Source organism: Sulfuriferula multivorans (assembly GCF_003851125.1).
Taxonomy (GTDB): Bacteria; Pseudomonadota; Gammaproteobacteria; order Burkholderiales; family Sulfuriferulaceae; genus Sulfuriferula; species Sulfuriferula multivorans.
Genome location: NZ_BGOW01000002.1, coordinates 114,636 through 170,213 on the forward strand (window position 1 = coordinate 114,636; position 55,578 = coordinate 170,213).

General features: G+C 56.5%; 64 protein-coding genes and 3 tRNA genes (2 of these 67 running past the window's edge). 42 read left to right on the forward strand and 25 right to left on the reverse strand.

Annotated elements, in window-relative coordinates; genetic code table 11:
* The 3 genes in view from EI185_RS01735 to tal are tightly spaced (at most 51 nt apart) and all read left to right on the forward strand, a layout consistent with a single transcriptional unit that may run on beyond the window.
* A protein-coding gene (locus EI185_RS01735) for an MlaD family protein (protein ID WP_124703394.1) crosses the window boundary here: on the forward strand, positions 1-254 show its end. The gene continues 694 nt to the left of window position 1, outside the view; the window shows 254 of its 948 coding nt (coding positions 695-948); its start codon lies off the left edge, out of view; its stop codon occupies positions 252-254.
* On the forward strand, positions 251-943 hold the full coding sequence (locus EI185_RS01740; protein ID WP_124703395.1) for a hypothetical protein: 693 nt from the start codon (positions 251-253) through the stop codon (positions 941-943). The genes EI185_RS01735 and EI185_RS01740 overlap by 4 nt, the downstream gene beginning before the upstream one ends.
* Before the next feature lie 51 nt (positions 944-994).
* Positions 995-2,071: a transaldolase gene (gene tal / locus EI185_RS01745; RefSeq protein WP_124703396.1), complete on the forward strand. Its 1,077-nt coding sequence runs from the start codon at positions 995-997 to the stop codon at positions 2,069-2,071.
* A gap of 31 nt (positions 2,072-2,102) precedes the next feature.
* On the opposite strand, the gene EI185_RS01750 is transcribed toward tal, so the two are convergent.
* Positions 2,103-2,345 carry a hypothetical protein gene (locus EI185_RS01750; RefSeq protein ID WP_124703397.1) on the reverse strand — a complete coding sequence of 81 codons (243 nt, stop codon included), beginning with the start codon at positions 2,343-2,345 and terminating at the stop codon, positions 2,103-2,105.
* 22 nt (positions 2,346-2,367) lie between these two features.
* Here EI185_RS01750 and EI185_RS01755 point away from each other — a divergent pair, with 22 nt between their 5' ends.
* The 4 genes from EI185_RS01755 to EI185_RS01770 all read left to right on the forward strand — a co-directional run bounded on the left by EI185_RS01755 (position 2,368) and on the right by EI185_RS01770 (position 4,477).
* The gene (locus EI185_RS01755; RefSeq protein ID WP_124703398.1) at positions 2,368-2,892 is read left to right on the forward strand and encodes an SCP2 sterol-binding domain-containing protein; all 525 of its coding nucleotides are present in this window, start codon (positions 2,368-2,370) and stop codon (positions 2,890-2,892) included.
* 252 nt (positions 2,893-3,144) lie between these two features.
* Positions 3,145-3,600, forward strand: coding sequence for a universal stress protein (locus EI185_RS01760; RefSeq protein ID WP_124703399.1), 456 nt, complete (start codon positions 3,145-3,147; stop codon positions 3,598-3,600).
* Positions 3,601-3,685: 85 nt separating this feature from the next.
* Complete coding sequence (locus tag EI185_RS01765) at positions 3,686-4,138, forward strand: universal stress protein (protein ID WP_124703400.1); 453 nt, start codon at positions 3,686-3,688, stop codon at positions 4,136-4,138.
* Between the two features lie 66 nt (positions 4,139-4,204).
* Positions 4,205-4,477 carry a hypothetical protein gene (locus tag EI185_RS01770; RefSeq protein WP_124703401.1) on the forward strand — a complete coding sequence of 91 codons (273 nt, stop codon included), beginning with the start codon at positions 4,205-4,207 and terminating at the stop codon, positions 4,475-4,477.
* Positions 4,478-4,539: 62 nt separating this feature from the next.
* Here EI185_RS01770 and EI185_RS01775 read toward each other — a convergent pair whose 3' ends face one another.
* From EI185_RS01775 to glgC, 4 genes are read right to left on the reverse strand one after another with little or no spacing between them, the layout of a single operon-like run.
* The gene (locus EI185_RS01775; protein WP_124703402.1) at positions 4,540-5,031 is read right to left on the reverse strand and encodes an FKBP-type peptidyl-prolyl cis-trans isomerase; all 492 of its coding nucleotides are present in this window, start codon (positions 5,029-5,031) and stop codon (positions 4,540-4,542) included.
* Positions 5,032-5,054: 23 nt separating this feature from the next.
* A complete protein-coding gene (locus EI185_RS01780) occupies positions 5,055-7,064 on the reverse strand; it encodes an alpha-amylase/4-alpha-glucanotransferase domain-containing protein (RefSeq protein WP_124703403.1) in 2,010 nt (669 codons plus the stop codon).
* Positions 7,065-7,111: 47 nt separating this feature from the next.
* Complete coding sequence (locus tag EI185_RS01785; protein ID WP_124703404.1) at positions 7,112-8,818, reverse strand: glycoside hydrolase family 57 protein; 1,707 nt, start codon at positions 8,816-8,818, stop codon at positions 7,112-7,114.
* 47 nt (positions 8,819-8,865) lie between these two features.
* Positions 8,866-10,149: a glucose-1-phosphate adenylyltransferase gene (glgC, locus tag EI185_RS01790; protein ID WP_223247609.1), complete on the reverse strand. Its 1,284-nt coding sequence runs from the start codon at positions 10,147-10,149 to the stop codon at positions 8,866-8,868.
* Positions 10,150-10,246: 97 nt separating this feature from the next.
* Between glgC and glgB the strand changes: the two genes are divergently transcribed.
* The 3 genes from glgB to EI185_RS01805 all read left to right on the forward strand — a co-directional run bounded on the left by glgB (position 10,247) and on the right by EI185_RS01805 (position 14,645).
* The gene (gene glgB, locus EI185_RS01795; protein WP_124703563.1) at positions 10,247-12,457 is read left to right on the forward strand and encodes a 1,4-alpha-glucan branching protein GlgB; all 2,211 of its coding nucleotides are present in this window, start codon (positions 10,247-10,249) and stop codon (positions 12,455-12,457) included.
* Between the two features lie 28 nt (positions 12,458-12,485).
* Positions 12,486-14,138, forward strand: coding sequence for a glucose-6-phosphate isomerase (pgi, locus tag EI185_RS01800; RefSeq protein ID WP_124703406.1), 1,653 nt, complete (start codon positions 12,486-12,488; stop codon positions 14,136-14,138).
* A 126-nt stretch (positions 14,139-14,264) separates the two neighbouring features.
* Positions 14,265-14,645: an MAPEG family protein gene (locus EI185_RS01805; protein ID WP_124703407.1), complete on the forward strand. Its 381-nt coding sequence runs from the start codon at positions 14,265-14,267 to the stop codon at positions 14,643-14,645.
* A 90-nt stretch (positions 14,646-14,735) separates the two neighbouring features.
* On the opposite strand, the gene EI185_RS01810 is transcribed toward EI185_RS01805, so the two are convergent.
* From EI185_RS01810 to EI185_RS01840, 7 genes are all read right to left on the reverse strand, one after another.
* Positions 14,736-14,812 (reverse strand) — tRNA-Asp (locus tag EI185_RS01810).
* A 61-nt stretch (positions 14,813-14,873) separates the two neighbouring features.
* Positions 14,874-14,949, reverse strand: a tRNA-Glu gene (locus EI185_RS01815).
* A gap of 28 nt (positions 14,950-14,977) precedes the next feature.
* On the reverse strand, positions 14,978-15,157 hold the full coding sequence (locus EI185_RS01820; RefSeq protein ID WP_124703408.1) for a hypothetical protein: 180 nt from the start codon (positions 15,155-15,157) through the stop codon (positions 14,978-14,980).
* 15 nt (positions 15,158-15,172) lie between these two features.
* Positions 15,173-15,248, reverse strand: a tRNA-Ala gene (locus tag EI185_RS01825).
* Between the two features lie 59 nt (positions 15,249-15,307).
* A complete protein-coding gene (locus EI185_RS01830) occupies positions 15,308-16,690 on the reverse strand; it encodes an FAD-binding oxidoreductase (RefSeq protein WP_124703409.1) in 1,383 nt (460 codons plus the stop codon).
* 106 nt (positions 16,691-16,796) lie between these two features.
* A complete protein-coding gene (locus EI185_RS01835) occupies positions 16,797-17,339 on the reverse strand; it encodes a hypothetical protein (RefSeq protein WP_124703410.1) in 543 nt (180 codons plus the stop codon).
* Complete coding sequence (locus EI185_RS01840) at positions 17,336-17,758, reverse strand: SseB family protein (protein ID WP_124703411.1); 423 nt, start codon at positions 17,756-17,758, stop codon at positions 17,336-17,338. Before EI185_RS01840 ends, EI185_RS01835 begins: the two co-directional genes overlap by 4 nt.
* A gap of 131 nt (positions 17,759-17,889) precedes the next feature.
* Between EI185_RS01840 and EI185_RS01845 the strand changes: the two genes are divergently transcribed.
* The 6 genes from EI185_RS01845 to EI185_RS01870 all read left to right on the forward strand — a co-directional run bounded on the left by EI185_RS01845 (position 17,890) and on the right by EI185_RS01870 (position 25,366).
* Positions 17,890-18,306, forward strand: a complete 417-nt coding sequence (locus EI185_RS01845; protein ID WP_124703412.1) for a hypothetical protein — start codon at positions 17,890-17,892, stop codon at positions 18,304-18,306.
* Between the two features lie 19 nt (positions 18,307-18,325).
* Entirely contained in the window at positions 18,326-18,961 is a 636-nt protein-coding gene (gene nth / locus EI185_RS01850; protein WP_124703413.1) for an endonuclease III, read from the forward strand.
* A gap of 1 nt (position 18,962) precedes the next feature.
* Positions 18,963-20,054 carry an FIST C-terminal domain-containing protein gene (locus tag EI185_RS01855; RefSeq protein ID WP_124703414.1) on the forward strand — a complete coding sequence of 364 codons (1,092 nt, stop codon included), beginning with the start codon at positions 18,963-18,965 and terminating at the stop codon, positions 20,052-20,054.
* Complete coding sequence (locus tag EI185_RS01860) at positions 20,047-20,484, forward strand: DUF1841 family protein (protein ID WP_124703415.1); 438 nt, start codon at positions 20,047-20,049, stop codon at positions 20,482-20,484. Before EI185_RS01855 ends, EI185_RS01860 begins: the two co-directional genes overlap by 8 nt.
* 213 nt (positions 20,485-20,697) lie before the next feature.
* Positions 20,698-23,940, forward strand: a complete 3,243-nt coding sequence (locus tag EI185_RS01865; protein ID WP_124703416.1) for a type ISP restriction/modification enzyme — start codon at positions 20,698-20,700, stop codon at positions 23,938-23,940.
* Positions 23,941-24,016: 76 nt separating this feature from the next.
* Positions 24,017-25,366 carry an AlbA family DNA-binding domain-containing protein gene (locus tag EI185_RS01870; protein WP_189836234.1) on the forward strand — a complete coding sequence of 450 codons (1,350 nt, stop codon included), beginning with the start codon at positions 24,017-24,019 and terminating at the stop codon, positions 25,364-25,366.
* A 252-nt stretch (positions 25,367-25,618) separates the two neighbouring features.
* Here the strand turns inward: EI185_RS01870 and EI185_RS01875 are convergent, their stop codons facing one another.
* Entirely contained in the window at positions 25,619-25,945 is a 327-nt protein-coding gene (locus EI185_RS01875; protein ID WP_223247611.1) for a c-type cytochrome, read from the reverse strand.
* 20 nt (positions 25,946-25,965) lie between these two features.
* Positions 25,966-26,286, reverse strand: a complete 321-nt coding sequence (locus EI185_RS01880; RefSeq protein WP_124703418.1) for a c-type cytochrome — start codon at positions 26,284-26,286, stop codon at positions 25,966-25,968.
* A 225-nt stretch (positions 26,287-26,511) separates the two neighbouring features.
* Between EI185_RS01880 and EI185_RS01885 the strand changes: the two genes are divergently transcribed.
* From EI185_RS01885 to EI185_RS01915, 8 genes are all read left to right on the forward strand, one after another.
* A complete protein-coding gene (locus tag EI185_RS01885) occupies positions 26,512-27,072 on the forward strand; it encodes a cob(I)yrinic acid a,c-diamide adenosyltransferase (RefSeq protein WP_124703419.1) in 561 nt (186 codons plus the stop codon).
* Between the two features lie 11 nt (positions 27,073-27,083).
* Positions 27,084-27,491, forward strand: coding sequence for an NfeD family protein (locus tag EI185_RS01890; protein ID WP_124703420.1), 408 nt, complete (start codon positions 27,084-27,086; stop codon positions 27,489-27,491).
* A 14-nt stretch (positions 27,492-27,505) separates the two neighbouring features.
* Complete coding sequence (locus EI185_RS01895; RefSeq protein WP_124703421.1) at positions 27,506-28,420, forward strand: SPFH domain-containing protein; 915 nt, start codon at positions 27,506-27,508, stop codon at positions 28,418-28,420.
* A gap of 67 nt (positions 28,421-28,487) precedes the next feature.
* Entirely contained in the window at positions 28,488-28,901 is a 414-nt protein-coding gene (locus EI185_RS01900) for a DUF4260 domain-containing protein (RefSeq protein ID WP_124703422.1), read from the forward strand.
* A gap of 30 nt (positions 28,902-28,931) precedes the next feature.
* On the forward strand, positions 28,932-29,372 hold the full coding sequence (locus EI185_RS01905) for a GNAT family N-acetyltransferase (RefSeq protein WP_124703423.1): 441 nt from the start codon (positions 28,932-28,934) through the stop codon (positions 29,370-29,372).
* Positions 29,373-29,430: 58 nt separating this feature from the next.
* A complete protein-coding gene (locus EI185_RS17915; RefSeq protein ID WP_189836254.1) occupies positions 29,431-29,604 on the forward strand; it encodes a hypothetical protein in 174 nt (57 codons plus the stop codon).
* A 28-nt stretch (positions 29,605-29,632) separates the two neighbouring features.
* Entirely contained in the window at positions 29,633-30,199 is a 567-nt protein-coding gene (locus EI185_RS01910) for an NADPH-dependent FMN reductase (RefSeq protein WP_223247612.1), read from the forward strand.
* A gap of 15 nt (positions 30,200-30,214) precedes the next feature.
* Positions 30,215-30,646 (forward strand): PaaI family thioesterase, encoded by a 432-nt coding sequence (locus EI185_RS01915; protein ID WP_124703425.1) that lies wholly within the window; start codon positions 30,215-30,217, stop codon positions 30,644-30,646.
* A gap of 55 nt (positions 30,647-30,701) precedes the next feature.
* Here EI185_RS01915 and EI185_RS01920 read toward each other — a convergent pair whose 3' ends face one another.
* From EI185_RS01920 to ovoA, 6 genes are all read right to left on the reverse strand, one after another.
* Positions 30,702-31,775 carry a hypothetical protein gene (locus EI185_RS01920; RefSeq protein WP_124703426.1) on the reverse strand — a complete coding sequence of 358 codons (1,074 nt, stop codon included), beginning with the start codon at positions 31,773-31,775 and terminating at the stop codon, positions 30,702-30,704.
* Positions 31,772-31,930: a hypothetical protein gene (locus tag EI185_RS17920; RefSeq protein ID WP_189836235.1), complete on the reverse strand. Its 159-nt coding sequence runs from the start codon at positions 31,928-31,930 to the stop codon at positions 31,772-31,774. Before EI185_RS17920 ends, EI185_RS01920 begins: the two co-directional genes overlap by 4 nt.
* On the reverse strand, positions 31,927-32,424 hold the full coding sequence (locus EI185_RS01925; protein WP_124703427.1) for a thioredoxin family protein: 498 nt from the start codon (positions 32,422-32,424) through the stop codon (positions 31,927-31,929). The genes EI185_RS17920 and EI185_RS01925 overlap by 4 nt, the downstream gene beginning before the upstream one ends.
* Before the next feature lie 131 nt (positions 32,425-32,555).
* The gene (locus tag EI185_RS01930) at positions 32,556-32,993 is read right to left on the reverse strand and encodes a DUF3617 domain-containing protein (RefSeq protein WP_124703428.1); all 438 of its coding nucleotides are present in this window, start codon (positions 32,991-32,993) and stop codon (positions 32,556-32,558) included.
* Positions 32,994-33,024: 31 nt separating this feature from the next.
* Positions 33,025-34,212 (reverse strand): MalY/PatB family protein, encoded by a 1,188-nt coding sequence (locus EI185_RS01935; RefSeq protein WP_223247613.1) that lies wholly within the window; start codon positions 34,210-34,212, stop codon positions 33,025-33,027.
* Positions 34,194-36,305: a 5-histidylcysteine sulfoxide synthase gene (gene ovoA, locus EI185_RS01940; protein WP_124703429.1), complete on the reverse strand. Its 2,112-nt coding sequence runs from the start codon at positions 36,303-36,305 to the stop codon at positions 34,194-34,196. The genes EI185_RS01935 and ovoA overlap by 19 nt, the downstream gene beginning before the upstream one ends.
* Before the next feature lie 243 nt (positions 36,306-36,548).
* Between ovoA and EI185_RS01945 the strand changes: the two genes are divergently transcribed.
* From EI185_RS01945 to EI185_RS01960, 4 genes are all read left to right on the forward strand, one after another.
* On the forward strand, positions 36,549-36,884 hold the full coding sequence (locus EI185_RS01945; RefSeq protein WP_370685752.1) for an ElaB/YgaM/YqjD family protein: 336 nt from the start codon (positions 36,549-36,551) through the stop codon (positions 36,882-36,884).
* Between the two features lie 5 nt (positions 36,885-36,889).
* Positions 36,890-37,282 (forward strand): phage holin family protein, encoded by a 393-nt coding sequence (locus tag EI185_RS01950; RefSeq protein WP_124703430.1) that lies wholly within the window; start codon positions 36,890-36,892, stop codon positions 37,280-37,282.
* Positions 37,279-37,557, forward strand: coding sequence for a YqjK-like family protein (locus tag EI185_RS01955; protein ID WP_124703431.1), 279 nt, complete (start codon positions 37,279-37,281; stop codon positions 37,555-37,557). The genes EI185_RS01950 and EI185_RS01955 overlap by 4 nt, the downstream gene beginning before the upstream one ends.
* 109 nt (positions 37,558-37,666) lie before the next feature.
* The gene (locus EI185_RS01960; RefSeq protein WP_124703432.1) at positions 37,667-37,879 is read left to right on the forward strand and encodes a hypothetical protein; all 213 of its coding nucleotides are present in this window, start codon (positions 37,667-37,669) and stop codon (positions 37,877-37,879) included.
* A gap of 138 nt (positions 37,880-38,017) precedes the next feature.
* Here the strand turns inward: EI185_RS01960 and EI185_RS01965 are convergent, their stop codons facing one another.
* Positions 38,018-39,352: a DEAD/DEAH box helicase gene (locus EI185_RS01965; RefSeq protein ID WP_124703433.1), complete on the reverse strand. Its 1,335-nt coding sequence runs from the start codon at positions 39,350-39,352 to the stop codon at positions 38,018-38,020.
* Between the two features lie 416 nt (positions 39,353-39,768).
* Between EI185_RS01965 and EI185_RS01970 the strand changes: the two genes are divergently transcribed.
* The gene (locus tag EI185_RS01970; RefSeq protein ID WP_124703434.1) at positions 39,769-41,502 is read left to right on the forward strand and encodes a bifunctional metallophosphatase/5'-nucleotidase; all 1,734 of its coding nucleotides are present in this window, start codon (positions 39,769-39,771) and stop codon (positions 41,500-41,502) included.
* 47 nt (positions 41,503-41,549) lie between these two features.
* Here EI185_RS01970 and EI185_RS01975 read toward each other — a convergent pair whose 3' ends face one another.
* From EI185_RS01975 to tsaE, 4 genes are all read right to left on the reverse strand, one after another.
* Positions 41,550-42,374: an NYN domain-containing protein gene (locus EI185_RS01975; protein ID WP_124703435.1), complete on the reverse strand. Its 825-nt coding sequence runs from the start codon at positions 42,372-42,374 to the stop codon at positions 41,550-41,552.
* A gap of 9 nt (positions 42,375-42,383) precedes the next feature.
* Positions 42,384-44,153: a DNA mismatch repair endonuclease MutL gene (gene mutL, locus EI185_RS01980; protein WP_124703436.1), complete on the reverse strand. Its 1,770-nt coding sequence runs from the start codon at positions 44,151-44,153 to the stop codon at positions 42,384-42,386.
* A 63-nt stretch (positions 44,154-44,216) separates the two neighbouring features.
* Positions 44,217-45,527: an N-acetylmuramoyl-L-alanine amidase gene (locus EI185_RS01985; RefSeq protein ID WP_124703437.1), complete on the reverse strand. Its 1,311-nt coding sequence runs from the start codon at positions 45,525-45,527 to the stop codon at positions 44,217-44,219.
* Positions 45,491-45,988, reverse strand: a complete 498-nt coding sequence (tsaE, locus tag EI185_RS01990) for a tRNA (adenosine(37)-N6)-threonylcarbamoyltransferase complex ATPase subunit type 1 TsaE (protein WP_124703438.1) — start codon at positions 45,986-45,988, stop codon at positions 45,491-45,493. The genes EI185_RS01985 and tsaE overlap by 37 nt, the downstream gene beginning before the upstream one ends.
* On the opposite strand from tsaE, the gene queG reads away from it, so the two are divergent.
* From queG to EI185_RS02055, 13 genes are all read left to right on the forward strand, one after another.
* Complete coding sequence (gene queG, locus EI185_RS01995; RefSeq protein ID WP_124703439.1) at positions 45,980-47,059, forward strand: tRNA epoxyqueuosine(34) reductase QueG; 1,080 nt, start codon at positions 45,980-45,982, stop codon at positions 47,057-47,059. The genes tsaE and queG overlap by 9 nt on opposite strands.
* A complete protein-coding gene (murI, locus tag EI185_RS02000) occupies positions 47,037-47,855 on the forward strand; it encodes a glutamate racemase (protein WP_189836236.1) in 819 nt (272 codons plus the stop codon). The genes queG and murI overlap by 23 nt, the downstream gene beginning before the upstream one ends.
* A 43-nt stretch (positions 47,856-47,898) precedes the next feature.
* A complete protein-coding gene (locus EI185_RS02005) occupies positions 47,899-48,525 on the forward strand; it encodes a class I SAM-dependent methyltransferase (RefSeq protein WP_124703440.1) in 627 nt (208 codons plus the stop codon).
* A gap of 91 nt (positions 48,526-48,616) precedes the next feature.
* A complete protein-coding gene (locus tag EI185_RS02010) occupies positions 48,617-49,363 on the forward strand; it encodes a ferredoxin--NADP reductase (protein WP_124703441.1) in 747 nt (248 codons plus the stop codon).
* A 193-nt stretch (positions 49,364-49,556) separates the two neighbouring features.
* Entirely contained in the window at positions 49,557-50,357 is an 801-nt protein-coding gene (locus EI185_RS02015) for a phosphate/phosphite/phosphonate ABC transporter substrate-binding protein (RefSeq protein WP_189836237.1), read from the forward strand.
* Positions 50,354-51,814, forward strand: coding sequence for a sensor histidine kinase (locus EI185_RS02020; RefSeq protein WP_124703443.1), 1,461 nt, complete (start codon positions 50,354-50,356; stop codon positions 51,812-51,814). Before EI185_RS02015 ends, EI185_RS02020 begins: the two co-directional genes overlap by 4 nt.
* Positions 51,815-51,816: 2 nt before the next feature.
* Positions 51,817-53,187: a sigma-54-dependent transcriptional regulator gene (locus tag EI185_RS02025; protein ID WP_124703444.1), complete on the forward strand. Its 1,371-nt coding sequence runs from the start codon at positions 51,817-51,819 to the stop codon at positions 53,185-53,187.
* Positions 53,188-53,328: 141 nt separating this feature from the next.
* Positions 53,329-53,820 carry a YeeE/YedE thiosulfate transporter family protein gene (locus EI185_RS02030; RefSeq protein WP_189836238.1) on the forward strand — a complete coding sequence of 164 codons (492 nt, stop codon included), beginning with the start codon at positions 53,329-53,331 and terminating at the stop codon, positions 53,818-53,820.
* Position 53,821: 1 nt separating this feature from the next.
* On the forward strand, positions 53,822-54,523 hold the full coding sequence (locus tag EI185_RS02035; protein WP_124703446.1) for a YeeE/YedE thiosulfate transporter family protein: 702 nt from the start codon (positions 53,822-53,824) through the stop codon (positions 54,521-54,523).
* A 29-nt stretch (positions 54,524-54,552) separates the two neighbouring features.
* Entirely contained in the window at positions 54,553-54,861 is a 309-nt protein-coding gene (locus tag EI185_RS02040) for a sulfurtransferase TusA family protein (RefSeq protein WP_124703447.1), read from the forward strand.
* A 10-nt stretch (positions 54,862-54,871) separates the two neighbouring features.
* Positions 54,872-55,090, forward strand: coding sequence for a hypothetical protein (locus EI185_RS02045; RefSeq protein ID WP_124703448.1), 219 nt, complete (start codon positions 54,872-54,874; stop codon positions 55,088-55,090).
* Between the two features lie 99 nt (positions 55,091-55,189).
* Entirely contained in the window at positions 55,190-55,462 is a 273-nt protein-coding gene (locus tag EI185_RS02050) for a hypothetical protein (RefSeq protein ID WP_124703449.1), read from the forward strand.
* 10 nt (positions 55,463-55,472) lie between these two features.
* Positions 55,473-55,578, forward strand: the 5' end (the start) of a protein-coding gene (locus tag EI185_RS02055) for a sulfurtransferase (protein WP_124703450.1). Its footprint extends 869 nt past the window's final position; 106 of the gene's 975 nt are visible here — the first part of the coding sequence; it begins with the start codon at positions 55,473-55,475; its stop codon lies beyond the right edge, outside the window.

Below are 55,578 nucleotides of genomic sequence, written 5' to 3' on the forward strand. Positions count from 1 at the left end.
GGGTAGCGGACAAGGCCGACCAGTCGCTGGCGCAAATCCAGGCCATGCTGAACGACCTGCACGTGAGCCTGAAAAAGCTGGATTCAATTCTGGTCAACGTCAACGGCCTGAGCGCCAATCTCAAGGATGGCACCGATGACCTCGGACAACTGCGCGGACAAGTGGACGAAGCAGTAAGCAAGGCCAATCAGCTCATCACCAAAATCAACCGCATCCTGCCTTCCTCCAGACCCGGCGAGGTGAAGTTGCCATGAAAATCGTCTTCATCCCGATTTTGAGTTTGCTGCTCGGCGCATGTGCCGGCCAGTCTGCGCCTGACTGGCAGTACGATGCGCAAACTGCGGCCACGCGCTATACGCAACACTACCTGGCTGGGGATGTAAAACTCGCTGAGACCAGCTTTACCCAGGCGCGTAGCGCCGTCGCTGCAACGGGGGATATAGCCGCAGTCGGGCATATCGAATTGTTACGCTGCGGACTTCACGTCGCGTCCCTTGATTTTGCGCCATGCACCGGCTACACCGAACTCGCGGCTATCCGTACCACGCCCGCGGATAACGCTTATGCCAGGTTCATCAGCGGTAACTGGCAAGGGATCGATCCCAAATTAGTGCCCGCACAATATGGCACTCTGATGGGAGCTGCCAACCTGTCCCAGGCCAATATCAATCAGAACATAGTGGCGATTGCCGATCCGGTTTCGCGCCTGGTCGCCACCGGCATCATGGTCAGACGCGGGCAGTTCGATGCGGCCACCTTACAGGCCGCCGTAGATGTCGCTTCAAAACAGGGCTGGCGGCGTCCCCTCCTGACTTATCTGGGCTTGCAGGAAAAACAAGGCGGTGATGCAGCAACACTTGCCATCATCGCCGCACGCATCCGTCTGGTGGAACAGTCCATGATGCGGCCAGCGGCGAAACCGGCTGCTGACACAACGAAGTAACCACGACAGGCTATATTGAGGAGACATCCCGATTATTTGGAGAACCCGGCAATGAATCCACTGCGCATACTCAATCAGTCAGGTCAGTCAATCTGGCTGGACAATCTCTCCCGCACCCTGCTGCGCGAAGGCGGCCTGCAACAACTCATCGAAAATGACGGCATTTCCGGGGTGACCTCCAACCCCAGCATATTCCAGAAAGCACTCGCCGAAAGTCCTTACTACCACGACGATCTGGCACGCCTCAAAGCCAGTGAAGCGGATGCGGAAAAACGCTATGAAGCGCTGGTTGTTCCCGACATTCAGGCAGCTTGTGACCTGTTGCTGCCAAGCTTTCAGCGCAGCCAGGGCGTTGATGGCTATGTCAGTCTCGAGGTGTCGCCACATCTGGCCCATGACAGCGCCGCCACGATTGCCGCCGCGCAACGCCTGCGCGCCACGGTGAACCGCCCCAACCTGTTGATCAAGATACCGGGCACAGCGGCCGGCCTGGTCGCGTTTGAGCAGCTGATTACGGCAGGTGTCAGCATCAATATCACCCTGCTGTTTTCGCTGCGCCAGACCGTGCGCGTGTTCGAGGCTTACATTCGTGGTCTCAGGCAACGTCTGGCACAGGGCAGCGATCTGCGCAATGTCAAAGCCGTTGCCAGCCTGTTCCTGTCGCGCGTGGATACCCTGGTGGATCAACGTCTCGCGACAATTGACAGCGATGCTGCGCAAGCCCTGACCGGACGCGCGGCGCTGATCACCGCCAAGCTCGCCTACCAGCGCTATCAGGATATTTTTCATGGTGCCATGTTTGCGGATCTGGCGCATGCAGGCGCCCGCCCGCAGTATCTGCTATGGGCCAGCACCGGTACCAAGAATCCGGCCTATTCAGACGTGAAATATCTGGAAGCGCTGATCGGCACGGAAACCATCAACACCGTACCCGATGCCACGCTGGCGGCGTTTCGCGATCACGGCCGCGTCGAGTTAACATTGACCAACGCAATCGCCGCCGCCGAGGCCGACTATATTGCACTGGAAAAAATCGGTATTGATCTGAATGTCGTGGGCGAGACCTTGCAAGTGGACGGGTTGAAACTGTTTTCCGACGCCTATGACAAGGCGCTTGCATCCAGCTGATCGGGCTGGCTCCTGAATTCGTATGGCTGGTTCAAACTACCGGAAGCGCCGCTTTTCCCTTCACCGCCCGGGTGATTTTTTCAAGTCCGGTCCACGCTATTAATGGCGTGTCGGGCACGCAATGTATCACCTGAGGTGGGCACCAAATTACCGCATTGATAATTGTGTAGACAGGCGCAAAGACAAGTTTGACAGGCATGGTTGAAGCGGGTAAGTTTTTGCCTTCGGTGGCAGCCAATAACGACAACCCCGAATCATCATTCCAACTATTCATACATAATCAAGGAGACACACACATGCATGCAGGATTGAAACAACTCGTTGCCTTGTCCGGTTTCGGTTTAGCCATGCTTGCAGGTCAGGTACACGCAGCGCCGGTCATGATGTCTGCCGAATGGGCCGCCCAGGCCTGCGAAGCCTGGAATAAGGACGCCACCCTGACCACCGGTCTGGCCGGAAAATGGATTAAAAATGACCATGGTCACGGCTTCAAGGTCATCCAGATGTACCGTACTGACTGCGAAGGCAGCCCATACGTAGAAATGCGCATTGCCGACAAAGGCGGCAAGGCCATGTGCATTTACGGTGGCAAACTGGAAACAGCCAAACTCGATTCCAGCGTGGATTACCTCATGCATGCGACGACTGAGCGCTGGAAGGAAATGGGGGCCGGTGAATACGGTCCGATGAAAGCCATGATGTTTGGCCGTCTAGAATTCTCGGGCCCAAAACTCGAGGCCATGGGCGTGATGGGACCGTTCGGCAGTTTCCTGATGCTGGTTGGAAAGGTGCCTTCCGATACGGCCAGCTGTCCAAAATAATTAATTGCAATAAGACTAAAAGCCCCCGAGTTCGGGGGCTTTTTTATTGCTTATGCCCGATTCGACTGAACTTGACGGCGTTTAATCACATAGCCCTGCAAGCTGTTTTCTGCGGCATGTCTACGTTCCACTATACTGAATCAACCGCCGCAAAAACAACCGTTCCATTCCGGAGTTTTTGTCGGGATGCGGATGGTATTTCGCGTGTAGGCAGTAGCTTGCAGCGTATTTTCCATAGAGGAAGGAGGAAGGATGTACACACACATTCTAGTGGCAGTAGACGGCAGCAACACATCCAGACTGGCGTTGGCTGAGGCGATTAAACTTGCACACAAGCAGAAGACGCAGGTGCGATTGATTCATGTGATTGACCAAACCATGAGTGCCTATGAGGCGCGTGGCTGGGTGGGTGCTGGGGCCGCATTGGAAGCTCTGTTGAAGGCAGCGCAGGAAGCAGGGGTCAAGGTTCTTGAGGAAGCTTCCAGAATCTGCCGGGAGGCAGGCCTGGACATCCAAACGGCAATGCCAAAGACCGTCGGCGCAGGCATTGCGGACATCCTTCTTGAGGAGGCCGGACGCTGGCCAGCGGATCTGATCGTCCTGGGAACCCATGGACGGCGAGGCATTCAACATCTGATGCTGGGCAGCGTAGCCGAAGGGGTTATGCGTCGCGCAAAGATACCCGTTCTGCTAGTCCGGGGATCGTGATTGTCGTGCGGATGGCATGTTGGCCGATTCCGCCATCGAAGATGCCAAGAATTTAAACGATGTATTCACAGAGGATTGAATGCAAATGGATGCCTATAAACACATTCTGGTAGCGGTGGATGGGAGCGATACTTCGAATCGTGCGGTTGAAGAAGCGATCAGGCTGGCTGCGGAAATGCAGGCTGAGCTGCGCATTGTGCATGCCGTCGACGAGGCGGCGCTGAATTGGGATACCGGATATGCGGATTTTGGCGAAATTCGGGAATCCTATCGCAAATCCGGCGCGGCAATTCTCGATCGCTCGGCGGCAGCGGCGCACGAAGCTGGGCTCAAGGCTGACGCAAAGCTGTTGGAGAGCGATAGTGTTAACCGCCGCGTCAGCGAAATAATCGCGCAGGAGGCCACGGCCTGGCCGGCGGATCTGATCGTGGTTGGCACCCACGGGCGGAGAGGGTTCAGCCATCTGCTGCTGGGGAGCGTAGCGGAAGGGATCGTCCGTGTTGCCATCAAACCGGTCCTGCTGGTTCGCGCAAAATAGAACAACGCATTTTGGACGTTTCTTTTCATTCCAAAGGAAAACTGGCTGCACCTGCCTCTGGCGCAATTGCAGACGCTGATCTACGTCATGCTGGTGTTTACCGGACAAGATAATGTGTACCTGGTCCGCGAGCGACGTCATTTCTGGCAATCCCGGCCCGGCTGCTGGCTAGTGCTGGTCTCCGTCCCGGACATTGTCCTGATGAGCGTACTGGCAACCCGGGGTATTCTGATGACGGCAACAAGCCCTGCGCTGGTCGGGGGGGCTGCTGGTTTTGTTGTATCTGGTAGCGGTGGATTTCCTGAAGATACGCATCTTCAGGTATTTTTCTTTTTCTAATGTACGCTAATTACTCGGCAGAATGCACAGCACGGTTTAATTGACCCTGTAATAGGGGAGGTTCAATGCAGCCTCGGCGCGCTGGCATCTTCCGGCCGACCGTTGGCAATTTCTTCTGCAGTCGCATCGCGTATATCCACGATATTGACGATGAAGCGCACGGTCTGTCCGGCCAGCGGATGGTTTCCATCCACGGTGAGCTTGCCGTCCTCGATTTTTGTCACGCGAAATTCCTTGCTCTCGCCAGTGTCGTTTTCAAAACTCACCGCTGCGCCAACGTGGCGAAACTGCGGCGGCACGTTCTCGATGCTGTCGGTATAGGTAAGCTCAGGCTGATGCTGTCCAAAACCGTCTGAAGGAGGAAGTACCACCTCCACCCGTTCGCCTTCCTCATGCCCTGCCAGCGAGATTTCGATTTTCTCAAACAATCCGCTATTGGCACCGTGCACATAACCGATGGGCACATCATACTGCTCGAACACCGCTCCATTCTGGTCAATGATGCTGTAGGTGAGATAGACCACCTTATTCTTTTCGACGGTTTTTTTATGCATAAACGACTCCGGTTAGATAGCAATCAAACAGGGGATATGATCAGGCTGAGTTCCATCTGATTTTCTCCTGTGGGGAGTTGCCAGTCCAGTTGCAATGTCACAGCCTGCATGATTTTCTCAAATCCGGCTTCAGATTGCGATACCGTAAACAGAGGATGTGCTGTAAATCCGGCTGGCTGGCTCAGATTCAGCGATACGCTTCCCCCCAGCACTTCATCTTCCAGCCTGATTTGATCCATGCTTTCCACTGTCAGCGGCTGGCCGAATCCCCCGGCAATCTGGTCATCCAGCACAAAGCGGCCCGCCGGCCCATCGCAACTGGGCATGGCCAGATTCATTTCGATGCTGAATTGGCCATGCAGATTATCGGGAAACTGGTAAACCACCTTCAGCTGTCCGTCCAGCATGACAATATGTTTGTGTAGAGCACCTGCACTGGTCTGGGCAACAAAGCTCAGACTATCGTCGGTACTTGCCTGCAGCACAAAATCCAGCGGCACTACACCTTCAGCGGTATGCAGCGCGTCCCTGAAAAGCGTACGTCCCGACGTATCGTAGGCCAGATCGTCCTGCGTCACAACGTGCTTGAAACTGATGCGATCATGGGCGGAGCTGATGCCATCGCCGTGTTGCGCAGCAACAGCATCGTTGATCAAGGTTTTGTGGTGATAATGCTCCGGCTGACGGCGCAGGGTATCGCCAAAATTGTGATGCAGACGATAAGCATCCAGTTCGATCACACTGGCGCTGCCATCCAGTCTCACTACCGCCTGCATAGTCGAGTTGTGCAGGAACATCTCATCGTTGCCATCCATATCCACATCTTCGCGCAACAGCGCCGGGCGTGGCAAAACACCGTCCAGCAGCTGTTCCAGTTCGACGATGGCGTGATACACAGCGCGGCGCAGGTGCGGCAAGTACAGCCCGCCAAACAAACCATGCCAGTAGGCATCGTTGGCCTGGGCTTCATGCAGCAACACCTGCATGCGCCCGCTTGCCTGTTGCGCCGGCAGCGCGTGCAGACGTTGTGACAGGCTTAGCATACGTTTGTGCATCCAGTTGGATTCGGGATACACCGAGAAAAAGTTTTTCCAGATACCGCCGCGCAGAAAGGCTTTCTCCCCATCGAAACGACCGCCCGCCTTGCTCGCAGCAATCAGCTCTGCATAGCGCGTTGCAACATGCTCAGGCAGCGTCCATTCGTTCATTTCAATGTACGAGGTAGTCGGTAAATACACGACGCCCTGGGTCCTGGTGCGCGCATGATGTTCGCTAAAAGTTTCGGTACGAATAATCTGCGAGGCCAGCACGCCTTCAATAAACTGGGTCAGCCAGCCTTGTTCGAAAACCCAGGCGTAAGTCTCCGGCCAGATACCGAATTTTTCAATGTCATCAAAATAAATAGCTGCCGCTTCGCCGGTTTTGGCCAGGGATTCGATATAGGCAACCGCCTCATGCGCGGGTGCGAACGGCAGTCGATACCGCAATGCCTCGGAAATCGGATAAAGATCCAGGCGACGGCCATCTTCCTCAGTTGAAAAAAAACCGTCGAGCTTGTCTGCATCCTGACCGGCGCAAAGAAAATGATAGTCGTCCACCGTGACGTAACCAACACCGGCATCCGCCAGCGCCGGCACTACGGTCGCTTCCCATACCCGCTCGGTCAGCCAGGCACCCTGCGGGCGCTGGCCGAAGGCAGCATGAAGCCGGTCAGACAAGGCGTTGAGCTGGCTGATGCGGTCGCGATAGGGAATGACCGCCAGTACCGGTTCGGTGTCGCCTGCGCCGACCATTTCCAATTGGCCGCGCGCCACCATTTGTTTGAGCAGCGCCATGTCTTCCGGGTAAACACGCAGCAGATAATCGAGCAGCCAGCCGGAAAAATGCGCAGCAAAACGGAACCCTGGATAACGATACAGGGTGCGGATAAACGGCCCGTAACAGCGCTGGTGAGCGTCATCGAGCACTTCAGTAAAATTACCCACCGGCTGGTGGGCATGTACGCCGAAAAGCAGTGAAATGGTGGGATTCATGGATTAACGTGTCCGGCGTCTTGAATAAGAAAAAGCCTCTGTATGGATCAGGATGCCCGGCGCATGGTGCCTCCCGCCTCCGCTTCGCTGCCTCCATGGCTGATCGGGACGCTTAGCGCTTCCGGCACAGGCAGCTTGAGCAGGTGATAGAGCTGAACCAGATTGGCGCGATACAGGCGATCGAAGCTCTCTACGCTGTGACGCGGGTTGTAGCCGCCAAACCACCAGAACCAGTCCGAACTCTCGCAGTCGCACAATTGCGCTTCGGCGGCGGTTTTTTCTGCTGCGCTCAGCTTGCCGGTTGCCATGACCAGGTCATACTGCTGCTTGGCGCGCGCCAACAGATCCCAGGCACGGTTTTTTTCCGGCACGCCAATCCAGGTCGAAAACGTGCCGTAAACCCAGCTACCCGCTACCAGGTGCGGCAACTCGCCAATTTGCGCGGCATGGGGGTGCTGGACGCGCTCCGCCAGATAGCTGGCAAAGCTGTGGGGATGAATGTCGGGATGATTCTCCAGAGCGGTATATAGTTCATCAAGGAAGAAATAGCCGTTGTAGGGATAGTATTCCCAGGCGTTCTCGCCATCCAGAATCACGCTCACCACCGGGGTTTCGTGCTCCGGAGTCTGATGCAGAATGGCTTCCAGTTCGGCGACGAAATGCTTGACGGCATCGTTGGCATGCCATTTCGAGTATTCAAAACCGATCATGTCGGACAGCTTGTCGTCGCGGAAAAAACACAGTGTCTTGTGCGCGGCCACCCGATAGGGGCGGTAGCGCAACTGGCGCTGGTCGGCGTCCGCAACCTTGGCAGCATGCAGGCTGTTGGACAGCACAGCCTCGCCGCTCGCAGTCCACGCCAGCCCAGCTTCGTCGAACACCCCCAGCAGCGCCGTCGAGATACCGCCTTCAGCCGGCCAAATACCCTGCGGCACAGCACCGAATCGCGCCTTATGACTGACAAGTGCGGAATCCAGGTGACGCCGCACGCGCACCTCACCACCGGGATATACGGGTTCGACGGGCAATTCGCATTGCGGCCAGGCCTCGCGCGCGGCGGCAAAATCCATCAAAACCGGTGCTATCGGATGATAGTGCGGCGTACTGGATATTTCCACCTGACCGGAGGCAGTGAGCTTGCGGTAACGCGGAATCAGGTCGGTCATCACTTCGCCGATCAATTGATACACGCTGCGCCGGTCTGCCAGGGTAAAGCCGCGGCCTTTTTTCATCAGATCCAGCAACCACGGATAGCGACGCCGCACTGTCTCGCCCATCCAGACCAGGTGGTACCAGGTCACCAGATCGGCGAGGTATTGCCCGGAAAGATAATTCAGCGCATCGCTTCCCTGCCGCTCTGCCAGCTGGAACAACTCAGCCAGTTGATGATAGGCGGCATATGGCCGCACCATGGTGACGTGGTTGCAGCGAAAGCAATATTCCAGGATCAGATCGCGTTGCGCTTGCGTGATGTGTGCCAGCTCCGGTTCGATCAGCAATGCAAGCAATGGATCGCGCGGGTTGTTTGCTTTGAACTGGCTGGTGTAGTCTTCCAGCTGGTCGAGCAGAACCGGCACGAAATTACACGTCACCCGCATTAGCGGATGCGCCTCCAGATGCGCCGCCATGTCACTGTAATCCTTGATGGCGTGCAGATAAGTCCAGGGCAGACGGTATTCACCGGTGGCATAGTCACGGTAATCTGGCTGGTGAAAATGCCAGCACAGGACAAGATCAAGACAACGTGTAGTCATAAACAAACCCTGAAAAAAACCATTGCACTGCCTGTTTCGAATTGCGTCTAGCGGATCTGGTGCGGATACTGGCCGAGCATGCCCGGTGTAATCAGCGTAACGCCGTTTTCGGTCACATAAAAACGTCGTTCGTCTTCCGTGCGATCTACGCCCGCCACCATACGCTCAGGTATCTTGCAGCCCTTGTCTATCACACAGCGGCGTAAATAGGCATGTCGACCAATATCAACGTCCGGCAGTATTACCGCATCTTCCACCGTAGCAAAGCTATTGATCTGTACATTGGAAAACAGCACCGAGCGCCGCACCGTGGCACCGCTGATAATGCAGCCACCCGACACCGTGCTATCCATGGCCACACCGCGTCTCTCTTCTTCGTCGAATACAAATTTGGCTGGCGGCAACTGTTCCTGATAGGTCCAGATAGGCCAGTGCGTGTCATACAAATCAAGTTCCGGTGTGATTTTGGCCAGATCCAGATTGGCCGACCAATAGGCTTCTACAGTACCCACGTCACGCCAATAGGGCTCGCCGCCGGGTAAGCTGCCGATGCAGCTGTCTTTGAAACTGTGCGCATATACGCGGTAGCGCGAGATTAAATAGGGAATGATATTGTGGCCGAAATCATGGTCTGAATTGGGATCGTCCGCGTCGCGAATCAGTTGTTCGTAAAGAAAGCTGGCGTTGAACACATATACACCCATGGAGGCCAGTACCCGCTGCGGGTTTCCGGGAATCGTGGCGGGATTTTCCGTTGGTTTTTCAGTGAAATCCAACACACGCCCGTCTTCCCCCACGGTCATGACACCAAACGCATGTGCCTGTTCTATCGGCACCTCGATACACGCCATCGTCATATCGGCTGCATGGCTGACATGGCAGGCCAGCATTTCTCCATAGTCCATTTTGTAAATGTGATCGCCAGCCAGAATCAGCACATGGTCCGGTTCGTGATTTCGCACAATATCCATATTCTGAAACACGGCATCTGCGGTACCCTTGTACCAATTCAGTTCCGAGATCCGCTGCTGCGCTGGCAACAGTTCGATGAATTCGTTGAACTCGCCGCGCAAAAACCCCCAGCCACGCTGGATGTGTTTGATCATCGAGTGTGCCTTATACTGCGTCAGTACACCAATGCGACGGATACCGGAGTTGAGGCAATTGGATAGCGGGAAGTCGATAATGCGGAACTTTCCTCCGAATGGCACGGCGGGCTTGGCGCGCCAGTCGGTTAATTGTTTCAGGCGGGAACCACGACCCCCTGCAAGGATCAGCGCCACGGTATTTTTAGTAAGGCGACTGACAAAACGCGGAAAATCTTTTTGCAAGACAGGCTCCTTTTTTGCTTTATTTGTTGATCGAATGATTACGATCCCCTCATGGCTATAATAGCCCACACCAATGAACGCCGATACAGTCCAGCCCATGACCCCCAACCTGCCCGTGGCTAATATTGCTAGCGCTGCCCGTACACTTCCCCAATTTGACGCCCTCACCGGCGGGCATGCACATAATCCGTGCGAATTGCTCGGGCCGCACCAATTGGATGCCGGATGGGTAATCCGTGTATACGATCCTGATGCCCTATCCATGTTCCTGCTCGATAATGGTGCCGAAACCGAGTTGCAACGTGTGGATATACGCGGCGTATTTGAATGGCGTGGGGCAGTTGCACCGGTTCATCCTTATCGCATACGCCGCACTTATCCCAGCGGCGAAGTCGTCGATCATGATCCTTACGCCTTCCCTCTCCAACTCACTGAGCACGATCTGTACCTGTTCAATGAAGGCCGGTTAAATCAAGCTTATCAAATGCTGGGAAGCCAGCCATACCGCGTAGATGAAGTAGACGGGGTGCGCTTTGCATTGTGGGCGCCCAACGCAGACCGTGTCTCGGTAGTGGGGGACTTCAACCACTGGGATGGGCGCAAGCACCCGATGCGTGCGCATGGCGATTCCGGGGTGTGGGAATTGTTCATTCCCGACATCATTGCAGGCGCACATTACAAATATGAGATACACAACCGCCATAGCGGCCAGTTGCTGTTGAAAAGCGACCCTTACGCGCGGTTTGCCGAACTGCGCCCCGGCACTGCCTCGCGCGTGGCACCGGTTTCCAGCCACACCTGGAACGACGCGCTCTGGCTGACCACGCGCGGTGAGCGCAACTGGCTGCAGGCGCCGATGAACGTCTACGAAATCCATGCCGGTTCGTGGCGACGCCACCCGGACGGTCGCTTTTACACATATCGCGAACTGGCCGAGCACCTCGTTCCCTACGTACTCGGCATGGGCTATACCCATATCGAGCTGATGCCGATCAACGAACACCCTCTGGATGAATCCTGGGGCTATCAAGCCACCGGCTACTTTGCGCCAACCAGCCGCTTCGGCAGTGCGGATGACCTGCGCTACTTCATCGATACCTGCCACCAGGCCGGACTGGGGGTATTGCTGGACTGGGTGCCCGCGCATTTCCCGCAAGACGCTTTTGCGCTGGCGCGCTTTGACGGTACAGCCCTGTATGAACATGAAGACCCGCGTATCGGCTTCCATCAGGACTGGGGCACCTATATTTTCAATTATGGCCGCAACGAGGTGAAAAGCTTCCTGCTCTCCAGCGCGCACTACTGGCTGGCCGAGTTCCACTTCGATGGCCTGCGGGTGGATGCAGTAGCGTCAATGCTCTATCTCGACTATTCACGCGAAGCGGGCGAATGGTTGCCCAACAAGTTCGGCGGGCGCGAAAACCTGGAGGCCATCGAATTTCTGCGCGCGTTGAATATCATGGTGCACGACGATTTCCCCGGTGCACTGACGCTGGCGGAAGAATCCACCTCGTGGCCGATGGTGTCACGACCGGTGTATCTGGGCGGACTGGGTTTCTCGATGAAATGGAACATGGGCTGGATGAATGACACCCTGACCTATATTCGCCACGATCCGGTGCATCGCAAGCATCACCACGAGAAGCTTACCTTTGGCCAGCTGTATGCCTATACCGAGAATTTCATGCTGCCGTTCTCGCACGATGAAGTGGTACACGGCAAAGGCTCGCTGATCGGCAAAATGCCGGGGGATGCCTGGCAACAATTCGCCAACCTGCGCCTGCTATTTACTTACCAAATGACCACCCCAGGGAAAAAGCTCAACTTCATGGGCAACGAATTTGCGCAAGGGCGCGAGTGGGATTCAGGCTGGGAACTGGACTGGAGTCTGCAGCAAAGCCACTGGCACGACAGCGTCCAGAAACTGGTGCGCGACATCAATCACCTGTACCGCGACACCCCGGCATTGCATCAGCTGGACTTCTCGGCGAACGGTTTCGCCTGGATCGATTGCCATGACGCGGAACAATCCGTATTGAGCTATATACGCTATGCCGGCGACGGCTCGTACGTCATCGTCGTGTTGAACTTTACCCCGGTGCTGCGCACCAACTATCGAATTGGTGTGCCGCAAACAGGTTCATATTCAGAAATATTTAACAGTGATTCAATATACTACGGTGGCAGCAATGCGGGCAACGGCGCCGGTCTGCCGGCCGATGCCGCAGCATGGATGGGATACCCTGCATCCCTAACGCTGACCGTCCCGCCATTGGCTGGCGTTATCCTTGTGCATAACGGACAATAATTCAACTGGCTGGAGCGACTACATAGCAATGTCTGACCCTACCCTCTCCCCTGCCTGGCAGGCACTGAAGACTCAACGCAAAGCATTGGCCAAAACATCCCTGCGCAAACTGTTCGCAAAGGATAAAAAACGCTTCGAACGGTTTTCAATAAGCGCAGCCGGCATCCTGCTGGATTACTCAAAAAACCGCATCACGCCGGATACCATGAAGCAGTTGATCAAGCTGGCGCGAACCAGTCCACTGCAAACGGCCATCGAGGCGATGTTCGACGGCGTCGAAATCAATCTTACCGAGCACCGTGCGGTACTCCACACTGCGCTGCGCAACCGCTCGGAGCAGCCGGTGTTTGTGGATGGCGAAGACGTCATGCCGGAAGTGCTCAAAGTGCTGGCACGCATGAAAAAATTCACCCAGGCAGTGCGCAGCGGCAAATGGCGCGGACACACCGGCAAACGCATTACCGACATCGTGAATATCGGCATCGGCGGCTCCGACCTGGGCCCGGTAATGGTCACCCAGGCACTTACGCCATACTGGCAAAAAGGCCTTACCCCGCATTTCGTTTCCAATGTGGACCCTACCCATATCAGTGAAACCCTGCGCCGCCTGGACCCCGAAACCACGCTGTTTATCGTCGCCTCGAAGTCTTTCGGCACGCCGGAGACCCTGCTTAACGCGCAGGCGGCCAGACGCTGGTTGCTCGCTGCCTTTAAAGACGAAGCAGCGATCGCCCGGCACTTCGTTGCAGTCTCGACAAATACCGAAAAAGTCCGCGCCTTTGGTATCGATACCGACCACATGTTCGGCTTTTGGGATTGGGTCGGCGGACGTTATTCGGTGTGGTCGGCAGTGGGATTGTCGGTTGCGCTGATGATCGGTATGGACAACTTTACCAGGCTGCTCGGCGGGGCTTTCGCCATGGACCAGCATTTCCGTACCGCCCCACTGGCGCAAAACATGCCGGTGATCATGGCGCTGCTGGGCATCTGGTACAACAATTTCTGGGATGCGCAAAGCCAGGTGGTGCTGCCCTACGATCAATATCTGGCACGCTTTCCCGCCTATCTCCAGCAACTCGATATGGAGAGCAACGGCAAGAGCGTCACGCGCGCGGGCAAACCTGTCCACTATGCCACCGGTGCGATTATCTGGGGCGAGCCCGGCACCAATGGCCAACACGCGTTCTATCAGCTCATCCATCAGGGCACACGGCTGATCCCCGCTGATTTTCTGGCAGCTGCCGAATCGCATAATCCGATCGATCATCAGCATCAAGTGCTGCTGTCCAACTGTTTTGCCCAGAGCAAGGCATTGATGCTGGGAAAAACTCGCGCCGAGGTACGTGCCGAACTCACTGCCGCCCATCTGGATGACGCTGAAATCAAGGCGCTGCTGCCGCACAAGGTATTTCCCGGCAATCGCCCCAGCAATACCCTGCTCTACCGCAAACTTGACCCGCATACCCTGGGCGCACTGATCGCCCTGTATGAGCACAAGGTATTCGTGCAAGGCATGATCTGGGATGTGAATTCGTTCGACCAGTGGGGGGTGGAACTGGGCAAGCAGCTGGCAGGCGCCATCGAACAGGGACTGGTCAGCCCCGGCCAGGTCAGCGAGCACGACAGTTCGACCAACGGCCTGATCAACACCTGCAAGGCATTAAGCGCGGATTCATCCTGACGCTCATTGCGGCTTCGAGAAATCCAGGCTCACCCCCTCCTTGCCACAATTCGGGAACAGGGTGATAAAGCCGGATTAAATTAAGCGCTTGCAGCCTGCGCTGTTACGACGACAAAAGGGACTCAGATGACAATTGCCTTGTGGATGGTATTGGCTGCAGCGCTGATACCCTACCTATTCGCTGTAATCGCGAAATTCGGCCGCGATTATGACAATAGCGCGCCGCGCGAATATCTGGCGCGTGCCACAGGCTGGCGTCAGCGTTCGAATTGGGCTCATCTGAACGGGTTCGAAGCGTTTCCACCCTTCGCTGCTGCCGTTATTACCGCACACCTATTGATCGGCCAAAGTGCTTTGACCGACTGGCTTGCCCTCGGCTTTGTCACAGTGCGGTTGCTGCATGGCGTCTTTTATATCGCGAACCTGGCCACGCTGCGCTCGGCGGCGTGGGCTGCCGGATTCTTATGCGTGGTCAGCCTGTTTCTGGCGGCTGCCCGGATCATCTGAACGCATCAATCAACGCGTCGCCGAGGAAACCTCTGCGCGGAAAATAAAAAACCGCAAGATCACAGCGTGATTTTGCGGTTTTTTAATGGTTGGCGGAGTGGACGGGACTCGAACCCGCGACCCCCGGCGTGACAGGCCGGTATTCTAACCAACTGAACTACCACTCCAATTTTCCAATGGCGAAGCATCGGAAAACAAACGGGCTGCATCGCTGCAGCCCGTCAAGACTGGCGTCCCCAACGAGATTCGAACTCGTGTTATCGCCGTGAAAGGGCGGTGTCCTAGGCCTCTAGACGATGGGGACCTGTGTGCAACTCGACGCGAGCAGTTTCCTATTTTCCGGAAAACTGCGTTACTACTGTACCCAGCAACAACAGGGCGAACCCTGCGGGTATCATGGCCATCCAGATACTCGGCTCACCATATTCAACCAAATCGATGGCACCGAAAATCAATCCAAGCACGCTCATCAAGATACCTGCCCAGACCGTCACTATGCCAACTTTGTGCATTCGGCTCCACTTTTCTGGTGGAGGTAAGCGGGATCGAACCGCTGACCTCTTGCATGCCATGCAAGCGCTCTCCCAGCTGAGCTATACCCCCGAAAGACGCGCATTATATGGAGCCACGGCGGTATTGTAAACAGTTTGCCGCAACAATTTTCACAGCGGAAGGAGCTTTCCGGGGTTGAGCAGACCCTGTGGATCGAATTTCGCCTTGATTAAACGCATCATTTCCAGACTGGCTGCATTAATCTCCATACTGACATAATCGCGCTTTTCACTGCCGATACCATGCTCGCCCGACAACGTCCCGCCCAGTTCCAATACCTGGGAAAATAATTCCCGCAAAGCCTGCCTGGCATTTTTCATCTGTTGCGAGTCAGCCGGATTCACCATGATATTGACATGCAGGTTACCGTTGCCGGCATGACCAAAGCTGACGATGGGCAATGCGAAGCGCTCAGCCAACCGGTCAATATAGCCGACCAGTTCAGCCAGACGCGATACCGGGACCACGACGTCCTCATTGATTTTCAACGGTGCGATACGCTTCACCGCATGCGACAGCGATCTGCGCGCCTGCCACAACCGGGCAACATCTGCGGGATTGTCCGCCTCCAGCAATTCGAGCATGCCATTGCCCTGCAGCGCAGTTTTCAGCGCACCGATCTGGCGCGGCAGATCGCTCGCAGCGCCATCGGCTTCCACCATCAGCAACGCCTCCGTACCGTCAGGCAAGCCGGTCGCCGCACCCGCCGCCTGGATCGCCAGAAGGGAACGCTGATCCATGAACTCCAGCGCGCACGGCACCACCGCCTGGTTCATTACCCGCGCCACCGCGGCGCACGCATCCAGATTGGTCGCATAACACACGCGCAAAGTGGCGCGTGCTTCGGGCGCGGGCAATAGCTTGAGCGTGGCTTCGGTAATCAGCCCCAGCGTGCCTTCCGATCCCACCAGCAGACGCGTGAGGTCATAGCCGGTCACGCCCTTGGTGGTCCGGCAGCCGGTACGCAGTTCGGCACCGGTACCGGCCACGGCACGCAGCCCCAGCACATAGTCGCGCGTCACGCCGTATTTCACTGCGCGCGGTCCGGCTGCATTCATCGCCAGATTGCCGCCGATTTGGCAGTAGGGTGAACTGCCCGGGTCGGGCGGATAGAACAGGCCATGCGCGCGCGCGGCAAGTTCGATGTCCGCCGTCACCACACCGGGCTGCACCACCATGTAGCGGTCGGCTGGATTGAATTCAAGGATGGCGTTCATGCACTCGAAACTCACCACCACACTACCCGGGGCAGGCAGCGCACCCCCCACGTTGCCCGAGCCTGCGCCGCGCGCCACCAGCGCAATATGGTGGGCAAGCGCCACGCGCATCAGTGCGACGACGTGTTCATGGCTGGCAGGAAACAATACCGCGTCAGGCAGACAGGAGCGGGGGGTTTCATCGTGACTGTACAGCGCCAGGGTCACCGCGTCGGTGAAGACGCGCTCGGCAGACAGCGCTGTGGTGAAATCCGCCAGTGCAGCAGGGGGTAACATGGGCACCTCTAAAAATTCAAAATTCTAGGCGAGACAAGGCACGATAAAAATTCTGGAGCAACGCCGTATCGCAACGAAGTTTGAATTTTTAGCGGTGCCCACATCGTTAATTCTCGCTTTCGGCGGCTTCCGACAGCCACGCATCCTTGAGCATGGCATCGCTATCGGGATAACGCGCATAGGCTTGCTGCACCAGCGCATCATAGTCAAAGCGCGAATACGGCAACTGGGTCTGCTCTTCCAGTGTATGGCGCATTGCCTGCGTCATCGCCGGCCCCATGCCAACTACACGCTTGGCCTGGATAATCCCGTTGCTGGCGTCCACCAGCGTCATTTGCACGCGCGCACTGTCGCCGGGCGGATTGACCGGCACGGCCTGCTCGTCCGGGCGCAACTGATGCACGTTATAAGCCACGTCCGACCACTCGCATACATCCTCGATTCGATACAGCAGAAACAGCACCGGTTGCTGAACATACAGCGCAAACTCGACCGGCTGGGTACGGAACCCGCCCACTTCTTCGGGCGTCGGGTTGGTCCAGAACAGCACCAGATCATGCACACCATCGCGATAGCAATACTGGGTTGCTTCCGAGTAAGTGGTGTGATCGGGTGAGTATCTTTCCCCCACTTGGCGTGTACCCATCATGCCTCCGGCGGCAGACTCGCCATCAAATCCGCAACCATTTCCGGCTCCAGATCGAAACCCGCTTCCAGCCCCGGGTTTAATGCGATGCCGGCGGGCGCGCCCATTTTCCGCAACACCCAGGAAAATTCGGTAAGCAGCCCCCCGCCAAACCCGGGATAGTGCTCGACGAATGTCTTGGCGCGTTCCGGGCTGGTGAACAGCACCAGCACCTTGGTTCCAGTCTCATCCTCAACCACCAACGGCTGGGCGCGCGTGCTGCGCTGAAAGCCCTTGATCTCGTTTGTTTCGTCTTCGACCGGCATGAATATTTGCGCATCCATCAGGTAATGGATGAAATCATCGCCGGAAACGCTGCCATCCAGCGCACACTGCAGCTGTTTTTCCAAATCGTTTTTAGGTTCAAAAGTGCCTTGATTCATTGGACTAGCTCAGAAAGTGACCTTAGAAGTGTAGCGCAATTCGGCAACCGGGCGTATCTCGACTGGCATCACGCGCCGATTTTTCTTAGAATAGCGGTCTTCATCGATTATTTGATTCAGAGGAACCAGGCATGTCCGGACATTTCCCTTTCAGCGGCAATACCAATCGCGTCAGCGTGTTCGGTTTTTACGAGCGCTACAATCTCAATCCTGCCATGCAGGAAAAATATTACAAGTGGTGGTATGACTGGGCGAAGAATTTTGTCATGGCGGACGCCGACCTCAAGGCCACCAAAGGCATGGAATTCACTCACTATCCGTTCGGCCAGCATTCGCATGTGGATTTCCATCTGCGCCAGGGTGCCTGGACCACAGCGCTGATCGATCTGGGCGGATTCATCAAAGGCACGATCCTCCCAAAGCTGTCCGACGCGCAGATGCACAAGCTCGACGAAGACCATCACCACATGCTGCACACGCTGGAAGAAGAAGCCAAGGCAACACCGCGTCCGCCGCAGCCTGAGCTCGGCTGGTTCCGCCACACCTGATGCACCCCGGCTACGCCGGATGAACGCTGCCAAACGCCGCGAAATTTTTGCACGCTTCGCGGCGGCCAATCCCCATCCCACCACCGAGCTGGAGTACACCACCCCGTTCGAACTGCTGGTGGCGGTGGTGTTGTCGGCGCAAGCCACCGACAAGAGTGTCAACCTCGCCACGCGCATCCTGTTTCCGCGCGCCAACACCCCCGCTGCACTGCTTGCGCTGGGCCAGGTGGGGCTGGAAAAATACATTCAGCGCATTGGCTTGTACAAGAGCAAGGCCAAGCACCTGATCGAAACCTGCCGTATCCTGCTCGAGCAGCACAACGGTGAAGTGCCCACCACCCGTACGGCGCTTGAAGCCTTGCCCGGCGTCGGGCGCAAAACCGCCAACGTGCTGCTCAATACCGCGTTTGGCGAAGCGGTCATGGCGGTCGATACGCATATTTTCCGTGTCGCCAACCGGATTCCGCTGGCCCCCGGCAAAACCGTACTCGAAGTCGAGCACAAGCTGATGAAGAATATCCCGCGCGAATACCTGCAGGACGCCCACCACTGGCTGATTTTGCATGGCCGTTATATCTGCAAGGCGCGCAAACCCGATTGCCCGCATTGCCTGATTGCCGACCTGTGCGAATATCCGCAGAAAACGGCGGGCTGACATGAGCGTCGCCACCGGCCTTGCCATCGGCAACACGCCGACTTCCGACCTCGCCACGCAGGCGGTGGCGCAGGCCATGCAGCGTGCCGATATCAGCCATCCCAACAGCGTGCTGTTGTTTTTGTCTGCCGATTTCGCCCACGATCCGCAACCCGCCCTGCTCGCCGCCTCGCGCCAGAGCCAGTGCATGCAGATTGTCGGGTGCAGCGCAGCGGGAATCTTTACCGAGCAGGACTGGGTGCTGGATTCGCCCGCGGCGGCGGCCATGGTGTTTGGCGGCGAGCTGAGTTTGAGTGCGGTGCACACCCCCGCGGACGACGACCTGATACTCGCCCTCACCGCGCCCAATGCGATTGATACCAACTGGATCGGCGCACCCGGCCAGCGCCTCGGCGCCGTATCGGGTGACGCGACCGGACGCGGACCCTACAAGGTATGGAGCGGCGGCAAAGTCTGCGCCAGCGGACGCTGCGAGATGACCCTGCAAGGCGTGCGCGGGATGATGGGCGTATCGCAGGGCATCCGTGCGCTGACCGCCCCGACCGAAGTCACCCAGGTCAACGGCTTCGACCTGCTCAGTCTGGGGCGTCAGTCGGCACTCAATGTGCTGGCGCGCGAACTGCCGCTGGAAGTGCGCGAACTCGACCACATCCCGCTACATCTCATCATGGCGGCAGTCACCTTCGGCGAACCGTCCACCGCATTTTTTGAAGGCCGCTACCGTCTGGTGCAGGTCATCGCCACCAACCCGGACGACCGCTCGGTGACCTTGTCCGCACGCCTCAACGAGGGCGATAAAGTATTCTGGGCGCTGCGCCAGCCGCTGGCCGCCGAACGCAATATGCGCGTCACGCTGGATCGTACCGAGCAACTGCTGGCAGCCACGCCCCAATTCGGCCTGATGTTTTCCTCGATGGGGCGCGGGCCGTCATTCTATGGCGGCATGGATCGCGATCTGCAATTGCTGACCGCACGCTATCCGGACATGCCGTTGATTGGCTTCTACGGCAATGGCGAAATCGGCTGGCTCAATTCAGCCAATCAACTGCTGCAATATTCCACCGTACTCGGATTGTTTACCGACCATGTTTAACCCCAGCCGCGACGACGCGCGCCGCTTCTTTTTCGACACCTGGCGCAAATACCGCGCGCAACAGCCTCTTGAAGGGCTGGAAACAACCGTGCTCGACACCCTGTTGGCGCACCCCGAATACCACGCCCTGCTCGATAAGCCCGGACGCTATCTGGAACGCGACTACCCGCCCGAATTCGGCGAAACCAACCCGTTCCTGCATCTGTCCATGCACCTTGCCATCGCCGAACAGCTCGGCATCGACCAGCCCCCCGGCATCCGCGCGCACTACCAGGCGCTGCTGGAAAAAACCGGCGACCCGATGCACGCGCAGCATGAAATCATGGACTGCCTGGCCGAGATGATCTGGCAGGCACAACGGCACGGCACCGCGTTTGATCCGTTGATTTATTTTGCGTGTCTGGATAAAAAATCGCGTAAATATTCTTAAAAGTCCTTTACCGACTCATTGCGAACATTCGATATTATCTACATAAATTCCATAGCCCATTCCGATTTACGGAACTGAGGACAAAATAAGCACAAGGGTAATTTCAACTGTAAATTACGGATACCTAATTTCACTTACGATGGCCTCTGCATACGATAGACTTGCGCGGTGTCAATTCTGCATCGAGCTTGCTCGATAGCAGATTGCCTGACCATGTTGCAAACAAAAAAGGGCGGGAACAAGGTGGTTGATTACACGATATTCAAAGACTATCTGGCGCTAATAGAGAAAGCCTACAAAGCAGGCAACGCCACAGAGCATACTCACCGCCCCGCGCTGAAAGACCTGCTCGAAGCTTTCCAGCCTGGGGTTACGGCCACCAACGAACCCAAGCGCATCAAATGTGGTGCACCGGATTACATCATCACTCGCAAAGATATTCCGCTGGGCTTCGTGGAAGCCAAAGACATCGGTGTTTCACTCGACGACACCGAGAACAGCGAACAGCTTAAGCGCTACCGCGAAGGCCTTGCCAATCTCATCCTTACCGACTATCTGGAATTCCGCTGGTATGTCAGCGGCGAGTTGCGTCTGACTGTGCGACTTGCCAAACCGCAGACCAATGGTAAGTTGCGAGCGGAGGCTGATGGGGCGCAGCAGCTCGCCGAGCTGTTGCAGTCCTTCTTCGCCGAAAACATCCCCGTCATTTCCAGCCCCAAGGAACTCGCCACGCGCATGGCGGCATTGGCACGTTTGATTCGCTCCATTATCGGCAAGACCTTTGCGGAGGAGGACGAATACGGCACATTGCATGAGCAGATGGATGGTTTTCGCAAAGTGTTGTTGCACGACCTTGATGCAGAACAGTTCGGCGACATGTACGCACAGACTATTTGCTACGGCCTGTTTGCCGCACGCTGCAACAGTACCGGCGCGCACTTTACCCGCACCCATGCTGCCTACGATCTGCCCAAGACCAATCCGTTTTTGCGCAAACTCTTCGCACACATCGCCGGGCCGGAACTGGATGAGCGCATCGTGTGGGTGGTAGACAATCTTGCCGAGTTGCTCAACCGCGCAGACATCGCCGCCATCCTGCAAGACTTCGGGCGTGCGACCAGACAGGAAGACCCGGTAGTGCATTTCTACGAAACCTTCCTCGGTGCGTATGACCAGAAGATGCGCGAAGCCAGAGGCGTGTACTACACGCCGGAGCCTGTGGTGTCCTACATCGTGCGCAGCGTGGATGCCATCCTGAAAAAAGATTTCAAGTTGAGCGCGGGACTGGCCGATTCCAGCAAAGTTAAGCTTACCCGCCCGAAGCAGCGCGGCAAGGGAACGGAAACCATCGAAACCCACAAGGTGCAAATCCTCGATCCCGCCACCGGAACCGGCACCTTCTTGTATAGCGTCATCGGGCAAATCTACCAGACCTTTGCGGGCAATAAAGGAATGTGGCCGAGCTATGTGCAGGAAAATTTGCTACCGCGTGTGTATGGTTTCGAGTTGCTGATGGCGCCCTATGCCGTGGCGCACATGAAACTCGGTTTGCTGCTGCGAGAAACCGGCTACGATTTTTCCAGCGACGAACGCCTGCGCGTATTCCTCACCAACACGCTGGAAGAAGCGCACGAAATGACTGGCCTACCGCTGTTCACGCAGTGGCTGGCGGACGAAGCCACCAGCGCCAACCTGGTGAAGAAGGAAACGCCGGTCATGGTGGTGCTGGGCAATCCGCCTTATTCCGGGCATTCCGCCAACACTGGCGAATGGATAGCTGGATTACTGCGCGGTATCGACAGCACGACTGGGCAAAAGACTGGCAACTATTTTGAAGTGGACGGCGCACCGCTGGGCGAACGCAACCCCAAGTGGTTGAATAACGACTATGTGAAGTTCATCCGCTTCGCGCAGTGGCGTATCGAACAGACCGGCTATGGCGTGCTGGCCTTTGTCACCGACAACAGCTATCTGACTAGCCCCACATTCCGGGGCATGCGCCAGAGCTTGATGCAAAGTTTCGACGACATCTACCTGCTCGACCTGCACGGCAACAGCAATAAAAAAGAAACGGCGCTGGATAGCAGCAAGGATGAAAACGTATTTGACATCCGACAGGGTGTCACCATTGGCCTGTTCGTGAAACGCAGTAAAGTACAAGATAAAGGTGCACAGGTTTTTCACGCCGACCTATATGGCACACGCGCAAGCAAATACGCAGGTCTGGCGGAAAACGACATGACCACCACCCACTGGCAAGCACTCAAACCACAAGCACCGTTTTACTTGTTCGTGCCGCAGGATGATACAGTGCGCGCCGAGTATGAGCAGGGCTGGGTAATCACCGACATCATGCCAGTGAACAGCGTAGGCATCGTCACCGCCCGTGATGCGCTAACCATTCATTGGAGCCGTGAAGATATTTGGCGCACGGTGAATGACTTCGCTCATTTGCCGGTGGAAGATGCGCGTGAAAAATATGACTTAGGCAAGGATTCGCAGGACTGGAAAATTGCTTGGGCGCAAACCGATCTCAAAGAAAGCGGACTATCGGATGGGAAGCTTGCCTCGGTATTGTATCGTCCGTTTGATTCGCGTTACACCTACTATACTGGAAAACCCAGTGGTTTTCATTGCAGACCCTGCGGAGAAGTGATGCGGCAGATGCAAGATGGAAAAAACTTGGGGTTTGCGACAACACGTTCAACTGAAATCGGGCGTGGTTGGGAACACTTGTTTTGCACAAATGGTTTGCTTACTCATCACACAGTTTCGATCAAAGAGGTCAATTATCTTTTTCCACTCTACCTCAACTCAGCCGCCAAGACTGACCTGTTCGACAACAGCGTAGTAGGTGGTCGTCGCCCCAATCTCGCGCCGGAATTCATCGCAGAATTTGCCATGCGACTGCAACTGGATTTTGTGCCGGATGGATGCGGTGATTTGAAAAAGACCTTCGGCCCGGAAGATGTGTTTCACTACGCCTACGCAGTGTTTTATTCGCCGACCTACCGCAGCCGCTATGCCGAGTTTCTGAAAAGAGATTTCCCGCGCTTGCCACTGACGCGTGATGTGGCGCTGTTCCGCAGCCTGTGCGCTTTGGGCAAAGAGCTGGTGGCGCTGCACTTGATGGAGCAGCTCCCCAAACTGGAAACTCGTTATCCAGAGGCAGGGGATAACACGGTGGACGCTGTGCGCTATACCGAACCGGCAAGCGGTGTGCCGGGGCGCGTGTGGATCAATCAGAAGCAATACTTCGACAACGTGCCGCCGGAAGTGTGGAACTATCACATCGGCGGTTATCAGGTGTGCCAGAAGTGGTTGAAAGACCGCAAGGAACGGCAGCTTTCCTACGACGACCTGACCCACTATCGCGGCATCGTTGCAGCGCTGGCGCGCACCATCGAGCTACAGGCCGCGATTGATGACTCGATAAGCGAGTGGCCGTTACAGTAGCATAGTTGTGCATAACAGGGTGTGCCAGCAGTCCGGCCACAAGCAACATTCCTCACCTTAATACGAAATGATGAAAATGTTTGATCGTGAATACAACATAACAGATCCAGTAAAGATTCTGGCAGCGTATCTTGAATCGAACCGATTCAGTTACCTATCTTTGCGACGTCGGGCAGTCATCTATTTTTCAAACAACAAATGGACGCTACTGGCATGTACCGTAGAGGCCATTGTTTCTGATATAGAACCGGTTGAGGCTGTGGCATCAAAATGCTATCCGCAAGCTGTGCTGTTCGAAGACCGGCTTTCTAACGAGGGGCTTTTGGATTTTGTTAAACAAGTTAGCGAAGGACACTTTTGTTTAGGCGAGTATTCGTTAGGAGCGACAAATACTCACCGGCAGTGGACAAGAGAGCGGGTTCCTCTTAGCAACAACCACATGTTGCATGCGAGCCAAGTGTGGAGTGCGCGGTTTGATGATGTCAATGTAAATTCGTATGAAGCACTGCTGGCTCCACAACAGCCCTATTACCCTGATCTGTTTGAGGCGGTAAAAAATTGGCTGCCTTTTCCTGTGTATCACGGCAGTAGCGACTCCAGAAAAGGCGAGGTCATTTTGCTCTTGCCAGAGACGAGAGCCTATCTGGCCGACGCTACCTTCAAAGGTAAGGTCATTGATATACAGGTCGCAGGGACTGAGTTAAACAAGCTGTCGTTGGAGCTTAAAGGCGCATGGTGGGATGAGGAAGGCATTCATCACTTTGAAGAGCAAGTTTCCAACGGGCTTGCACAGTTATCTATTCCTGAGTTTGCTAACCGCTTGGAATACGTTCTTGCTGATTCTGAAGGTGCGATATATGACCGCCATTATGAAGACGGATATAGGCACACAGGGCTTGGGCGGAAGCGCATAGTCAGTGGTGACACAAGCCTTGTTGATATAGTGCGTGAGGCGTGCCGTAACGGGGAAGGATTGCAGGTGGAATTCAAACCGTTCATCGAACTAGAAAATGATAAGTTGAAAGAAATTATTAGGGCAGTTGTGGCATTTGCCAATACACAAGGCGGTCGAATTTTCCTTGGCATCGACGATGACTGCGGACTACTAGGAATTGACGGTCAACTGGCAAAATGGGCTAAAGCTGAGCCAAACGAAGCGACATGTGAACGGTATCTTGGTGCAATACGAGGAAAAATACGCGATGTTGTTCAGGGCGATCCCGTGTTGAACTTTATGCAAACCGTTGTTGATGATTGCAGGATCGTCGTTATTGAAGTCTCCGCAGCTAAGGAGAAGCCCATTTCTATCCGCCAAGATAAGAGTCTTTATATCCGTCGTGGATCGAGCAACTCAAAAGCTTTGCCAGAGGAGTGGAAGGCAATTGTTTGCTCTCAAAATAATTTCCCGGTTTTTCAAAATCCATAGATAACTGAAATCTGACCGTATGAAAATGGCACTTCTGAGTCATTTAATCTCCGGTGAAATCTTGGTGTTTACCCAAGTTGCGGAGCGAAGGGAAATATGGTGCCCAGTGAGATTTTTGAAGACCATAAAAACACCCCATAACGCTTTGAAGCTACGGGGCAGGGTATAGAAAACTTCTGCAGATTAAGCAACCGCCCAGATAAAAAGGCGATGGAACATCCATCGCCTTTTTCATTCCGCAGCACAATCGTTTTAGCGCTTCAGCGTCAACCCTTTCTGGCTGCCGAAATACGCTGCCAGATCGGCCATGTCCTGCTCCGACAGGTTCGTCACCTGACCGGACATGATGGCGTTTTTGCGCTCGCCGGATTTGTATTCGGTCAGCGCCTGGTACAGATAATCCGGATGCTGTCCCGCCAGACGCGGGAACATTGATGACTGGCTGTTGCCGTCCACGCCGTGACAGGCTGCGCAAGTTGACGATTTCGCCTTGCCCTGCGCGGCATTTCCGTCCGGTACTGCCCATGCCTGTGCGCTTGCCACCATCCCCAGCAGCGCCAAAATTGCCAGATGCTTCATTGTGTCATCCTCTCTCGTATTTATTTGCCTTCTGAGTAGTACGCGGCCAGATCTTCCATGTCCTGGTCCGTCAAACTCGCCGCAATCGCCCGCATGGTAGCAAAGCTGCGTTCACCGCTTTTGTATTCCTTGAGCGCAGCGACGATGTAGTCGGCGTGTTGGCCGCCCAGATACGGCACGCTGTACACGGTTGGGTAAGCGGTACGCCAGCCGGCAATGCCGTGACAACCGATACACATGGAGTTTTTGTTTTTTCCGGCGACCGGGTCACCGGCTGCATGGACGACGGGTGCCAGACATACGCTCAGCGCAACCAGGCTGAATAACAGACTTGTTTTCATGCTCTCCTCACTCTTTATGGATGTGAACTCCAGTCGTCCATACATTTTTTGTATATCTGACCGCTTTTTATTTATGGTGTCTCTGTGGACCCTTGCCTTGCTTTTTTAGCCAAGCCATTGTATGCACACTGAGGCTGGCTGGCAACATCGGCTTGCTGGCGGCTGGACGGCGGTATCCGCATAACGGTAGCATGGCGCACACTCTTCACAGCGGATCGATCAATCATGGGAAACCGGCTTTCCAAAATCACCACCCGCACCGGCGACGACGGCAGCACCGGTCTGGGCGACGGTTCGCGCACCCCCAAAGACGCGGCGCGCGTGGAAGCACTGGGCGACGTGGATGAACTCAACAGCCAGATCGGCGTGCTGCTATCCGAAGACCTGCCCACGGATGTCAGCGCTTTGTTCAACGAGATACAACACGGTCTGTTCGACCTGGGCGGCGAGCTTTCCATCCCCGGTTATACAGCGATCACCGATGCCCATCTCGCCGCGCTGGATGCGGCCATTGAGCACTACAATGCCGCGCTGCCGCCGCTGAAAGAATTCATCCTGCCCGCCGGTTCGCGCGCCGCTTCGCTGTGCCACGTGGCACGCACCGTGTGCCGCCGTGCCGAGCGCCGCGTGGTGACGCTGGCGCGCAATGAACCGGTATCGCCGCTGGCAGTGCAATACCTGAACCGCCTGTCCGACCTGCTGTTCATCCTGAGCCGCGTCCTCAATCGCCATGCCGGGGGAACGGATGTGTGCTGGCAACCCAAACGCCACGCGCCCACTGAATAAGGAAAACGCCCATGCAGCCCATGACTTTCTGGTTCATCCTCGCCAGCGTACTGATTGCGCTGGAAATCTTTACCGGCACCTTCTACCTGTTGGTGTTTGGCGCGGCAGCAGGCGCGGCGGGCTTTACCGCCCTGTACGGCTATCCGCTGGCCGCGCAACTGGTCGTGGCGGCAATGTTTGGTGTCATCGGTCTGGTCTGGTTGCGGCGCAGGCCAAAAATCGAGCGCCCTGCAGACGACGTCCTGGATATCGGCCAGGCCGTGGAAGTCAGCACATGGCTCGATAATAATACTGCGCGGGTACGCTATCGCGGCACGGAATGGGACGCCCGGCTCATGGAAGGCGAAACTGCCCAGCCGACACATTGCATCATCCGCGAAATCCGCGGCAACACGCTGATCCTGTCCGCCAAACCATAACCCGGAGACACCCTATGGAAATTGCACTGTTTTTACTTATCGTCGTGGCCGCATTTGTCGCCAGCTCGATTAAGATCGTTCCCCAGCAAAATGCCTGGGTGGTCGAACGCCTGGGGCGTTTTCATGGTGCACTGCAGCCGGGTCTCAACATCGTCATCCCGTTCATCGACCGCATCGCCTACAAGCATCTGCTCAAGGAAGTACCGCTCGATGTCCAGCCGCAAGTCTGCATCACCAAGGACAACACCCAGGTGCAGATTGACGGCGTGATTTTCTATCAGGTCACCAATCCGCAGCTCGCCAGTTACGGCACGGCGGATTTCCAGATGGCCATCGTCCAGCTTGCGCAAACCAGTCTGCGCTCCGAGTGCGGCAAGCGCGAACTCGACCGCCTGCTGGAAGAACGCAACGACATCAATCGCGCTGTCATCTCGGCGCTGGACGAAGCCAGCCCCAACTGGGGCGTCAAAGTACTGCGCTACGAAATCAAGGACATCACCCCGCCCGATGCCGTGTTGCGCTCCATGCAAACCCAGATCACCGCCGAGCGCGAGAAGCGCGCCATGGTCGCACAATCGGAAGGCAAACGGCAGCAGGAAATCAACCTGGCGGAAGGCGCCATGACCGCCGCCATCCGCGAATCCGAAGGCCAGAAACAGGCCGCCATCAATAACGCTCAGGGTCAGGCGGAAGCCATCCTGCTCACCGCTACCGCTACTGCCGAAGCGATCCGCAAAGTCGCTGCAGCACTGAGCGAACCGGGTGGCATGGAAGCAGTGAATTTGAAAGTCGCGGAGAAATACGTGGAGGCTTTCGGCAATATCGCCAAGCAGGGAAATACCCTGATTCTGCCCGGCGATTTATCCAACATGGGGGCGTTGGTGGCCACGGCGATGAGCGTGGTGAAGCAACAGAAAATAGAAAGCTGAACCTGCCGAAAACTTTACTGGCGCAACTTGTTGTGCAGCCAACGTACTCCAATTGAAAGGTGAATTCATGCTTTCATTATTCGAGAAACCCAACGTTCTACTGCGGTTGGAAGGGGGTGCCGTATTTGCTCTGGCCCTCGCCGTGTATTGGCAGCAATCGTTTAGCTGGCCACTGTTCTGGTCAACAATACTAATCCCGGATTTAGCCATGCTCGGATATCTGGTGAATGCCCAGCTCGGCACCCGTGCATACAACATCACCCATTCAAAGCTATTGCCCAGCCTGCTGGGAATTTTTGCCATCTCCACAGGCAATGCACTATGCATGGCACTGACGCTAATCTGGTTCGTGCATATCGGTATAGACCGGCTACTTGGTTATGGTTTGAAATATGCGGAAGGCTTCAAATTCACTCATCTCGGCGTCATCGGACGGCGAGAAGGCGAACCACGCGGACGCTACTTGCCTTGCGGTAAATAGCACCCTTCATTCTCTTTTGCGAGATCAGCCATGCAATGGTCGCACAACGAATACACCATCACTGATGAGCACGCGGCGCTCGATATAGGGCTGATCCACGATTATCTGCGCGACTCCTACTGGGCGAAAGGCATACCGCGTGAAATCGTCACCAGGGCACTGGAAAATTCGCTGTGCTTCGGCTTGTTCCACAACGGCAAACAAATCGGTTTCGGCAGGGTTGTCACGGACCGCGCCACCTTCGCCTATCTCGCCGATGTCTTCGTGATCGACAGTTATCGGGGGCGCGGGCTGGGGAAATGGCTGATCTCGTGCGTACTCGAACATCCCGAGTTGCAGGGCTTGCGCCGCTGGCTGCTGGCTACGCTCGATGCGCATGGTTTGTACCGGCAACACGGCTTCGTTCCACTGCGCAATCCGGAAAGGTTCATGGAGATCAACCCTCCGGATATCTATCTGCGCGCAACATAGCACCCGTTTATCCGCTACATTCAGATGCGCCGATTTGGTCACTGGAAAGGATTCAACATTGTTCAAAGCTATCCTGCTTGATAAGACAACGACAGTTCACGACACAAAACTCGTCGACCTGGACGATGCGCAGTTACTCGAGGACAACGTCCTGGTCCGCATTGAATATTCCAGCATCAACTACAAAGATGGGCCAGCGATCACGAGCCGTGCACCCATGGTGCTGCACTAAAGTAAACCAGTCACCAACGGAGCCAGTATTGCGAACCACTCATATCCTTGCTATCTCAGGCAGCCTGCGCAAAGCATCGCTCAACACCGCCCTACTCCGCGCCGCCGCACGCCTGGCTCATCCCAGCATGCGCATCGAACTGTTTGGCGAACTCGGTATGCTGCCGTTGTTCAACCCGGATATCGAAGCGACCGATCCGCCGGCCGTGGCAAATTTCCGGACTCGTCTTCTGGCGGCAGACGGCGTTCTGATTGCCAGCCCCGAATACGCGCACGGCGTAACCGGTGCGATGAAAAATGCGCTGGACTGGATGGTGGGTTGCGAGACATTTGTAAACAAGCCGGTTGCCCTGCTCAATGCGTCACCGCGTGCTGTCCATGCGCAGGCTTCGCTCAAGGAAACCCTCGCCACCATGTCTGCCCGGATCGTTGACGAAGCTTCAATCACCGTACCCATTCTGGGCGCCAGGCTTGATGAAGCGGGAATTGCTTCCCATCCCGAAATTGCGGCGTCCCTGCGCGAGGCGCTGATCGCATTTCAGGCGGCAATAGCTGGCTATCAAGCAGAAGATGCTGCCGGGCAGGATAGAGCATGACGCGCCGTCACTGATATGCACGTCACCGACCTTGCCATCAACAAGACCATGGGAATGCAGTTTGCCGCCCCCGGCGATACGCATATTCTTGAGATGCCCGAATCGCCGCTGCTCCTTAATCATCTGGGCAGTATCCACGCGGGCGTGCAGTTTTCCCTGGCCGAGGCTTGCAGCGGTGCATTTCTGCAGCTTCATCTACCCAGCTGGCAGGATCAGGTCATGGCCGTTCTGCGCACGTCAGAGGTGAAATTCCGCAACCCGGCGCACGGCTGCCTGCGCGCTTCGGCCCAATTCGATGGCGCATCAGTCGAGGCGTTATCCAGGCAACTGGCTACGCGCGGTCGCGCACTCGCCTCCGTACTGGTCGAGGTGTGCGATGCGCAACGCATCGTCACCATGAGCGGCAGCTATCAGTGGTTTTTACGGTTACAACCCAAAGTGTCTTAACAAGCGCTGATGAAGCGAAACCCGTCAAGAATTGCAACGCTCCCTGTGAGCCTCGTCACTGCACCTTGAGATTATCCATCACTGCCCGGCCCATTTCGTAGCGCAACCGGGTCGATCCATCCGCTACCTGCTTTTCCAGCCAGACCAGATACAGATTGCCCTGGCTATCCAGGGTGATGGAAGGATCGGACTGCACACCCGCGCCTGCCGCTCCGGGCACGTTGGCATTGTCACTCCATCCCGAAGCAGTTGGCCAGGATAACCAGATATCCGGGGTGCCGTCCCGATTATCGTCCCAGACCACAGCCAGTTTTCCACCCTGATCGCTGGCAATCGCCGGGTGCCATTGCGGGATGTTGTCGCCGAAGCTGTCCTGCACCATTTGATTGGCACCGAAATGCGCTCCGCCGTCCGTGCTGAACGCCGCGTAGACATCGTAGCCGGACAGAAAATCCCGCTTGTCGGACCACACCGCCGCCACCTTGGCGCCCGCTTGCGCTGCCAGCGCAACGCGCATGGCGCCCGTGCCCGGACCGACGCCGGCATTGCGTGCATCGCGCCGGGTTTCGTTCATCTGTACGGGTGCTGCGAATTTTTCGTCGCCAGCACTATGGCTATACATGATCGTCGTATGCCCTTTGCGGCGATCCTCCCAAGCGATCGCCACACCCCCCATTTGCAGGGCAGCAACGCTGGGAAAGAGTTGATCACCCGACAATGGCGCGCTATCCACCGCTACAGACTTGCCCGGCATCAGTTTGTCCGTACCGGGAACATAACCCAGCTTTTCGATATGGATACCCGAGTAGTGCCCATCGCGCTGCGACCAGGCTGCCCACAGCCCGGCCTGGGAGGAGAACCCGACACTGGCATCGTTGCTGTCATGACCAGCCAGGTTGATGGGTTCACCCATCTGCGCGGCGCTCACAACCCGCGCCTTGACGCCGCCATCTTCTTCCCAGGCCACCGCGAAACGGCCGTCGGGCAGGGAAACAATGCTGGGTTCAAATGCCTCCTTGCCGCCACTGATCTGCCGATCCGCCTCGAAGCCTTTGTTTGCGGATTGTTTTACTGCCACGTAGCAACGCGAAACGCCATCCCGATTGTCTTCCCACACCACTGCGATCAAGGCCCCTGAAACCGCAATGCTCTTGCGGCTTCCACATGATGGAACACCTTTGCGCCATGAACCGGCGTGACATTAATGGGTTGGTCGAACTGCCACGGCGCTGCCATTACCGCAGCCGGGAGCATAAAAACCGCGAGTGCCAGCGTACGGATCATGAAGATTTCCCGCCCAGAAACTGCAACAGCGTCTGGGTCTTGTAAAAGCCCCCATGCACGTAGCGATCGAAATCCTTGAAATCCTGTATGGTTTTGAAACCGGGAATCTTGACGATTTCCTTGCCTTGCGGATCCAGAAATACAAATAAGGGGGTAGCGAATGCATTGAAACGCGCGCCCAGGTCAGCTTCCGTAATCCGTTCTCCGCTGGGCAATTTAAGGCGTTTGCCGCTTTCCGCATCGACGTAGACCAATACGTAGTGTTGAGTGTAGAGGCGATGAATATCCGGGTCGGAAAAACTTTCCTTGTTGGTCTTGGCACACCAACCGCACCCATAGCGGCCGAAATACAGGAATATCGGCTTGTTCTCCTGCTGCGCCAGCCGCAAACCTTCACCATAAGAAACAAAAGGGTAGTGGTCGGGTGGGTCGGCAAAAACGGGGGCTGCGAAACAACCAGCAATCAACAACATTCCCAGCAACAGGCGTTTCATCTTATTCTCCTCGCAGCATAATTATGCGCATAACTCTACCGTAGCCACCGACTGCTTTCTATGGTTGATTCAGCACCCAACCGGAACAAGAATCCCGGAAAAACGTGCTGTCAATTGCATGCGAGCAGGCGTCAGGGTGTGCAAACACCGCTGCGGCGGCTGTCGTAATTGATTTTTATTTGTTCGGTCTGCCCGGCTGGCAGATCAACCACTGTGTTCAGAATGCCTGTGTAGCGGGTAGGGCTCAAGAAAGTGACCTCACCCATCTCATGCTCACGCGACGAGCTTTGCGCGCAACTGAGCGTCCAACTCCATGTGTCGCCGCTACGCCGTGCCGACTGGATGGCGCACCCGTTCCGCAATATCTGCGGGATGAACTGGCTGGCGTTCTGCATGTCCTGCGCAGTCATGCAACGGGTTTGCACGCGATCGCCGCTGGGCGCAGCAACGCCGTTCATTTGCATCTGCAAGTGCGTCGTCCACAAACCCGGTTCCAGATTGATGGGCGCGGCCAGGCTGACGTGGCTGCCTGCTGCCAGCAGAAAGGTGGCAATAGCGGTGCGCAGCATGCGAATTCCCCTGGATTGCTTGATAAACAGTCTAGCCGGATAAACCTTGCGCCTGACTGACGCGCGCCAGTGCGGCGGCGATAACGTGACGCGGCGAGGCCAGATTCAGACGCATGTAGCCGCTGCCGCCGGCGCCGAAAACCGTACCCGGGTTCATGCCCAGTTTGGCCTGATGAATAAAGAAATCGCGCAGCGCCGCATCACTCAATTGCATGTCGCGGCAATCGAGCCAGAGCAGATACGTGCCTTCAGGTGCAATCGCGCGGATGCCGGACAGGTGCTGACGCACATAGTCGAGCACAAAATCGCGCGTCTCCTGCAAGTAGGCCATGAGTGCATCAAGCCAGGCGCCGCCTTCACGATAAGCGGCTTCGAATGCCACGATGCTGAACGGATTGCTGGCGCTGACATGCTGGCTGGCGAACACTGCGCCGATCGTGGCGCGCAGTTCCGGGTCAGGAATGATCAGACAGGATAATCCGAGACCGGGAATATTGAAGGTCTTGCTCGGCGCCACCGCGGTGATCAGGCTGTCGGACTCGTCCGCCAGGGTGGCCAGCACAGTGTGGTGCTGATCGGGGTAGACGAGATCGGCGTGAATTTCATCGGATAGCACCACCAGCTTGTGCCGGCGCGCGATGCGCAGTATCTCGACGAGTTCGTCGCGCTGCCAGACCCGTCCCACCGGGTTATGCGGCGAACACAGCAACAGCAGTTTGGCGCCGTTGGCGGCGCAGTGCTCGAGGTGGTCGAAGTCGATCTGGTAACGGCCATCAGTCACGCGCAGAGGGTTTTCAACGAGGCGCCGTGCGCTGCTGGTCACCGCGGAAAAAAACGGGAAATACACCGGCGGCTGCACGATGACGCCCTCGCCCGCCTGGGCAAAGGCCATCACCGCGGCGTGCAGGGACGGCACCACGCCGGGACACATGACGATCCATTCACGCTTGACCGACCAGCCATGGCGCTGCTGCATCCAGCCGATCAAGGCATCGTAGAGGCTGTCCGGATAACGCGTATAGCCATAGATGGGATGCGCAGCGCGTGCCGCCAGTGCTGCGGTGACCGCGGGCGGAGCAGCGAAATCCATATCCGCCACCCATAACGGGGTCACGTCTGCGGTGCCGAAATACGCAATGCGACCATCGTATTTGACGCTGGCAGTGCCTTCGCGCGAGATGGCCCGATCGAAGTCGAAGCTCACACTATGCGTTCCCACAGGGTCACTTCAGCCAGGGTGTGCTGAAACTTGCGCCGTGTTTCGCGGATCACGAAAGGCACATCCTGAGGTGCCTGCATCAGGCGGAAATGCTTGCCCAGCATGGCTTTCAGGCCGTCCAGAGTGGTGAAATTCTCGCCGTCCTTTTTGTAGCCCCCTATCCAGTCCTCGCGCCGTGTGTGCTCTTCCAGCCAGGTATAGGGCGAGCTCAGCATGAGGATTCCGCCCAGGTTGATGCGCTCATGCACGCTGGTGAGGAACTTGGCCGGGCTGTACAGGCGGTCGATCAGATTGGCGGCAAGAATGAAATCGAAGCCGCCGAGGATGGGTTTGAGGTTGCAGGCATCGCCCTGCAGAAATGCCACCTTGTCGCGCAGTCCATCCAGCCCCAGGTCAGCCAGGCGCCGGGTTTTGTACGACACCAGTTCGCCTTCATCCACCAGGGTGTAGCGCATGCTGCCCTGCTCGGCCAGTTGCACGCCGAGATTGATAAAACGCGCCGAAAAGTCCACGCCGGTGACGTGCTCGAAATGCCGTGCCAGCTCGAACGTGGCACGCCCGGTCGCGCAGCCCAGATCAAGCGCGGTTCGGGCAGGTTTGTCGCCCATGGCGCGGATGGCGATCCGCGCCAGCGTGGCGGGGAAATTGGGCACGCCGTAATATTCATCGCCATAGTGGAATTCGGCGTATTCGGAGAGCTGCTTGTCGCTCTCGTAGAACACATTCGGCGCGCTGGCCGGCGCATCGCTCACCACGTAACGGAACCCGGCATGCTGGAAGAAATGGCGGCGAAAGGCATAGCGTGCACTGCGCAGCGACTCATTGCCGCAGCTGATCCACGAGCCGCCCTTGATGAGGTTGTGGCGGCCATCGAAAGTAGGCGTGGTGAAGTCGTCATAAATCGGGTGGACTTCAAAACCTTCCAGCGGATAGATCGGGGTTTCCGTCCATTGCCAGACGTTGCCGACCACATCAAACAAATCGCCGTGGCGATAAGTCGTGACCGGGCAGGCGGAGGCCCAGTGGTCGAGATGCAAATTGGCGCTGGCGGCCTGATCCGGGGGGACTTCTGCCACACCAGCCATATCATACAGACGGTACCATTCGTCCTCGGTGGGCAGGCGCACGGGTTGGCCGGTTTGTTGAGCTTTCCAGTTACAGAATGCCTTGGCCTCGTGGTAGTTGACTTCCACTGGCCAGTCCCATGGCATGGCTACCACTTCGGCCATCAAACGCAGGCGCCAGCCGCTGCCATCAACAAGCCAGAAGTTGGGGTGCTTTGCCTGACTGAAAATTTTCCAGCCGCGCCCTTCCTCTTCCCACCAGGCGTCTGCCTGGTAGCCGCCCGCTTCGACAAATCCCAGAAACTCGCGATTGCTGACCAGTTGCTGGCTGGCCTGAAATTCGCTCACAGCAACCTCGCGCAGGCCGTATTCGTTGTCCCAGCCGTAGTGCGGATCTGATTTGTCCTTGCCCAGACGCACCGTACCCGCAGCTATCGGCACCAACGCATTGCGCGGCGGCTCGCCGGACAGCTTGCACGCCGCCCATGCCGCATGCGGCTGAACATAGGCCAGCGCATGCTGGCGGATCAGCACCGAGGAAGTCTCCAGGTGGATGCGTTCGTGCTCGATGCCCATCACGATTGCCCACCACGGATGATTCCAGTCGATTGGCAGGGTCAATGGGGCGCTGGCGATCACCTGATCCACCAGCGCGCGCACCTGGTCACGATAGGCCTGCAATTCAGCAACACGCGGCCAGTCATAGTGGGTGTCGGAGAGATCATCCCAACTCATCTCGTCCACACCCACCGAGAATATGGATTCGAATCGGGGGTGGATGCGTTCGCTGATAAGTCCCACCAGCAATAACTTGTTGATGAAAAATGTGGCGGTATGGCCGAAATAGAAAATCAGCGGGTGGCGCAACGGGATGGGTTTTTTGTAATACGCATCGTCACAGACGAGTGTCTCGAACAATTGCTCGTAACGGTCAAAAGTGGTGTGGAAATAATCGCGGATTTCTGCGCGCATGCGTTCCGGATCGCTGCCAACGAGGCAAGGTGTACGGGCAAACAAACTGCGGTGCATTGGATCCAATTTTGTAATCTCGTTATTTGAGTGTTAAATATAAAAATAACTTGCCAGAGCATGGGAGACAAGTTTCAAATGAAAAGAATCCTTTATTCCTAGGCATATATTCTGTCCCGGTCTAAAGTGAATATAAGAGTTCAGGCATGATTGCGTATTTTGTTATCTGTTATGATCGATACAGGTACGGACCTGAATATCAACAACACGGTTCGCGCATTTAATAATGATTGGAGAACGACCTTGATCTCAAAAAAACCAGCCTCAGAAACGGATTTTACCGACATTACCAAAGATCAGTTGATTTCTGACTTCAAAGTGGTGATTGCCGACGCAGAGGCCTTGCTCAAGGCCACAGCCAACCAGGGTGGCGAGGCAATGGCTGCGGTACGCGCAAAAGCAGAGGAGTCACTCGCTGTCGCCAAAGTAAAAATGGCCGACGTCCAGGCTGCGCTCATGGAAAAAACCCGGGCTGCAGCGCGTGCTACCGATGATTATGTGCATGAAAACCCATGGAGAGCGGTAGGAGTTGCTGCGGGCGTGGGTCTGGTCATTGGTCTGCTGATCGGCCGCCGTTAAACAGGATGGCTGCGGAAAATAGCCCCTCCGGCAAAGGACTGTTCGATTCGCTAAAGACCCTCACTGGCACGCTGATTGCCATTGTCTATACGCGTCTTGAATTGCTCTCCATTGATCTGGAAGAAGAACGCGAGCGCCTGGCGATTCTGTTGATGCTCATGCTGATAGCGCTATTCTGCATCGGCGTGGGGTTGATTCTTGCTGTCCTGCTGATTGTCGTGGCGTTCTGGGATACGCACCGCTTGCTGGTTCTGGCTGGATTCACCGGGCTGTTTTTGGTCGGCGGACTTTCAGCCTCCTGGGTGGCGCTGCATAAGCTGCGTACCAAGCCCAGGTTGTTCGCTGCAAGTCTGGCGGAGCTTCGCCAGGACAGCACACAGCTTGACTCACATAAATGAAATTTCAACTAGATCAACTGGCTCATCGCCGCGAACATTTGCAGGCACTCGTTGCGCGCCAGCGAATTGAACTTGGACTGCACGTGGAACCCTTGCGCGCTCCTTTGGCGCTTGTTGATCGCGGCATGGAAGCGGTTCGCTATGTACGGCGCAACCCATTGCTCGTAGCGGGTGCAAGCACACTTTTTTTTGCTTTGGGCAAGAAGGGCTCGGGAAAATGGCTGCGTCGAGGCTGGCTGGCATGGCAGCTCATACGCAGAATGCGCATGAAGTGAACCATTGCAGCGGCCGATCAGTTTGCTAAGTTTTCAGATTCAGAAACTCGGTGAAAAAAATTACAGCCAGACATCGAGTCTCATAAATTCACTTAATTCAGGGGTAATCATGAACGCTGCAAGAATATTGGCGATTGCACTCATTGTGGCTGGCGTCCTGGCTCTGACATATGGCGGCTTCAGCTATACCAAGGAGACGCAAGAGGTCAAACTGGGTTCGTTTGAACTTTCGGTCAAGAACAAGGAAACAGTCGACATTCCAATCTGGGCGGGCGTGGGAGCGATAGCGGCCGGCGTGCTTCTGCTTATCGTACGCAAATAACGTCGTCACGGCAGCCTGACTCGATAACGGCTAATCATCCTGCATTCATGCAGAATGATTAGCCGTTCGCCTGCCTACTCATCTAAACCTCAGAAAATCCTTTGCAGCTTCTCCGAGGTTCCAACAGCGTGGCCCGACTCAACGATTACGACCGCCTGTGCGATGCAGCGCAGGCGCACGGGCGGCAGGTTTTGCGCCGCCGCCTCCGGCAGGCCGAGCTGCTGGCTGACTGCCGGATCGAACCGGCGTGCGTGCCCTGCCCTGTCCGCCTCCGCGCGGCTGGTTGCCACGCTGGCTGCCATTGAGTATCGGCTCGGCCTTGATGCGCGGATCGGGTTCAAAGCCCGGCAAAATCTCGGCGGTTAAATCACGTTTGGTCAGCCTGGCGATATCCGCCAGCAGTTTATGCTCGTCCACACAGACCAGCGACAGCGCTTCGCCTTCACTGCCTGCGCGCCCGGTACGGCCGATGCGGTGTACATAATCCTCGGCCACATTCGGCAGTTCGAAGTTGACCACGTGCGGCAGTTCGCTGATATCGATGCCGCGTGCGGCGATGTCGGTGGCAACCAGTACCTGCAGGCTGCCGTCCTTGAACTCCTTCAATGCACGCGTACGCGCCGCCTGGCTCTTGTTGCCGTGGATTGCCATGGCCGGAATGCCGTCCTTGTCGAGCTGCTCTGCCAGTCGATTGGCAGCGTGCTTGGTACGGGTAAATACCAGCACCTGGAACCAGTTGTGTTCCTTGATGAGATGGGTGAGCAGCTCACGCTTGCGCTCGCGATCCACCGCGTAGGCTTTTTGCGAGATCAACTCGGCGGTCGCGTTGCGGCGCGCCACTTCGATCATGGCCGGATTGTTCAACAGGCTATCTGCCAGCGTCTTGATCTCGTCCGAGAAGGTCGCGGAAAACAACAGTGTCTGGCGCTGTTTGGGAATCAGCGCCATGATTTTCTTGATATCGCGGATAAAGCCCATGTCCAGCATGCGGTCAGCTTCGTCCAGCACCAGAATTTCGACTTTGGACAGATCCACGGTCTTTTGCTGGGCATGATCGAGCAGGCGTCCCGGTGTTGCCACCAGGATATCCACACGGCTGCGCAGCTTCTGGATTTGCGGGTTGATGTTGACTCCGCCAAACATCATCATCGAGTTCAGCTTCAGATATTTGCCGTACTCGCGCACGCTTTCTTCCACTTGGGCTGCGAGCTCACGCGTCGGGGTCAATATCAGGGCGCGAATCGGGGGACGGCCTTCGGACGGGCCTTTGACGGCCTTGTCGGCGAGGCGATGCAGGATCGGTAAAACAAAACCGGCGGTCTTGCCGGTTCCGGTCTGCGCGCCGGCCAGCAGATCGCCGCCGGATAGCACGGCGGGAATGGCCTGCAACTGAATCGGGGTTGGGTCGGTATAGCCGCGCTCGGTGACGGCACGGACGATTTCTTCGGATAAACCGAGGGATGCGAATGACATAAATTTCCTGAAAAACAGATCGGCCTGTCGCTGCATAGGCAGCGCCAGTCTTGGGCAGGCGGATGGGGGTTTGAAAGCCGGATAGGCAGCGGGATTGAGACTGTAGCAAACACCGCAGGCGTGCATTCTAACAGAGCGCGGGGGTTTGCGCTGATATTGCGAATACGCGCATGTTGGACGGGAAAACTGATGTGAGTAAATACGCTGATTTCAAGGTGGCGCGCAACCATACGCCATTTTTATCTATCAGTAAAAAAGCGTAAGTGAATGATCCATTTTTTCGATGGCTAATTAAATTATATTCGAATATTAGGCTTATTTTATCCGGCTTAGGATAGACGCTCGGCCACGTTGCCAACACAGATGTTGTCTGCATTGCAGATATCAATTTCAAGCACATCAAGGAAAGGTTTGTTATGCGATTAAGAAAAATTCCGCTGGTTGCCGGTTTGTTTCTGGCTTTCTCCTCAGTGACAGTGGCGCAAGCCGGAACCGGAACCGGTGAAGTGACATTTATTCATATGGGCGACCTGCATGGTCACTTGATTCTACACCCGAATGTACGTAGCGATGGCAATGGTCAAAGTGAGGGGGGCGTGGCGCGCATTTACACGCTGATCAAAGACATCCGCCGTGCCAAGCCCGAGCAAACCTTGCTGGTGAATACGGGCGACACATTACATGGCGGCGCTGAAGCTTTGTTCACCCAGGGCGAAGCCATGATTAAAGTTTTGAACGCCTTTCATATCGATGCGTATGCACCGGGCAATTGGGACTATGTATACGGCGCGAACAAATTCATCGACTATTTCACCGGCCAGCAACCCAAAGCCAACTGGCACCCGATTATTTCCAACCTGTATTACGATAACTATCCCGGCGCCGAGGCACGTACCGGACAAAACGTTGCCGCACCCTACGTCATCAAGACGATTAATGGTCTGCGCGTCGGGATCATTGGTTTTACCAGCGACCGCGGACCTCAGGCCGGCGATCCGAACATTACCAAGGGTCTGAAATTCACCAACGGCGAGGCCGAGTATCAAAAATACGCAAAACTGTTGCGGGAACAGGATGTCGATCTGGTCGTTGCCATCTCCGAGCTGGGATTGCATGGCAACCTGACGTTGGCCAATCGGATTCCGGGTGTCGATATTATTCTGTCTTCCGACAAGCATGAAATCACGCCCAAACCTATTGTTTCCAAGCACGGCACGCTGGTGATCGAGCAAGGCATGGACGGTCAGGTGGTCGGGGAACTCAGCGTACGCGTAGTCAAGGGCAAGGTAGTCAGCAATAAATATACTTCTCATCGCATCACCGACCGGATCAAGGAGGATCGTGGCATCGCCGCACTGGTGAAATCTGTGCGTCTACCCTATGTTGCGGGCCCAAAATTCCGGGCAGGCGAGATTAAAAACCCCATTAGTGGCGCTCGGCTACGCTATCCTATCGACACAGTTATCGGTCAGACGGTAATCCCGTTGTACCGCAGTAATTTCAGTAATGAATCCATGCCCGGCGTCATCGAAGGCAGTTCCCACGATTTCCTTACCGACGCATTCCGCGTCATGACCGGCGCTCAATTGGGGGGGATTACCGGATTTCGTTATGGCACCACCATAGCAAAGGGTCCGATCAAAATGGAGGATCTCTACCACTTTATGCCCATCGGCCCGCAAATCGCCAAGGGTGAATTGACCGGAGCACAAATCAAGAAGACCCTGGAAGGCCAACCTCAAGGTGAGCAAGGACGTCCCGGGGAGTGGGTGAATGGCTGGACGGCGGGTTATAGTGGCCTGACTGCCGATTTTGATCCACGGGCGGCACAGGGAAATCGTGTCAGTAATATCCAGGTTAATGGCAAACCCCTGGATCCCAATGCCACTTACACGGTCGGCGGTTTTTATTACGATCTGATACCCAATCTGATCAATCGTGTCCCGGCCAAAAACATTGTTGTGCTGAAGGACCAGGACGGTAGCATTCTGGATGGCACCGATGTGGTGAAACGCTACGTGGAAACGCTACCAGCCAAAACGGTTAATCGCGAGACGTTGCAACTCGATCGTATCCGCCTCATCAATCCATTGCCCCAGGAAGAGCATGGCATACGAGAGATTCAACCATTGGGATCAAATCCTATGTAAGGGACACCGGGGGCTAGTATTTTCGCTTAACCACATTGTGCGGAACCTTACTGGTCGGGTCCCGGTAACCGCACAATATAGCCCCCCTTCTCGGCACGGGTGAGCGCGAGCAGTTTGTGCGCCTGCGCGTCCTCCAGCAAGTCGCTAAACGTACGATAGCCATAATACGACTCGTTGAAGTCGGGTTTGCGCCGCTTCATGGTCTGCTTGACCATCGATGCCCACATTTTTTCTTCCTCTCCACGCTCGGCCAGCAGGGCTTCGACGGTTTCGACCACGAGGTCGAACGCTTCCTGCTGCTTGTCGTTTTCGCTTCTGGGCGCAGTCTTCTTCGCCGCACCACTGACAACTTTATCGGGGGCTTTGCGCACTGCGCGCTTCTTCTGCGCTTCCTGTTCGCGCACCAGATCGTCGTAGAAAATGAATTCGTCGCAGTTGGCAATGAGCAGGTCGGAGGTGGAGTTCTTGACTCCCACGCCGATCACCAGCTTGTTGTTCTCGCGCAGCTTGGATACCAGCGGCGAGAAATCCGAATCGCCGCTGATGATGACGAAGGTATCCACATGCGACTTCGTATAGCAGAGATCCAGCGCGTCCACCACCATGCGGATATCGGCGGAATTTTTGCCGGACTGGCGCACGTGCGGAATCTCGATCAGTTCGAACGCCGCCTCGTGCATCGGCGCCTTGAATTCCTTGTAACGATCCCAGTCGCAATAGGCTTTCTTGACCACGATGCTGCCTTTGAGCAGCAAGCGTTCCAGCACCTTCTTGATGTCGAACTGTGCGTACTTGGCGTCGCGCACACCCAGCGCGATGTTCTCGAAATCGCAGAACAGGGCCATGTTGTTAATTTCATTGCGTTCCGACATCTCTCTCTCCTATTTTCCGCGCATAAACATTTTGTCCAGTTCCGCCAGACTGATCTGGAACCAGGTGGGCCGGCCATGATTACACTGGTTGGCGCGTTCGGTGGTTTCCATTTCGCGCAACAGCGCATTCATTTCGGTAATGCTCAATTGCCGGTTGGCGCGCACCGCACCATGACAGGCGAGCGTGCCGAGCAGTTCGTTGCGGCGTTCGGTCAGCACCCGACTGGCCCCCCATTCGCGCAATTCGTGCAGCACATCGCGCGCCAGTTGCGCGGGGTCGGCGTTTTGCAGCAGCCGCGGCACGGCTCGCACCGCCAGACTGGTGGGGGACAGCGGTGCAATCTCGAAGCCGATTTCGTGCAGGGCGGCCGCGTGCTCTTCGGCAGCCGCCACGTCCAGCGCATCGGCCTGGAAAGCGGCGGGGATAAGTAACGGCTGGCTCGCCACCGTTTTTTGGTCGAGTGCGGTCTTGAGCTTTTCATACACCACGCGTTCATGCGCGGCATGCATGTCCACCAGCACCAGGCCGGCTGAATTCTGGGCGAGGATATACACGCCGTGCAACTGGGCGATGGCGTAGCCCAGCGGGTGCGCGGCGGTTTCTTCCGTCTGCGCGGCCGCGGTTTTGGGCAACGGCATATCCCGCGTCATCAAGTCATAAAAAGCAGCGGGTTGCGCCACACCCAACGGCATCGGCGCTTGATAAGGCGCGCCTGAGGAAAACACCGGGCGCGCGGCATGGCTGGCAGGCTCGGGGCTGGCCAGTTGCGCCTGCGCCGCCGGGTTTTCGCCGCCGCGCCCGGCCAGCGTCTTGTTCAACGCGTGGTAGAGAAACTGGTGCACAGCGCGGCCGTCGCGGAAGCGCACCTCGATCTTGGCCGGATGCACGTTCACGTCCACCAGCGCTGGATCGAGTTCCAGGAACAGGCAATATGCCGGATGGCGATCATGATGCAGCACGTCGCGATAGGCCTGACGCAGCGCGTGGGCGATGAGCTTGTCGCGCACGAAACGGCCGTTCACAAAAAAATACTGCGCATCGCGGCTAGCGCGTGAATAAGCCGGTAGCGCACTCATGCCGGCAAGGCGCAGTCCGGCAGCGGATTCGTCTATCTCCAGCGCGGAGGCGGCGAATTCATCACCCAGCAACGCACCGATGCGGCGGCGCGCGTCCTCGCTGCGCAGGTGATGCTGGGCGCGGCCATTATGCTGCAGGCTGAATGCCACATCCGGCCGCGCCAGCGCAATGCGCCGAAACGCTTCCTCGCTATGACCGTATTCGGTGGCCTCGGATTTGAGAAATTTACGCCGTGCCGGAGTATTGAAATACAGGTCGCGCACTTCAATGGTGGTGCCCGCTGCCAGCGCCGTGGGCTGGGGTTCTCCGGGCCGGCCGCCGTCTGTCTCTATCTGGTGGGCATGATCTGCGCCGACAGCGCGGCTCGCCAGGCGCAGCCGCGCCACCGCGGCGATACTGGCCAGTGCTTCGCCGCGAAATCCCAGGCTGGCAACGCGCTCCAGATCATCCAGGCTGGCGATCTTGCTGGTGGCATGGCGTGCCAGGGCGATCTGCAATTGCGCTGCCGCAATGCCGGCACCGTTATCCGCCACGCGCATCAGCTTGATGCCGCCCTGCTCCAGTTGCACGCGAATCTCCGTCGCACCCGCATCGAGACTATTTTCCAGCAGTTCTTTCAACGCCGACGCCGGACGTTCGACCACCTCGCCAGCAGCAATCTGGCTGATCAGTAAATCGGGGAGGAGTTGTATCGCGGACATGGGCAATCCAGAAATTGATTGCCCAATTATACCCGGCCGGCCAACCCGGCCGGGTATGAAAAATCAGGAATTCGCCGCCAGCTTGGCGCGTATGGTAGCCGGGTTGGTAGCAAAGTACCGCTTGATGCCATCAACGATGGCCGTTGCCATTTTGTCCTGATAGGCGTCGTCAGTCAGGCGCCGCTCTTCTTCCGGATTGGAAATGAAAGCGGTTTCCACCAGGATGGACGGGATATCCGGGGCCTTGAGCACGGCAAAACCCGCCTGCTCGACGCGGCCTCTGTGCAGGTGGTTAATGTCGGAGAGTTCGGTCAGCACCGCACGCCCGAGACGGCGACTATCGTCGTTGGTTGCGGTTTGCGACAGGTCGATCAGGGTGCGCGCCAGGTTTTTATCTTTCACCCCCACGTTCACCCCGCCCACCAGGTCGGCATCGTTTTCGTTTTTCGCCAGCCAGCGCGCAGCGGCACTGGTGGCGCCGTGATCGGACAGGGTAAACACGCTGGAACCGCGCGCATCCCGGTTGACAAACGCGTCGGCGTGGATGGAAACGAACAAGTCCGCATTGATTTGGCGCGCCTTGTCGACGCGCTCGCCCAGCGGAATGAAATAGTCGCCGTTGCGCGTAAGTTCTGCACGCATGTTGGGTATGGCGTCTATCTTGGCCTGGACGCGTTTGGCGATGGCCAGCGTGACATCTTTTTCGTTGGTGCCATTGGCGCCATGTGCACCGGGATCGATGCCACCGTGGCCGGGGTCGATCATCACCGTAATCAGGCGCGTGATCTGGAATTGCGGTTTTTTGCCGCGCTTGCTGACAAGTCTTTCCGCTTTGCGAGGCTCGCTGGCTTGAGCCGGGAGTTCGGATTGTGGAGCGCCATCCGAGGCGATCTCAGGCTGCGGATTGATGGCTGCTTGTGGAGCGGCTTCCGGAATTTTCGCCGTGGCCGGGTAAACATCCAGCACCAGCCGGTTACCATTCCCGCCTTCCGGTTTGAGATTAAATACACGAGGCTTAACCTCTCCGCGCAGATCCAGTACCAGACGCATCACACCAGGACGGTTGACCCCCGCGCGCAAGCCTGCAATCCACGGATCGTTAGCACCAATTTTCCCAGCGAGATCATGCAATGCGGTCGACGGTTCCACACCTTCCAGGTCGATCACCAGGCGTTCCGGATTGCTCAGCGTGAACATCTTGTAGCTGATCGGCCCGGACGATTCCAGCGTGAGACGGCTGTAATCAGCGGACGGCCAATAGCGCACAGCATCGACCGCGTTGGCTGCCCAGCTCAGCATTGGCGCAAACAGCAGCGCCACCAGCAAAGTCCAGCTGGTTATCGGTGTATTTTGTCTCGCAATTGATTTAGCCATTGCCTGCCCGCCTCCGTTTCTGCCATCAGTTCGGCCGTTCTACCACTCTCATGCATACTCAACAGCACCCGCACATCCGGCCTGGGGAGCCACTTTCCGGCTTTTTCCGACCACTCGACCAGGCAAATACTGTCTGCATTGAAATATTCTCTGAACCCCGCTTCTTCCCATTCTAGCGGATCGGCGAAGCGATATAAATCAAAGTGATATAACTTTAACCTAGAAATAGCATAAAGCTCAACCAAAGTATAGGTCGGACTCTTAACTTTTCCCTCGTATCCAAGCCCGCGCAGGATACCGCGTGCGAGCGTGGTTTTGCCCGCTCCCAGGTTGCCGTCGAGATAAAACACCAGGCCAGGAGCCAGTATTCGTGCCATATCTGCGCCCAAAGCAAGGGTGGCGGCTTCATCGGGCAGGTGAAGAGTCAGCGGCGGCGGGGTATCATCGGCAGGATGGATCATGGCGAACTCGATTTGGCGAAATTGGTACGGGCTATCAAGGCGTGGGGACAGGAACTCGGTTTTGGCGCCGTGGGCATCACCGATTGCGCACTGGACAACACCGAGGCGGAACTGCTCGCCTGGCTGGATAAAGGCTACCACGGCGAGATGGATTATATGGCAAAACACGGCGTCAAACGCGCCCGTCCCGCCGAACTGATACCCGGCACGGTGCGCGTGATTTCGGCACGCATGAACTACCTGCCGCCGCAAGCTGCCGAGAGCTGGGCGGTGATGGACGACGGCGATCTCGCCTTCATTTCCCGCTATGCACTGGGACGCGATTACCACAAGGTGCTACGCACCCGCCTGCAACAACTGACGACGCGCATCGGGGCAGCTGTGGGCGCATTCAGCTACCGGGTGTTCACCGATTCCGCCCCGGTGATGGAAGTAGCACTGGCTGCCAATGCCGGACTGGGCTGGCGCGGCAAGCACACCCTGCTGCTGGATCGCGATGCGGGGTCGTGGTTTTTCCTCGGCGAAATCTATACGGACTTGCCGCTGCCGGTGGACAACCCGGTTTCCGCACACTGCGGCAATTGTCAGGCCTGCATTGATATCTGCCCCACGCAGGCCATCGTGGCACCCTACGAACTGGACGCGCGGCGCTGCATCTCTTACCTCACCATCGAGCATGCCGGCAGCATTCCCGTTGCGCTACGCCCGCTGATGGGCAACCGTATCTACGGCTGCGACGACTGCCAGCTGGTGTGCCCGTGGAACCGCTTTGCCCAGACCAGCGAACTGGCCGATTTCGCGGTGCGCAACGGTCTGGATAGCGCTGCCCTCGCTGCACTGTTCGCCTGGAGCGAACACGACTTCGACGCCCGCCTGCAAGGCAGCGCAATCCGCCGAATCGGCCATGAACGCTGGCTGCGCAACATCGCCGTGGCATTGGGGAACGCACCGACCAGCGACGCAGCTATGCAGGCCCTGCACAGCCGTGCCGACCACCCATCGGCGCTGGTGCGCGAGCATGTACAATGGGCGCTCTCGCAACATCGCAATGTCCAAATCCATGCAGATTGATCCCAAACAACCCATCGGCGTATTCGACTCCGGCATCGGCGGACTCACCGTCGTGCGCGCCCTGATGGAGCGCCTGCCGTTCGAAAACATTGTCTACTTCGGCGACACCGCGCGCGTGCCCTATGGCGTCAAATCGGTGGAAACCATCGCCCACTACACCACCCAGATCGCCGAATTTTTGCTGGAAAAACAGGTCAAGGTACTCATCATCGCCTGCAACACCATGGCCGCCGTCGCCGCCCAGGTAGTGCGCGACTTGTCCCCGGTGCCGGTGCTGGATGTGATCGAGGCCGGCGCCATCGCCGCGGTGGAAGCCACCCGTACTCGCCAGATCGGCGTCATCGGCACCCCTACCACCGTCAACAGCAACGCCTACGCCCGCGCCATTCAGGCCATGGCGTCGGACGCGCGCATCTACTCCCAGGCGTGTCCGCTGTTCGTGCCGCTGGTGGAAGAAGGCTGGCTTGACCATGAAGTCACCCGCCTTACCGCCCAGGAATATCTCAAACCGGTGCTGGCGGAACATATCGATACGCTGGTACTGGGCTGCACCCACTATCCGCTACTCAAACCGCTACTTCAGAACGTGATGGGCACAGACGTGAAACTGGTGGACTCCGCCGAAGCCATGGCCACCCGTACCGCGGCATTATTGGCGGAACAAGGCCTGGCCAACACCGATCCTGCTCCACCACACTATGAATTTTACGTAACCGATGTGCCGGTCAAATTTCAGACCATAGGCGAGCGCTTTTTGGGGCGTTCGCTGAATCATGTACATGTGGTGAAATGGTAAAGATTGGCGGCAATTCTGGCCTGCCTATCCGGACATAATCAACATGAAACTTAGCCCGCAGGATCTGGAAAAAATCTCCGAACTCACGCTCCAGCACTATAACCAGCGTTCCGAAGATTTTTGGGAAGGCACCCGTCATCATGATGTGAGCCAGAATATCGCGGCACTCCTGCAATACATTGAAGGAGAATCACCCTTTACCATATTGGATTTTGGCTGCGGCCCGGGGCGCGATCTCAAGGTGTTTGCCGAACTTGGCCACCGCGCGGTAGGTCTGGACGGCGCCGCGCAGTTTGCTGACATGGCGCGTGCCCATAGCGGCTGCGAAATATGGCAACAGGATTTTCTGAAACTGGATTTGCCGCACCATCACTTCGATGGAGTATTTGCCAACGCCGTGCTGTTCCACATCCCCAGCCAGGAACTGCCAGCGGTGCTGGAACAATTGCACGCGACGCTGAAACCGCGCGGCGTGCTGTTTAGCTCGAACCCGCGCGGCAATAACACGGAAGGCTGGAACGGCGGGCGCTATGGCGCTTATTACGATCTGCAAACCTGGCAGCGGCATATGTCGGATGCCGGGTTTATCGAGCTGACCCACTATTACCGTCCCAGCGGTTTGCCTCGGGCTGAGCAGCATTGGCTGGCAAGCGTGTGGCGGAAACCATAATGTGTTGCAGATCATAAAATTAAAACGGCAAGAACCACTGTTAAAAACGACAGTCTATGATCTTACAGATCGGCAATTTTGGAGAGTTACAATGCCTTATTCGGAGCAAACAGTCACTGCAGTTCGGCCTTGGTCGGATCGAACCTTCAGCCTGACACTCACCCGTCCGGCCGACTTTGTCTTCGCCAACGGCGAGTTCGTGACCATCGGCCTTAAACAGGAAGGCAAGCTCATCGCCCGTGCCTATTCCATTGTCTCGACCCAGGATGATGACCATCTGGAATTTCTCAGTATCCATGTCCCGGATGGCCCGCTGACCAGCCGTCTGGTCAACATTCAGCCGGGCGATACGGTCTGGGTAAATAGCAAGACTACCGGTTCGCTGACACTGGCGCATGTGTTACCGGGGCGCAATCTCTATCTGCTGGCCACCGGCACCGGCTTGGCGCCCTTCATGAGCATGATCCGCGATCCGGCCACTTACGCTGCCCACGAAAAAGTCATTCTGGTGCACACCGTCCGCAACGAAGCAGAACTGGCCTATCGTGATGAGCTGGAAAGCATTGCGGGAGACAAACTGCGCTATGTACCCACCGTGACACGCGAGCCTTTTGCACACAGCGATCGCTGCTCGGATTTATTCATCTCCGGCGAACTGTTCAAGGAACTCGATCTGCCCCAAGCCGATCCCGAACTGGATCGGGTATTGATCTGCGGCAATCCCGACATGAACCACCAGATGACCGCCTATCTGCGCGAGAACGGCTGGACCATGACCAACCACCGTGGCATCGGCAATTTCAGCGTGGAAGCCGCCTTCGTCATTCAGCACACCTGAAACAGGAAGGCAAAATTCAAGACCTTTCCCTGAGCTTGATTTTGCCTTTTGATTTTCCAGAACAAACCACGTCGCATATATTTGAGGCGCAGGGAGTGAGCCTGCTACCATACGAGGACTTATGGAACGGCACATGCTCTGCTCAGGAACCCGCAGCCGGATAGCCCGTGCCACGTGCGCGGCAGTCTTTTTGATGCTCGCGGGTTCATGGTTGCCGTTTCTCCCCATTTCCCAGGCACACGCCTCCGATCTTCCTCCCTATCGCTTCGGTGTTCTGCCCCTGCAAAGCCCGAACAAGCTCGCATCCATGTTTTTGCCGCTGACCAAGGTGCTGGAAGATCGCCTGCACCGCCCGGTCCAATTTGTCACAGCGCCGAGCTTCTCGATTTTTATGCAGCGCGTCGCACAGCGGGAATACGATATCGTGTACCTCAACCCTTTGCTGTGCGCCGAGGCGCAAAAATCCGGCTATCACGTTATTGCCAAAATTGCGGGAGAACCCTTCACCGGCATCCTGGTGGTACGCCGCGACAGCAATATCACCAAACTTGCCACTCCGCTCCGACCGGGATTGCGCCTGGGTTTTCCCGACCCTGGTGCTTTCGCAGCGACCGTGATGACACGCCGCTACTTGGAAAGCCTGGGCATCCCGGTAGACAGGGATTTCGAGGTTAAATATTTCGGCTCCCAGGACTCCGTACTAATGGCCCTGTATTCCGGACTGGTGGATGTTGCCGGCACCTGGAAGCCTTCCCTGCGTTCCATGCCGAAACATATTCAGCAAGCATTGCGGATTATCGCCGAGACGCCGCCGGAACCGCAGATGCCCATCGCCGTACGCGACGACATGCCGGCTGCCGACATGAAAACGGTTGCCAAAGTCTTGGTGGATATGGGCAGCACCAGCACCGGCCGGCAGATTCTTAATGGCATGGAACTACCCCAAGGCTTCGTGCTCACGGACGATAGCGAGTATGTCAAGGTGGGTAAATGAGCCAGTCCGAGTCCGGCAACCTGGCCATCTTGTTACCAAAAACCGCTAACAAAAGTTCTGGATTCACCCATACATTGCGTTTTCGCCTGATGCTGTCCGTGGCACTGGTGCATGTGGTGCTAATGGGCATATTCGTTGCGGTCGCGGTACGGGAACAGTCGGATAAAATCCAGGCCGAGTTATACAGCCGTGGCCGTTCGCTGGTTGCCCTGACCGCTGTGGCTTCAACCAATGCCCTGCTTACAGAGGATCTGGGTGCGCTTGCGGAAATCATTCACCGGGTCAAGAGCCAGCCCGAAGTGGTGTATTGTGAAATTATTGACTCGCGCGGACGCGTGCTGGGGACGACCTATCCGGAACGCCTGGGCAAAGTCTTGCCATTGCTGGCCGCCCAGTCTGAACATTTCCCGCTGCCTCCGGGCGATCACGTACTTGATCTGCAAGAGCGGATTCGCATAGCCGATCAGACTATCGGAATCGTGACGATTGGATTGTCCACTGTTCGTATGGATTCCGCCTTAGCCAAGACCTGGCGCGATGGATTGTTTTTTATCCTCACTGCCTTGATTGTGGGCAGCGGTGCTGCATGGGTTCTTTCTCTGGTCACTACGCGCGGATTGCGCAACATGATGGAGGCTGCGAGCAAAATCAGCCAGGGCAACCTTGACGTAAGGGTTCCTGCAAACTCGCAAGATGAGGTGGGCATGCTGGCTACGGCCTTTAATCACATGGTGGCTTCGCTCAAACAGGCCTCGGAAGACGCCGCACAGGAACACGAACGGCGTAACCAGGCAGAACGGCTCGCTTGCGTGGGTGAAATGTCGGCGATGATTGCCCACGAAATACGCAATCCGCTATCCGCCATCATTAATTCAGTTAATTTGCTAGGCGGAGACACCCTGAACCAGGAAGATCGTAGCCAGGTGATCTCCATCCTGAACAATGAATCCGGGCGTCTGAGTCGTATCCTCGGCGATTTCCTGGAGTTTGCCAAAATGCGCGAGTCACAATTGACCCGCGCCAACCTGAAAGTGCTCATCGAAGAAATCGCCAACATGTTGTACCAGGATCATCAGGCAGGTAAACGTCTTCGCCTTGCCATTCATTGCGCACCGGATGCCCAAATGGCCGTTTTCGATCACGACCAGATGCGCCAGGTATTATGGAATCTCATGCTTAACGCACTGCAATCCATGCCTGAAGGTGGCGAGCTGTCAGTCATGACGCGACGTGCAGGAGAAAAAATAATGGTGCATATTGCGGATACCGGCTGCGGTATCGCACCGGATTTCCAGAAAGAAATCATCAAGCCCTTCGTCTCCAGCCGCAAGGGTGGTACCGGCCTGGGGCTCGCTATCGTGCAACGCATCCTGGTGCAGCACGGCACCCAGTTGAGCATCAAAAGCACACAGCATGTTGGAACAGAAGTCAGTTTTCAATTAAACGGTATTCACTAGTCATGGCTACTATCCTGATCGTGGACGATGAGTTTTCCATCCGAAAAACACTCGGCCTGCTGTTGAAGACGGACCAGCATCAGGCGCTGGAGGCAAGCAATCTGGCAGCGGCTAAAGCCTGCCTGGACAAGCATATCGTGGATCTGGTGATCACCGACCTGCGCATTGGCGAGGAAAGCGGTCTGGAGCTATTGACCTACCTGAAGGACACCGGTTACGCCGCGGAAAGCATCATGATGACCGCCTATGCTTCCATCGAAACCGCGGTGGAAGCCATGCGTCTGGGCGCTTACGATTACCTCACCAAACCCATTAACCCGGACGAGCTGTTATTGCGGGTACACAAAGTACTGGAAAAAAAATCTCTGTACGAGGAAGTCACCCGTTTGCGCGGCGAATTGTCCAGACGCGACAAACTCGGCCACATCACTGCACGCAGTCCACGCATGGCGGAGATTCGGAAAATTGTCGAACGTATCCGGGATCGCGACCTGCCGGTGTTGATCACCGGGGAAACAGGTACCGGCAAGGAAGTTCTGGCAAACGTCATCCATAGCGTGAGCGCCCGCAGTCACGGCCATTTTGTCGCGATCAATTGCTGCACGCTGCCTGAAGAATTGCTGGATTCCGAACTGTTCGGCCACATTAAGGGTTCGTTTACCAGCGCCACTTCGAACCGCAAAGGGCTGTTCCAGCAAGCGCATGGCGGCACGCTTTTTCTGGATGAAATCGGCGACGTCAGCCCGCGTCTGCAGGCCAAGCTGCTACGCGCCCTGCAGGAAGGAGAGGTGCGCCCGGTCGGCAGCGAAACCTCCGTCAAGGTAGACGTGCGCATCATCGCGGCCACCAACTGCGATCTGGAGGAAATGGCGAACCAGGGAAGTTTCCGTCGCGACTTGCTGTTTCGTCTGAACGTGCTTCCCATCCATATCCCGCCGCTACGGGAAAGACGCGAAGACATTCTGCCGCTGATTGATTATTTCCTGGAGATGGAACGTAAACAACTCGGGCGTCACGATCTCAACCTGAGCCCCACGGCCCGACAAAAACTGATCGAGTACGATTGGCCGGGTAATATTCGGGAATTAAAAAATGTTGTAGAGCGCAGTTTCGCTCTCTACGGTGGGCCGGTTCTTGATGCGCACGAAATCGCATTGTCGATGAAGCAAAATACATCGGGGACTCTGGATAAAAATAAAACCCTGGCGGAGGCGGAGGCCGAACACATCCGGCACGTATTGGTCGAAAATCACGGCAACCAAGTGGCCGCTGCGCGTGTTTTGGGCATAAGTCGCTCTACCTTGCGCAGGAAACTGGACGAGATGAGTCACTCATCCCTGTCTCATTCTGACTCACCCCCTGTCGCATTTTAAATCACCTCGCAGCCTATCTCCGTTATCCATCCACAATCAACATATTGAATTAACACAACAATATGCTGATGGCATAACCATTGCTCATGGCATCTCAACACGCTGCAAATAGCGTGGCCATAAGACCCAATGGAGAACCGGATGGATCTGTTCAAAAAAACCCTTAATCCCGTCGCGGCACTGGCGATCATCGCAGTGCTCGACATCTTTCTATTTCTGGTTGTCGGTGCGTGGACAGTCGGCGGCGGCGAAACCATGATGACCGGGCTCATCGCCAAATTCTTCATGGGCAGCGCCATTGATCGCATTCCGTTCTGGAGTGTCGCGTTCCCGCCCGACCCTTACTACTGGAAAATTTACATCAGCCTGGGAATGGTGTTCGGCGCCTTTGTGGGTGCCGTGTTCAGCAAGGAGTTCTGCTGGCGTATGCCGCATCGCCTGACCGAATGGGTGATGATCACCATCGGCGGCTTGCTTATGGGTATCGGCATCCGACTTGCCTTTGTGTGCAATGTGAGCACTTTTTTCGGACTGACGCCGGAAATGAACCTGGGCGGCTACCTTGCGGTGAGCGGCATTCTGGCAGGCACCTGGGTCGGTACCTTGATTTACAAAAAGAATCTGGAGGGATGACATGACACCTGTGGCGGAATGCCTGTCGGCATTTATTTTTGGCACCACCGTGGGGCTGCTGGTACAACGCTCGCGTTATTGCAATGTAGCAGCCCTGCGCGACGCCATGCTGTTCAAAACCTATCGCAATACCAAAGCCATGCTGGTGGCGATGATGATCATGACGCTGGGGTTTACCGCGTTCATCACCATCGGGGCGGGTAAACCCATGCAATTCGACGTGGGGTTGAACACCTTTATTGGATTGTTTCTATTCGGCCTTGGCATGGTGCTGGCCGGTGCCTGTACGGTGTCCACCTGGGTCAAGGCCGGTGAAGGCAATATCGGCGCGATCTGGGCGCTGTTGTTCACCTTTATCGGCATGTTCCTGTTTTCACTGGTGTGGTCCTTCGATTTCTGGCCGCCTGCGCCGCAGACCATGACCGGCACACCCAACCTGGCAGGGCTGCAGTTCGGGTTCGCCAATGCGGCAACGCTGCAAAGCAGTACCGGTATTCCAGCCATCGTATTCGGCGCGTTGCAGACACTGGTCCTGTTCGGCATCTATCGTGCGATTTTGAAGCGGGAACGTGCGGAGGCTCCGGTACCTGAGCCCCAGGCCGCGTCCATAGAAGCGTCAGCATGCGATGCCTGGGCTGATTCTCCCGCTGAACCTGCCGTGCAAGGCGCCTTGGCAAGAGCCGAGGCAAGCCAGCCGGCATAACCCAATCACCAAGCATAAAGGAGCGAATAATGGGATTTTTCAGCAAGAAAACCGAGGCAGTGCCCGATGCTGGCCAAATGACGCAGGCGGTATTGCCGGACGGTACCCAGCATCTTATCAAGCAGCAAATCAACTGCCTGGGTGACTCCTGCCCGCGCCCCCAGCTGATGACAAAAAAGGCGCTCTCCACGGCGATGCCAGGCGATGTCATCGAAGTCCTGATTGACAACGCCACCTCCATGGAGGCCATTCCTCCCATGATGAAAGATCTGCGTAGCTCGCACCTTGCGACCGTGAGAGCGGACAGGTGCTGGCATGTCTATGTGCGTAAAGATTGAGGAGACGACAATGCGTTTCGCAAAATTACAAATGGTCGTGTTCTCGACATTATCGGCGGCAATCAGCATCGGTGGCCTGGCATATATCTTCATGGATCCACCCGCTTATCTTCATGCTACCCGGCAAGGTGTGCCCTATTTCACCCCACAAGTCATCAACCCCGCCGACGGCAAAGCGCTGGATTTGAATATGCTGGTCAGGCATTACCAGGGAAAGGACAAATCATGACTCTGGATTTTGCAACCATTCTGCAAATCATCATGTTCGTGGTGGCTTTCTATATCACCTATGTCTGCCTTACCAAGGATATTTTCTGAGAGGCTCGCGATGAAGAAAGAAATCCTGATTTTCTGGCTGGTGGCTCTGGCTCTCGCCTTCGGTCTGTCGGCATTGCTGTTCCACTACGCCGCACTGGCGCCTGGCGCGCTTGCCAAAGCGCGTACGCCGCAGCCGATGGAAAGCATGCCGGACGTCAATTTGGGCAATGCCTATGGCACGGTATCGGTTACCGATCTGGTCGGCTACTACATCGAACATCCGCCCGCGCCGAAAGGCACCACTGCCGCAGACGACGGCGAGCACCGGTTTGGCGGTTGCTGACTAGCCGGCCATGCGCGGATTTTTCCCGATCCTTTTCACCATGCTGTGGATGGTGCTGGCCGGGAATAGCCAGGCGTCGGAGGTTGCCTTCGGCTATACCGATCATGCCTCGAATC

Coding starts and splice junctions, on each gene's coding strand:
- EI185_RS01740 (WP_124703395.1), top strand. CDS start 251: ATGAAAATCGTCTTCATCCCGATTTTGAGTTTGCTGCTCGGCGCATGT.
- tal (WP_124703396.1), top strand. CDS start 995: ATGAATCCACTGCGCATACTCAATCAGTCAGGTCAGTCAATCTGGCTG.
- EI185_RS01750 (WP_124703397.1), bottom strand. CDS start 2,345: ATGAATAGTTGGAATGATGATTCGGGGTTGTCGTTATTGGCTGCCACC.
- EI185_RS01755 (WP_124703398.1), top strand. CDS start 2,368: ATGCATGCAGGATTGAAACAACTCGTTGCCTTGTCCGGTTTCGGTTTA.
- EI185_RS01760 (WP_124703399.1), top strand. CDS start 3,145: ATGTACACACACATTCTAGTGGCAGTAGACGGCAGCAACACATCCAGA.
- EI185_RS01765 (WP_124703400.1), top strand. CDS start 3,686: ATGGATGCCTATAAACACATTCTGGTAGCGGTGGATGGGAGCGATACT.
- EI185_RS01775 (WP_124703402.1), bottom strand. CDS start 5,031: ATGCATAAAAAAACCGTCGAAAAGAATAAGGTGGTCTATCTCACCTAC.
- EI185_RS01780 (WP_124703403.1), bottom strand. CDS start 7,064: ATGAATCCCACCATTTCACTGCTTTTCGGCGTACATGCCCACCAGCCG.
- EI185_RS01785 (WP_124703404.1), bottom strand. CDS start 8,818: ATGACTACACGTTGTCTTGATCTTGTCCTGTGCTGGCATTTTCACCAG.
- glgB (WP_124703563.1), top strand. CDS start 10,247: ATGACCCCCAACCTGCCCGTGGCTAATATTGCTAGCGCTGCCCGTACA.
- pgi (WP_124703406.1), top strand. CDS start 12,486: ATGTCTGACCCTACCCTCTCCCCTGCCTGGCAGGCACTGAAGACTCAA.
- EI185_RS01805 (WP_124703407.1), top strand. CDS start 14,265: ATGACAATTGCCTTGTGGATGGTATTGGCTGCAGCGCTGATACCCTAC.
- EI185_RS01820 (WP_124703408.1), bottom strand. CDS start 15,157: ATGCACAAAGTTGGCATAGTGACGGTCTGGGCAGGTATCTTGATGAGC.
- EI185_RS01830 (WP_124703409.1), bottom strand. CDS start 16,690: ATGTTACCCCCTGCTGCACTGGCGGATTTCACCACAGCGCTGTCTGCC.
- EI185_RS01835 (WP_124703410.1), bottom strand. CDS start 17,339: ATGATGGGTACACGCCAAGTGGGGGAAAGATACTCACCCGATCACACC.
- EI185_RS01840 (WP_124703411.1), bottom strand. CDS start 17,758: ATGAATCAAGGCACTTTTGAACCTAAAAACGATTTGGAAAAACAGCTG.
- EI185_RS01845 (WP_124703412.1), top strand. CDS start 17,890: ATGTCCGGACATTTCCCTTTCAGCGGCAATACCAATCGCGTCAGCGTG.
- nth (WP_124703413.1), top strand. CDS start 18,326: ATGAACGCTGCCAAACGCCGCGAAATTTTTGCACGCTTCGCGGCGGCC.
- EI185_RS01855 (WP_124703414.1), top strand. CDS start 18,963: ATGAGCGTCGCCACCGGCCTTGCCATCGGCAACACGCCGACTTCCGAC.
- EI185_RS01860 (WP_124703415.1), top strand. CDS start 20,047: ATGTTTAACCCCAGCCGCGACGACGCGCGCCGCTTCTTTTTCGACACC.
- EI185_RS01865 (WP_124703416.1), top strand. CDS start 20,698: ATGTTGCAAACAAAAAAGGGCGGGAACAAGGTGGTTGATTACACGATA.
- EI185_RS01870 (WP_189836234.1), top strand. CDS start 24,017: ATGTTTGATCGTGAATACAACATAACAGATCCAGTAAAGATTCTGGCA.
- EI185_RS01875 (WP_223247611.1), bottom strand. CDS start 25,945: ATGAAGCATCTGGCAATTTTGGCGCTGCTGGGGATGGTGGCAAGCGCA.
- EI185_RS01880 (WP_124703418.1), bottom strand. CDS start 26,286: ATGAAAACAAGTCTGTTATTCAGCCTGGTTGCGCTGAGCGTATGTCTG.
- EI185_RS01885 (WP_124703419.1), top strand. CDS start 26,512: ATGGGAAACCGGCTTTCCAAAATCACCACCCGCACCGGCGACGACGGC.
- EI185_RS01890 (WP_124703420.1), top strand. CDS start 27,084: ATGCAGCCCATGACTTTCTGGTTCATCCTCGCCAGCGTACTGATTGCG.
- EI185_RS01895 (WP_124703421.1), top strand. CDS start 27,506: ATGGAAATTGCACTGTTTTTACTTATCGTCGTGGCCGCATTTGTCGCC.
- EI185_RS01900 (WP_124703422.1), top strand. CDS start 28,488: ATGCTTTCATTATTCGAGAAACCCAACGTTCTACTGCGGTTGGAAGGG.
- EI185_RS01905 (WP_124703423.1), top strand. CDS start 28,932: ATGCAATGGTCGCACAACGAATACACCATCACTGATGAGCACGCGGCG.
- EI185_RS01915 (WP_124703425.1), top strand. CDS start 30,215: ATGCACGTCACCGACCTTGCCATCAACAAGACCATGGGAATGCAGTTT.
- EI185_RS17920 (WP_189836235.1), bottom strand. CDS start 31,930: ATGATCCGTACGCTGGCACTCGCGGTTTTTATGCTCCCGGCTGCGGTA.
- EI185_RS01925 (WP_124703427.1), bottom strand. CDS start 32,424: ATGAAACGCCTGTTGCTGGGAATGTTGTTGATTGCTGGTTGTTTCGCA.
- EI185_RS01930 (WP_124703428.1), bottom strand. CDS start 32,993: ATGCTGCGCACCGCTATTGCCACCTTTCTGCTGGCAGCAGGCAGCCAC.
- ovoA (WP_124703429.1), bottom strand. CDS start 36,305: ATGCACCGCAGTTTGTTTGCCCGTACACCTTGCCTCGTTGGCAGCGAT.
- EI185_RS01950 (WP_124703430.1), top strand. CDS start 36,890: ATGGCTGCGGAAAATAGCCCCTCCGGCAAAGGACTGTTCGATTCGCTA.
- EI185_RS01955 (WP_124703431.1), top strand. CDS start 37,279: ATGAAATTTCAACTAGATCAACTGGCTCATCGCCGCGAACATTTGCAG.
- EI185_RS01960 (WP_124703432.1), top strand. CDS start 37,667: ATGAACGCTGCAAGAATATTGGCGATTGCACTCATTGTGGCTGGCGTC.
- EI185_RS01965 (WP_124703433.1), bottom strand. CDS start 39,352: ATGTCATTCGCATCCCTCGGTTTATCCGAAGAAATCGTCCGTGCCGTC.
- EI185_RS01970 (WP_124703434.1), top strand. CDS start 39,769: ATGCGATTAAGAAAAATTCCGCTGGTTGCCGGTTTGTTTCTGGCTTTC.
- EI185_RS01975 (WP_124703435.1), bottom strand. CDS start 42,374: ATGTCGGAACGCAATGAAATTAACAACATGGCCCTGTTCTGCGATTTC.
- mutL (WP_124703436.1), bottom strand. CDS start 44,153: ATGTCCGCGATACAACTCCTCCCCGATTTACTGATCAGCCAGATTGCT.
- EI185_RS01985 (WP_124703437.1), bottom strand. CDS start 45,527: ATGGCTAAATCAATTGCGAGACAAAATACACCGATAACCAGCTGGACT.
- queG (WP_124703439.1), top strand. CDS start 45,980: ATGGATCATGGCGAACTCGATTTGGCGAAATTGGTACGGGCTATCAAG.
- tsaE (WP_124703438.1), bottom strand. CDS start 45,988: ATGATCCATCCTGCCGATGATACCCCGCCGCCGCTGACTCTTCACCTG.
- murI (WP_189836236.1), top strand. CDS start 47,037: ATGTCCAAATCCATGCAGATTGATCCCAAACAACCCATCGGCGTATTC.
- EI185_RS02005 (WP_124703440.1), top strand. CDS start 47,899: ATGAAACTTAGCCCGCAGGATCTGGAAAAAATCTCCGAACTCACGCTC.
- EI185_RS02010 (WP_124703441.1), top strand. CDS start 48,617: ATGCCTTATTCGGAGCAAACAGTCACTGCAGTTCGGCCTTGGTCGGAT.
- EI185_RS02015 (WP_189836237.1), top strand. CDS start 49,557: ATGCTCGCGGGTTCATGGTTGCCGTTTCTCCCCATTTCCCAGGCACAC.
- EI185_RS02020 (WP_124703443.1), top strand. CDS start 50,354: ATGAGCCAGTCCGAGTCCGGCAACCTGGCCATCTTGTTACCAAAAACC.
- EI185_RS02025 (WP_124703444.1), top strand. CDS start 51,817: ATGGCTACTATCCTGATCGTGGACGATGAGTTTTCCATCCGAAAAACA.
- EI185_RS02030 (WP_189836238.1), top strand. CDS start 53,329: ATGGATCTGTTCAAAAAAACCCTTAATCCCGTCGCGGCACTGGCGATC.
- EI185_RS02035 (WP_124703446.1), top strand. CDS start 53,822: ATGACACCTGTGGCGGAATGCCTGTCGGCATTTATTTTTGGCACCACC.
- EI185_RS02040 (WP_124703447.1), top strand. CDS start 54,553: ATGGGATTTTTCAGCAAGAAAACCGAGGCAGTGCCCGATGCTGGCCAA.
- EI185_RS02045 (WP_124703448.1), top strand. CDS start 54,872: ATGCGTTTCGCAAAATTACAAATGGTCGTGTTCTCGACATTATCGGCG.
- EI185_RS02050 (WP_124703449.1), top strand. CDS start 55,190: ATGAAGAAAGAAATCCTGATTTTCTGGCTGGTGGCTCTGGCTCTCGCC.